The organism is Streptomyces sp. NPDC006207, from assembly GCF_040613835.1.
GTDB lineage: Bacteria > Actinomycetota > Actinomycetes > Streptomycetales > Streptomycetaceae > Actinacidiphila.
Genome location: NZ_JBEXSX010000057.1, coordinates 1 through 56,167, shown reverse-complemented (window position 1 = coordinate 56,167; position 56,167 = coordinate 1). Strand labels below are relative to the sequence as shown.

Genomic DNA, 56,167 nt, shown 5'->3' with positions numbered 1-56,167 from the left:
GGACGGCCAGGGGCGGCTGTGGGCCGCGGAGTTCGGGCAGGACACCTGGGACGAGCTGAATCTGATCGAGCCGGGGAGGAACTACGGCTGGCCGGTCGTGGAGGGCCTCGCCCATCGCGACGGCTACGCGGACCCGATCGCGCAGTGGCGCACCGACGACGCCTCGCCCAGCGGCATCGCCTACGCGGACGGCTCGATCTGGATGGCCTCGCTGCGCGGCGCCCGCCTGTGGCGGATCCCGCTGGCCGGTACGAAGGCCGCGGCCGACCCGCAGGCGTTCTTCGTCGGAGAGTACGGCCGGCTGCGCACCGTCGTCACCGATCCGGACGGCGGTCTGCTGCTGACCACCAGCAACACCGACGGCCGCGGCGAGCCCCGCAAGGGCGACGACCGGATCCTGCGGCTGCGGGTGAGCTGATCCACGACACCTTGGGGGTGCGATGTTCAACGCGCTGGACGAGCTGTTCGCGCCGGGCCGCAGGCACGCCGAGGACGAGCGCAACCGCCTGGAGCTGGTGCGCGACGAGGAGGGCGACGCGGATCCGGGCCGGGGCCCCGTCGACCTGGACTCGGGCACCGTGCTGATACGTCCGCCGCGGGCCGGCACCTAGCTGTATTGATCACGAGCGTTGTTGACACCGGTCCGGGCTTGATCAAGGCGAAGACCTCCGGTGTGGTGGAGCTGTCTGGGACTGCACCACACGGAGGTCTTCGTGTCCCACCGCGATACCCGGCTGACCGTTCACGGCAGGCGGCTGCTGGTCGAACGTGTCTGCGCGGGTCGCCCTGTCGCGCATGTGGCCGCCAAAATGGGCATCTCCCGCGCCACCGCCCACAAATGGGTCCGCCGCTGGCGAGCCGAGGGCGAGGCAGGCCTCGCCGACCGCTCCAGCCGGCCCCGCACCACACCGCATCGAACCCCGGCGGCCGGTTCAGCCCGGCTGCCCGGCGAACAGCCGCAGCCGGTGGGCGAGCGCGGCCGCCTCGCCGCGGCCCGAGACACCGAGCTTGGCGAGGATGTTGGAGACGTGCACGCTCGCGGTCTTCGGCGAGATGAACAGCTCCTCGGCGATTCGGCGGTTGGTGTAGCCGGCGGCGACCCGGCGCAGCACCTCCCGCTCGCGCGCGGTCAGGCCGAAGGGCTCCGGTTCCCCGGCGGCTTCGGGCGCGGCGGCCTCCGCCGGTTCCTCCAGCACCAGCCGGCCCCGCCGGGCGAGCAGCCGGACGGCGTCGCGCAGCGGGACGGCCCCCAGGGAGTCGGCGACCCCGCACGCCCCGCGCAGCAGGGCGGCCGCGCGGTCGCGGGCACCGGGATCGTGCCGGGCGAGCAGGGCCTCGGCCTGCCGGAGCCGTACCAGGGCGAGCGGGTACGGGCGGTCGAGGGCGGCGAAGGCCTCCCCGGCGGCGGCCCAGGGTCCGGGGTCGGTGCTCCCGTCGGCGCGCAGCAGTTCGGCCTCGACCAGCAGGGCGTGGGCGGCCCACACCGGTGACAGCCGGGGCAGCCGGCCGGCCGCCTTGCGGATGAGGGCGAGCATCTCGGGGCGGCCGGCCTCCGCGCCGGGCAGCCCCAGCGCGTCCGCCTCCACGGCGGCCGCGGTGTGCAGCATGGGCCAGACGTAGCGGTGGAACGCGGACGGGAACCCCGCCTCCAGCGCGGCGCGCACCGCGGCCCGCGCCTCCAGGAAGCGTCCGCGCCCGGCGGCGACGGCGATGGTCAGATGCCGCAGCGGCAGGGTGTTCTGCGGCTGGTGGTCCCGGGGGCCCAGATGGTCCCGGGCGGCGGCGACCTCGGCCTCGGCGCGGTCGTACTCCCCGCGCAGCACGGCGAGATGGGCCAGCAGCGTCGCGGCCCAGCCGAGGTACAGGGCGTGGTTGGTGTTCTCCCGGCCGCGGACGGCGACCTCGGCCGCCTCGTCCCAGCGGCCGAGGGCGAGCAGGGACTCGGCCTGGTTGGCGGAGGCGAAGGTGGCGCCGTCGCGCAGCCCGTGGCGGGTGGCGCCCTCCACTCCACGGCGGGCCACCGCGATCGCCTCCTCCGAGCGGCCCACGGCCTCCAGCAGGGCGGCGAGGTTGGCGTCGGCGTTCACCGTGAGGTTGCCGTACCGGGCGGCGGCGGCCCGTTCGCGGGCGGCCTCCAGCTCGGCGATGCCGGCGTCGGCGTCACCTGTGTCGGCGAGCAGGATGCCCAGGGTGACCCGGGCGTGGAGCTCCGTCTCCTCGGCACCGACGAGCCGGGCCAGCTCGATGGCGCGCTCCGCCGTGGTGATGCCGTCCGGCCCCGGGTCGTGCATCATCGCCCACCCGGCCACGCTCTCCAGCACCTCGGCGTGGACCGGGGACGGCGGCAGCCCGCGGACGAGTTCCTGGGCCTCGGCGATCTCCGCCCAGCCGTCGCCGCGGCCCATCGCGACCATCAGCCGGGAGCGCTGGATCCAGAACCAGGCGGCGCGCAGCGGGTCGCCGGAACGCTCCAGCAGGCGCAGCGCCCGCTTGGTGACCTCGTAGGCGCCCTCGCGGTCGGCGCTCAGGCGCGCGGCCACGGTCGTCTCGGCGAGCAGGTCCATGTACTGCAGGGGCTTGCTGCCCGGGTCGCAGCCGCATGGCGGGAACACCTCGACGTAGTCGACGGGCCGCAGTTCCTCGCGGACCTCTCCGGGGGTGTCGTCCCACAGCTCCAGGGCGCGTTCGAGCAGCCGGTGCTGTTCGGCGTAAGCGTGCCGGCGCCGCGCCTCGACGGAGGCCCGCAGCACGGCGGGCAGCGCCTTGGCGGGCTCGTGGGCGTGGTACCAGTAACTGGCCAGCCGGGCCGGGAGTTCGTCGGCGGGCACCAGAGTGGGGTCGGCCTCCAGGGCCTGCGCGTAGCGGCGGTTGATGCGGCTGCGCTCGCCGGGCAGCAGGTCGTCGCCGACGGCCTCACGGACCAGCGAGTGCCGGAAGCGGTAGCCGTCGCCGTCGTCGGTGGGGAGCAGGATCTTGGCGCCCACGGCGGAGCGCAGGGCTTCGATGAGTTCGTCCTCACCGAGCCCTGCGACGGCCTCCAGCAGCCGGTACTCGACGGCGGAGCCGCCCTCGGCGACGACGCGGGCGACGCGCTGCGCGGTCTCGGGCAGTGTCTCGACCCGGACGAGCAGCAGGTCGCGCAGGCTGTCGCTGAGGCCGGTGCGGCAGCCCTGGGTGATGCTGCAGGCGAGTTCCTCGACGAAGAAGGGGTTGCCGTCGGAACGGCCGAAGACCCGGTCGACCATGCTCGGCGAGGGCTCGGAGTCGAGGATGCCGGCCACCTGGGCGCGGACCTCGCCGCGGTTGAACCGGGACAGCTCCAGGCGCACCACGGAACGCATCCGGTCGAGCTCGGCGAGGAAGGGCCGCAGCGGGTGGCGGCGGTGGATGTCGTCGGAGCGGTAGGTGGCCAGGACGACGAGCCGGCCGCGGGAGAGCGAGCGCAGCAGGTAGCCGAGGAGTTCGCGGGTCGAGCGGTCGGCCCAGTGCAGGTCCTCGATGGCGACGACGAGCGTGCGCTCCTCCGACAACCGTTCCAGCAGCCGCGAGGTGAGCTCGAAGAGCCGGGCGCGGCCGTGCTCGTCGCGCTGGTCGGCGAGGGGGTCGGGGCCGTCCGTCCCGCCCAGGCCGGGCAGCAGGCGGGCGAGTTCGCCCTCGCTGCCGGCGGCCGCGGCGACCAGTTCGTCGCCGAACCTGCGGTGCAGGGCGCGCAGGATCGTCGCGACGGGGGCGAACGGCAGCCCGTCCGCGCCGATCTCCACGCAGGCGCCGACGGCGGTCACGGTCCCCGGTCCGTCCTGCGCCGCGGCGAGGAACTCCTCGACGAGCCGGGTCTTGCCGACGCCGGCCTCGCCGCCGATCACCAACGCCTGCGGCTCGCCCGCGTGAGCGCGGGCGAGCGCGGAGGTGAGGCGGGTCAGTTCGCGGGTGCGGCCGACGAACACCGGGCTGACCGACTGGTTCTGCACGGTCCCGAGCATCGCACGGGGCCCTGACGGCGCGGTACCGGTTTGCACCGGCACCACGGTGCTCATCCGGCGGCCCTCGGCCGCCGGGTGACCCGGCCGGCCCTCCTTCCGTGCCGCCTTCCCTCGTCCTGGTCGGCGGCGGCCACGCACCGGCCGCCTGCGGTGCGGGCGGCCTCGCGGGCGGCCTCGCGGGCCTGGTGCGCCAGGCGGTACTCGGCGGCCTCGCGCAGCAGTTGCTCCGTGCGTTCGCGGCCCAGCAGTTCGTGCGTGTACATCTCGTGCTCCTCGGGATCGGGAACGATGGTCCGGAGTCGTTCTCCGTGCCATCAGCCTCGTCCCCAGGGGGGGTGGGGCACATCGGGCAACCGCCCAGGCTTCGGGGGTGCGGATGCCTTAGGCCGCGCGGCGGACCGCTCAGGTCCTCAGGGCCGCGCGGCCTGCCTCCTCAGAGGTCTCAGCCGCCGGACGAGACGGGGGCCTCGGCCACGCTCGGCAGCCCGCCGAAGAGGTCGAACCACGTCCCGAGGGCGACGCACAGCCCGAGCGCGCCGAGGGCGAGACCGCCCCAGGCGACGGCGCGCACCCACGGTGCGGCGTTCCGTCCGGCGAGCAGCACCGCGCCGAGGACGACGAGGGCGATCAGCGCGCAGACGCCGTTGACGGCGGCCGTGGTGTGCCAGGGGCCGCCGTATATCTGCTCGATCTGCTGGGCGGCGCTGCCGGAGGAGGTGTTGATCTGGCCGACCAGCTGCCGCCGCTCGGCCAGGACGGTGCCCAGCCAGGTGCCGGTGAGGGACGCGAGGCCGAGGGCGGCGCCGACGACCGCCGCGGCGCCCGGCACGACCCCGGCGGGGCGGGGGACGTCCGGCGTGTCAAGGGTGTCCGGCTCGTCGAGGTCGTCGGCCTCGTCGAGGTCGTCGGGCGTGTCAAGGTCGGCGGGCGCGGGCGGTCCGGCGTCGGGCGCGGGCGCCGACGTCGCGCCGTCGTCCTCGGCCCGGTCGAGCTCGGCGTCCGCGGCGCGACCGTCGGCTGCCGCCCCGTGGGTCTTGGTGGTCTCCATGGTCGGCAACCGTACGGTCAGATTCTGAGAGCCGTCTGAGAACCGGGCTCGTCCACGGCCGTCGCCGCGGGCTCCGCCGGACCCTCGATGCAGATCCGCGGCAGCCGGCGCTCCAGCCACCGGGGCAGCCACCAGTTCCAGTCGCCCAGCATGTGCATCAGCGCCGGTACGAGCAGCGTCCGCAGGACGAAGGCGTCCAGCGCGACGGCGGCCGCCAGGCCGATGCCGAACATCGCGATCACACGGTCGCCACTGAGCACGAAGGCCAGGAAGACGGAGATCATGATGACCGCGGCAGAGTTGATCACACGGCTGGTCTCGGCGAGGCCGACCCGGACCGCCCGGCGGTTGTCACCGGTCTCGCGCCACTCCTCGTACATGCGGCTGACGAGGAAAACCTGGTAGTCCATGGAGAGCCCGAAGAGCACCGAGACCATGATCACCGGCAGGAAGGGCTCGATCGGGCCGGCCGCCCCGAGCCCCAGCAGCTCGCTCCCCCAGCCCCACTGGAAGATCGCGACCACGATGCCGAAGGACGAGGCGACGGCGACGACGTTCATGACCGCGGCCTTGAGCGGGATGCCGAAGCTGCGGAAGGCCAGCAGCAGGAGCAGGCAGCCCAGGCCGATGACGGAGCCCACGAAGAGCGGCAGCTTGCCGACGATCACCGAGGCGAAGTCCGCGTAGCCCGCGGTGACCCCGCCGACGTACACCTCCAGCGAGGTGCCGTCGGTGGCCTCGGGGATGACGTCCTCGCGCAGGTGGGTGACGAGCCGGTCGGTGGCCTGGTCCTGCGGGGAGGTGGTGGGGACGACGTCGATGACGTCCAGCCCGCTGCCGTGCTGCGCCTGCTCCATGTGCACCGCTGCGACGCCCTCGGTGCGCCCCAGGGCGACGGTGAGCTGCTCCAGGGCCGCGCGGTCGGCGGCGTCGCCCGACTTGGCGACCAGTTGCAGGGGGCCGTTGAAACCGGGCCCGAAGCCCTCGGAGAGCATGTCGTAGGCCTGGCGGGTGGTGGTGCCCGCGGCGCTGTTGCCCTGGTCGGAGGCGCCCAGGTGGAGGGAGGTCGTGGGCAGGGCCAGGACGAGCATGACGACGGCGGCGACCGCGCCGAGGACCTTGGGGTGCCGTTCGACGAAAGCGGACCAGCGGGCCGCGAACCCGGTCGGCAGCTCGGGCGACGGCCCGTGCTCGACGAGCCGGCGCCGCTCCCGGCGGCTGAGCGCCTTCATGCCGATCGTGCCCAGCAGCGCGGGCAGCAGCGTCACCGAGGCGGCGACGGTGAGGATCACGGTGAGGGAGGCGGCGATCGCGACGCCGTTGAGGAAGGACAGCCGCAGGATCAGCATGCCGAGCAGGGCCACGCAGACCGTGCCGCCGGCGAAGACCACCGCCCTGCCGGTCGTGGCGACCGCCTTCTCGGCGGCCTCCCGTACCGGCAGGCCCTGTTTCAGGCCCCTGCGGTGACGGGTGACGATGAACAGGGCGTAGTCGATACCGACGCCCAGGCCGATGAGCAGGCCGAGCATCGGCGCGAAGTCGGCCACCCTGATCAGGTGGCCGAGCAGTTCGATCGCCATGTACGCGGTGCCCACGCTGACCAGCGCGGTGATGATCGGCATGAACATCGCGAACAGCGAACCGAAGGCCACCAGCAGGACCACGGCGGCGACGGCGACGCCCACGACCTCGCTCATGTGCCCGCCGCCGCCCTCGGTGAGCGCGATGGCGCCACCGCCGAGGGCTACCTGGGTGTTGCCGTCGGCCGCCGCCCTGGCCGTGTCGACGACCTTCTGCACCTGGTCGGCGTGCAGGTCGTCCGAGGGCCTGTCGAACATCACGGTCGCGTAGGCGGTGTGCCCGTCCTCGCTGATCTGCGGGGCGCCCTCGGCGCCGTAGGGGCTGGTCACCGAGGCGACCCCGGGAAGTGCGGCCACCTCGTCCAGCGCGCCGGTCAGCCGCTCCCTGACGGACGCGACGCCCACGGTGCCCTTGTCGGTGTGCCAGACGATCGTGTCGCTGTCCCCGGCAGAGCCGGGGAAGGCCTCCTTCAGCAGGGCGGTGGCCTTGCTGGAGTCGGTGCCCTTGATGTCGTAGTCGTTGGAGTAGGCGGATCCGGCGAGCAGGGCGGCCGTGGACAGACCGAGGAGGGCGACGAGCCACAGCAGGACGACGGCGAGACGGCGGTTGAGGCACCAGCGGGCGAGTGCAGCCATTGCTCTCCCTGGGGTTGCGCGGATCTTTCAGGCCGGGGAAGAGCCCGCAAAGAAGACACCACGTACGTCACCGACTGAAGCAGGAAGAAGAGATCGTTGGCCGCTTTCGTGCGGTTAATCACATACCGCGCGGGGAATTTATGCCGCCCTTACAAGCGGCGGACCTGCGACGACGCGGAAGGGGCGGGCCCCCTGACCGGGAGCCCGCCCCTTGTGCGCCGTACGCCTGCCGGCCGCGCCGGATCAGCCCTGGACGCCCAGCTTCTCCAGCACGAGCTCGCGCACGCGCTTGGCGTCGGCCTGACCGCGGGTGATCTTCATGACGGCGCCGATGAGCGCGCCCGCGGCCGCCAGGTTGCCGCCTCGGATCTTGTCCGCGACGGCGGCGTTGGCCGCGATGGCCTCGTCGACGGCCGCGCCGAGCGCGCCCTCGTCCGAGACGACCTTCAGGCCGCGCTTCTCGACGACATCGTCCGGCTCGCCCTCGCCGTCCAGCACGCCCTCGATGACCTGGCGGGCCAGCTTGTCGTTGAGCGAGCCCTCGGCCACCAGCGCCGCCACCCGGGCCACCTGGGCCGGGGTGATGGGCAGGGCGGTCAGTTCCACGCCGTCCTCGTTGGAGCGGCGGGCGAGCTCGCCCATCCACCACTTGCGGGCGGAGGCCGAGTCGGCGCCCGCCTCGATGGTGGCGACGATCGGGTCGATCGCACCGGCGTTGAGCACCGACTGCATCTCGTGGTCGGAGATGCCCCACTCCTGCTGCAGACGCCCCCGGCGCACCCGCGGGAGCTCCGGCAGGCCCGCCCGCAGCTCCTCGACCCACTCACGGGCCGGGGCGACCGGGACGAGGTCGGGCTCCGGGAAGTACCGGTAGTCCTCCGCCTCCTCCTTGATGCGGCCGGAGGTGGTGGAGCCGGTGTCCTCGTGGAAGTGCCGGGTCTCCTGGACGATCGTGCCGCCGGAGCCGAGCACGGCCGCGTGCCGCTGGATCTCGAAGCGGACGGCCCGCTCGACGCTGCGCAGCGAGTTGACGTTCTTGGTCTCGCTGCGGGTGCCGAACTTCTCCCGGCCGATGGGGCGCAGCGACAGGTTGACGTCGCAGCGCATCTGGCCCATCTCCATGCGGGCCTCGGAGACGCCCAGCGCCTTGATCAGCTCGCGCAGTTCGGTCACGTACGCCTTGGCGACCTCGGGCGCGCGCTCGCCGGCGCCCTCGATCGGCTTGGTGACGATCTCGATCAGCGGGATGCCGGCCCGGTTGTAGTCCAGCAGCGAGTGCGAGGCGCCGTGGATGCGGCCGGTGGCGCCGCCCACGTGGGTCGACTTGCCGGTGTCCTCCTCCATGTGGGCGCGCTCGATCTCCACGCGGAAGACCTCGCCGTCCTCCAGCTGCACGTCGAGGTAGCCGTTGAAGGCGATCGGCTCGTCGTACTGGGAGGTCTGGAAGTTCTTCGGCATGTCCGGGTAGAAGTAGTTCTTCCGGGCGAAGCGGCACCACTGCGCGATCTCGCAGTTGAGCGCGAGGCCGATCTTGATGGCGGACTCGACGCCGGTCGCGTTGACGGCCGGCAGAGCGCCGGGCAGGCCCAGGCACACCGGGCACACCTGGCTGTTCGGTTCGGCGCCCAGGGTGGTCGAGCAGCCGCAGAACATCTTCGTCTTGGTGCCGAGCTCGACGTGGACCTCGAGGCCCATCACCGGGTCATAGGACGCGAGCGCGTCCTCGTACGACACCAGGTCCGTGACGGTCACAGTCTTGATACCTCTCAGTTCCCCGTCAGGATGACAACACGTCGTGGTCGCTGCCGTCGCCGAGCCGGCGCAGCTGGCGGAGCAGCAGGGCGACGCCCGTGGCGATCGCCGCGGCGCTGACCACCGCGTCGATCAGCAGCAGCGTGTCGCTGTCCGCGCGCCCCCGCTTCATCTGCCGTGCCACACCGACCGCGCCGAAGAGCGTCGTGCCGATCGACAGGTAGGTGCCGGACTTGCTCTTCTTGAAGCCCTTGGCCTTCTCGAGCTTGCTCACAGGATCGGTGCCTCCTCCAGCAGCGGGTGCCCCCAGCGTGCGGTGAACGCCGCTTCGACGGCCGCACCGACACGGTAGAGCCGGTCGTCGGCCATGGCCGGGGCGATGATCTGCAGACCGACCGGGAGCCCGTCCTCGGACGCGAGGCCGCAGGGCACGGACATGGCGGCGTTGCCGGCCAGGTTGGCCGGGATGGTGCACAGGTCGGCGAGGTACATCGCCATCGGGTCGTCCACGCGCTCGCCGATGGGGAACGCGGTGGTGGGGGTGGTCGGCGAGATCACCACGTCGACCTGCTGGAAGGAGCGCTCGAAGTCCCGCGAGATCAGGGTGCGGACCTTCTGGGCGCTGCCGTAGTACGCGTCGTAGTAACCGGAGCTGAGCGCGTACGTGCCGAGCATGATGCGGCGCTTGACCTCGGGGCCGAAGCCGGCCTCGCGGGTGAGGGCGGTGACGTCCTCGGCGCTGCGGGTGCCGTCGTCGCCGACCCGCAGGCCGTAGCGCAGGCCGTCGAACCGGGCCAGGTTGGACGAGCACTCGGACGGCGCGATCAGGTAGTACGCGGCGAGCGCGTACTCGAAGGACGGGCAGGACAGCTCGACGACCTCGGCGCCGAGCTCGCGCAGCAGCTCGACGGACTCGTTGAACCGCTCCATGACGCCGGGCTGGTAGCCCTCGCCCGCGAACTCCTTGATGACGCCGACCCGCAGGCCCTTGACGTCGCCGTTGCGCGCGGCCTCGACGACCGGGGGGACGGGGGCGTCGATGGAGGTGGAGTCCATCGGGTCGTAGCCCGCGATGACCTCGTGCAGCAGCGCCGCGTCCAGCACCGTGCGGGCGCAGGGCCCGCCCTGGTCCAGCGAGGAGCTGAAGGCGACCATGCCGTAGCGGGAGACCCCTCCGTAGGTCGGCTTGACGCCGACCGTGCCGGTGACGGCGGCCGGCTGGCGGATGGAGCCGCCGGTGTCCGTGCCGATGGCCAGCGGCGCCTGGAAGGAGGCCAGGGCCGCGGAGGAACCGCCGCCCGAGCCGCCGGGGATGCGGGTGAGGTCCCACGGGTTGCCGGTGGGGCCGTAGGCGCTGTTCTCGGTGGAGGACCCCATGGCGAACTCGTCCATGTTGGTCTTGCCGAGGATGACGATGCCGGCCTGCTTGAGGCGGGCGGTCAGCGTCGCGTCGTACGGCGGGATCCAGCCTTCGAGGATCTTGGAGCCGACGGTCGTCGGGATGCCCTTGGTGGTGAAGATGTCCTTCAGCGCCAGCGGGACGCCCGCGAGCGGGCCGAGCTTCTCGCCCGCGGCGCGCTTGTCGTCGACGGCCTTGGCGGCCTTCAGGGCGCCCTCGGTGTCGACGTGCAGGAAGGCGTGGACCTTCTCGTCGACGGCGCCGATGCGGTCCAGATGGGCCTGGGCGACCTCGACGGCGGACGTCTCGCCGGAAGCGACGGCGGCCGCGGTCTGCGCGGCGGTGAGCCTGGTCAGATCAGTCATCGTGATCAGTCCTCCCCCAGGATCTGCGGCACCTTGAAGCGCTGCTGCTCCTCGGCGGGGGCGCCGGACAGCGCCTCGGCCGGGGTCAGGCTGGGCCGGACCTCGTCGGGGCGCATGACATTGGTCAGCGGCAGCGGGTGGGAGGTCGGCGGTACGTCCTCGCCGGCCACCTCGGAGACGCGGGCGACCGCGCCGATGATGGCGTCGAGCTGTCCGGCGAAGTGGTCGAGCTCTTCGTCCTTCAGCTCCAGACGCGACAGCCGGCCGAGGTGGGCGACCTCCTCGCGCGTGATGCCTGGCATGCAGCGATCCTCTGGGGGTGAGTTTGGTCTTTTCCCGCCCAATCCTATGGGCGCGAGCGCCCCGGGGGCGAAACGGTTTGCGCTGCGCCCGGCCGGGGGCCGCCGGACGCGCCGCCCGCGGGCTGCGGTGCCCCTGGGGCGGGTGGGGCCGGCGGGGCGTCCGCGGCACGGCGCGGCGGGTGCGGGCCCGCTGGTCGAAGGCCCGCAAACGTTACTGCGCGTCGGGGACGGCGGCCCGCTCCTTGGCGGCCTCCAGCTCCGCCGGACGGCGCCATCCGGCACGCCCGCGCAGCCGCAGCCAGGCCGTGGTCTCCTCCGGGGGCATCGCTGCGGCGACCAGCCAGCCCTGGATCGCGTCGCAGCCGAGGTCCCGCAGGCGCTCCCACGTCTCGTCGTCCTCGACGCCCTCCGCCACGACGAGGAGGCCGAGGGAGTGGGCGAGGTCGACCGTGCAGCGCACGATCTCCGCGTCCTCGGCGTCGACGGACAGCCGCGCGACGAACGAGCGGTCGATCTTCAGCTCGCTCACCGGCAGCCGCCGCAGGTGGACCAGCGAGGAGTACCCGGTGCCGAAGTCGTCCAGCGACATCTTCACCCCGTGCCCGGTCAGCCCGGCCATGGTGTCGGCGGCGCGCTGCGGGTCCTCCAGCAGCACGTGCTCGGTGATCTCCAGCTGCAGCGCCCCCGGCGGGACCCCGTGGCGGGCCAGGCGCGCGGCGACGGCCCCGGCGAAACCGGGCGAGTGGACGTCGCGCGGCGAGACGTTGACCGCGACGGGGACGTCGAGGCCCATCGCCCGCCACCGGGCGACCTGCCCGAGGGCGGTCTCCAGGACGTACTCGGTGAGCTGCGGCATCAGCCCGGAGGTCTCGGCGATCGCGATGAACTCCTCGGGGCTCACCCGGCCGCGCTCGGGGTGCACCCAGCGGACCAGCGCCTCCAGGCCCGCGACCTGTCCGTCGAAGCGGACCTTCGGCTGGTAGTGCAGCTCGACCTCACCGCGGTCCAGTGCCCGGCGCAGGTCGCCGAGGAGGCCAAGCCGGTCGGGCGTGTTGCCGTCGCGGGAGGACTCGTAGACCTCGACCCCGCTGCGGTCACGTTTCGCCTGGTACATCGCGACGTCGGCGCGGCGCAGCAGGCCCTCGGCGTCATCGGCGTGATCGGGGTAGACGGCGACCCCGGCGCTGGCCTCGAGCACCAGGGTCAGGCCGTCGAGGCTTAACGGCGAGCTCAGCGCGGCGACCAGGGCCCTGGCGATGCGCTGGGCGCGGGTCGGCGCGTCGCAGGTGGGGAGCAGGACGGCGAACTCGTCGCCGCCGAGCCGGGCGACCTCGGCGCCGCGTGGCAGGGCCAGCCGCAGACGGTCCGCGATCTGCACCAGCAGCCGGTCGCCGGCCATGTGGCCCAGGGTGTCGTTGACGGAGCGGAACTTGTCCAGGTCGATCAGGACCAGGGCGGCGCGCTCGCCGCTGCGGGCGGCGTCGTCGAGCGCGGTCCAGGTGCGCTCCAGCAGCCACTGACGGTTGGGCAGTCCGGTGAGGGGGTCGCGCAGTTGTTCCTCGGCGCGGGCGTGGGCGATCCAGAGGGTGGAGTCGAGCGCGATCAGGGGCACGGCGAACAGCGGGAGCAGCAGGGGCAGATCGGCCGCGACGATGATGATCAGCGGGGAGATGCCGAGCAGTGCGACGCCGACGAAGCCCTGGCGTAGCAGGGCGGTGCGGGCCACGGTGGGCAGGGCTCCGGCGCGCGGCACGATCGCGTACCACAGGAGCGTGCGGGTCGCAGCCAGGTAGCCGAGTGCGGCGGCGAGCACCGAGGGGATGGCGGCCATCCCCCAAGTGGCGGGTTGCCAGGGCTGTTCGACGGACGGGTGGGTCCCGAAGGCGGACAGCGCGAGCGAGGCCGCGCCGATGCCGAGGATGTCCACGGCGCCGTGCAGCAGCGCCTCCCGCCAGCGGTGCCTGCGGGCCGCGCCGACCAGGACGACGACGGCCAGGCTGACCAGCACCGCGGGCACCCAGCCGTAGAGCAGCAGCATGGCGAGGGTCAGGGCGGCGCCGGAGCCGGTGCCGCCCCACCAGCGGTCCCGGCCCATGGCGACCAGGTGGCCGACGATGATGCCGGTGAGCACGGCGAACGCCCAGCCGACGTCCCCGCCGGGGAAGAAGGCGTTGCCGTCCACGAGTATCCGGACCACGCCCACGACCAGGGCCGCGGCGGCAGCGCCCACGACCGAGTACCTGAGTGCCGCCGCGGGCAGCACCGGCGCGGCCGGCCCGAGCAGCCGCTGCGCCGGTCCGGCGCTGTCCGTCGGTTCCATGCCCGTACCCTCTCGCAGCCGCGTGTGCCGTTCCACCACACGCCCGTGCCCGCGGGATTGACCACCGGGCTGCTGGAGGGCCCATGCCCGGAAGGCGCGCCTCTCAACAGTAGGCCGATAAAGGCTGTCACGGGCACCGATCGGCTGCTGTTGCCCGAATGGATCCCACCCTCCCGGATCGTTCCACTATGGGCCGAAAGGGTGATGATGGGCTGTCAGCCCTCCGGGTTCACGGTGGCCTCCCGGGCCGCGTCGGCGCCCTGTCCGAGCAGGACGGCGAAGCCGTCCTCGTCCAGGATCGGCACCTTCAGCTGCACCGCCTTGTCGTACTTGGAGCCCGGGCTGTCGCCGACGACCACGAAGTCGGTCTTCTTGGAGACCGATCCGGTGACCTTGGCCCCGCGACTCACGAGCGCCTCCTTCGCGCCGTCCCGGGTGTGGGTGGCGAGGGTGCCGGTGACGACGACGGTGAGGCCCTCCAACGGGCGCGGCCCCTCGTCGGAGCCCTCCTCGGTGAACCGGACGCCCGCGGCCTTCCACTTGCGCAGGATCTCGCGGTGCCACTCCTCCTCGTACCACTGCTTGAGGGAGGCCGCGATGATCCCGCCGACGCCGTCGACACCTGCCAGGCGCTCCTCGTCGGCGGCGAAGACGGCGTCCAGGTCGCGGAACTCGCGGGCGAGGGCCTCGGCGGCGACCGGGCCGACGTGACGGATCGACAGTCCCGTGATCACGCGGGCGAGCGGCTGCTCCTTGGCCTTCTGGATGTTCTCCAGCATGGCCACGGCGTTCTTCTTCAGCTCCCCCTGCTGGTTGGCGAAGACCGAGACGACCTTCTCCTCGCCGGTCGCGGGGTCGCGCTTGGGCAGGCCGCTGTTCTGGTCGAGGACGTGGGCGCGGATGGGCAACAGGTCCTCTGGGGTGAGGTCGAACAGGTCGCCCTCGTCACGCAGCGGCGGCTCGGCGGGCTCCAGCGGCCCGGTGAGCGCGGCGGCGGCGACGTAGCCGAAGTTCTCGATGTCCAGGCACTTGCGACCGGTCAGATAGAACACCCGTTCCCGGATCTGCGCCGGGCAGCCCCGCGCGTTGGGGCAGCGCAGGTCGATGTCGCCCTCCTTCATGGGGCGCAGCGCAGTGCCGCAGGAGGGGCACTGGGCGGGCATCACGAACTCGCGCTCGCTGCCGTCCCGCAGGTCGACGACGGGGCCGAGGATCTCGGGGATGACGTCACCGGCCTTGCGCAGCACGACGGTGTCGCCGATCAGCACGCCCTTGGCCTTGACCACGTCCTGGTTGTGCAGGGTGGCGAACTCGACCTCCGAGCCGGCGACCGTGACCGGCTCGACCACCGCGTACGGCGTCACCCGGCCCGTGCGGCCGACGCCGACCCGGATGTCGACCAGCTTGGTGTTGACCTCCTCGGGCGCGTACTTCCACGCGATGGCCCAGCGCGGCGCGCGGGCGGTGGAGCCGAGCCGGCCCTGCAGCGGGATCTCGTCGACCTTGACGACGATGCCGTCGATCTCGTGCTCGACGTCGTGGCGGTGCTCGCCGTAGTAGGCGATGGCCTCCTTGACCTCGGCGAGCGTGCCGACCACGCGGGCGTACCTGGTGGTGGGCAGGCCCCACTCGTGCAGCAGCTCGTAGGCGTGCGACTGGCAGTCGATGGTGAAGCCCTCACGGGCGCCGATGCCGTGCACCACCATGTGCAGCGGGCGGCTCGCGGTCACCCGGGGGTCCTTCTGCCGCAGGGAGCCGGCGGCGGCGTTGCGCGGGTTGGCGAAGGGCTTGTCGCCGGCCTCGACCAGACGGGCGTTGAGCTCCTCGAACTTCTCCATCGGGAAGAAGACCTCGCCGCGGATCTCGACGAGCGCGGGGACGCGCTCCCCCGCCAGCCGGTCCGGGATCTCGGCGATCGTGCGGACGTTGGGCGTGATGTCCTCGCCGGTGCGGCCGTCACCGCGCGTGGCGCCGCGCACCAGACGGCCGTTCTCGTACGTGAGGTTGACGGCGAGTCCGTCGACCTTCAGCTCGCACAGGAAGTGGTAGGTGCCGCCCTCGCCCGCCGGGGGGCCCAGCTCCGCGGCGAGGCGTTCGGCCCAGGCGTTCAGCTCCTCCTCGGTGAAGGCGTTGTCGAGGGAGAGCATGCGCTCGCGGTGCTCGACGGAGGTGAACTCCGTCGCGTACGCGCCGGCGACCTTCTGGGTCGGCGAGTCCGGCGTGCGCAGCGAGGGGTACTCGTCCTCCAGCGCCTCCAGCCGCCGCAGCAGCTTGTCGAAGTCGGCGTCGCTGACGACCGGCTGGTCCTTGACGTAGTAGCGGAAGCGGTGCTCCTCGACCTGCTCGGCCAGGGAGGCGTGCAGCTCGCGCGCCTGCGCCGGCACGTCCTCGTTCCTGGCGCCCTCGGGGATCACGGAGTCCTCCACGTCCACGTCCTTCCTCATCCCATCCTCACTCAGGGTTGTCGACGAGCGAGCGTGCCGCCTTCGCGCAGTGCACGAGCGCGGCACGGGCATAGGCCGGCGAGGCCCCGGCCAGACCGCAGGTCGGGGTCACCGCCACGGAGGTGCCCAGCTCCCCCGGGGACAGCCCCAGCCTGCGCCACAGCGCCCGAACACCACCGACGCTACCCGCAGGGTCCGACAATGGGGCGTCGGTACCCGGGACGACACCGGTGAAGAGCGCGGTTCCCGCCTCCGCCGCCTCACCGAAGGCGTCCCAGTCACTCTCCGTGAGCAGCGAGAAATCGAACGACACCCCCGCCACCCCGGCCCTGCGCAGCAGCGCGAAGGGCACCTCCGGCGCGCAGGAGTGCGCGATCACGGGCACGCCGTCCCCACCCCCGACGGCCGCCATGACGTCCCGCAGCGCGCCCTCGACGACGCCCCGGTCCACCGCGCGGTGCGTGCGGTAACCGCTGGCGGACCTGACCCGGCCCTGGAGCACGGCGGTGAGCGAGGGCTCGTCCAGCTGCAGCACGGGCCTCGCGCCGGGCACACGCCGGCGCACGTCCTCCAGGTGCAGCCGCAGTCCCTCGCCGAGCGAGGCGGCCAGGTCACGGCAGGCGCCCGGGTCGGAGAGCGCCGCCTCGCCGTTCTTCAGCTCGACGGAGGCCGCGAGCGTCCAGGGCCCGACCGCCTGGAGCTTCAGGGGGCCCTCGTAGCCCTGGGTGAACTCCTCCAGGGCGTCCAGGTCCTCCCCCAGCCACGCCCTGGCCCGGCGGGTGTCCCGGCCCGGGCGGTCGCCGAACCGCCATCCGCTGGGCTCCACGCGCCCGTACAGCTCGACGAGCATCCCGAGCGTACGGCCGATCATGTCCGCGCCCGGGCCGCGCGCGGGCAGCTCCGGCAGGAACGGCAGCGCCTCCAGCGCCCCGGTCGCCGTCCGCGCCGCCTCGCGCGCGTCACCTCCCGGCATCGAACCCACACCGGTGGCCGCCCCTTGGGGCAGCCGGAACTTCGCTTCGGTCGCTTCCGTGCTCACCGGTGCAGCCTACGTCGGCGCGCCGGTCAGGCTCCCGGCCGGATCGTCAGGTCGTTGACCTCGGCGTCCCGCGGCAGGTCGACCGCCGTCAGGATCGCCGTCGCCACCGACTCGGGGGCGATCCAGCGCGAGGGGTCGTACGTCTTGCCCTCCTGCTGGTGCACCTTGGCCTGCATCGGCGTGGCGGTGCGGCCCGGGTAGACGGAGGTGACCCGCACCCCGTTCGCGTGCTCCTCGTGGCGCAGGGAGTCGGCGAGCGCCTTGAGGCCGTGCTTGCTGGCCGCGTAGGCGCCCCACTCCGCGTGCGCGTTGAGCCCGGCGCCGGAGTTGACGAAGACCACGTGCCCGCGGGAGAGCCGCAGTTGGGGCAGGACGAGGCGGGTCAGCTCGGCGGGGCCCACGAGGTTGGCGGCGAGCGTCCGGTTCCAGGTCTTCGGGGTCAGCTCGCCGACCTGCCCCAGGTCCACGACGCCCGCGATGTGCAGCAGGGAGTCCAGCCGGTCCGGCGGCGACTGGTGGCCCAGCGCCCAGGACAGCCGCTCCGGCTCCGCGAGGTCACCCACGAGGGTGCGCGCGCCCGGGAAGCGGTCGGCCAGCTCCTTGGCGCGTCCGGCGTTGCGGGCCAGCAGCCACAGTTCGTCGCCGCGGTCGAGGAGGCGCTGCGCCACGACGGCGCCGATGCCGGAGCCGGCGCCGGTGATCAGGTGAATCGACATGGGATCCATGCTGTCATCCCCCGCGGCTCACACGATGCCGGCGTTCTCCTCCAGATAGGCGAGCGCCGAGACGCCGTCCTCGGCGAAGAACACCAGGTCGGTGAGGGGCAGCGGCAGGAAGCCCTCCTCGTCCATGCGCTGGAACTGCTCCTTGAGCCCGTCGTAGAAGCCCGCCGTGTTGAGCAGGACGACCGGCTTGGTGTGCAGCCCGTGCTTCTTCAGCTCCAGGATCTCGGTCGCCTCGTCCAGCGTGCCGGTGCCGCCCACCATGACCACCACGGCGTCCGCGCGGGCCAGCAGCTCCGCCTTGCGCTCGGCGAGGTCGGCCGCGATCACCATCTCGTCGGCGCCCTTGCGGGCCTTGGCCGCGAGGAACTCCACCGAGACCCCGACCAGGCGCCCGCCGTGCTCCTGCACCCCGTCCGCCATCACCTTCATCAGGCCCACGTCCGAGCCGCCCCACACCAGGGTGTGCCCGCCCTTGCCGATCAACTCGGCGAACTGGCGGGCGGGTTCGGTGTAGCGGGGCTCGAGGTCGGCGGCGGAGAGGAAGACGCAGATGTTCATGCGGGCCAGTCTCGCGCATGGCGCCGGGCGCCGGGCAGGGGGGCCGTTCGGCCCGTTCCGTACCCCGCGCCCGGTGCCGGGGCCGCTCAGGCGCTCGCGGTCGCCGGCCGGCTGCGCTCCGTCGTGGCGATCGTCGCCGAGCCGACGACGCGCGTGCCGTCGTAGAGCACGACCGCCTGGCCCGGCGCGACGCCGCGGACGGCCCCGCCGGTGAAGCGGACGCGCAGTTCGCCGCCGTCCAGCTCGGCGGTGACGGGCACGTCGTCGCCGTGGGCGCGCAGCTGCGCGGTGTACGCGCGCTGCCCGGCACCGTCGGGCGCGGTGCCGCACCAGCGCGGGCGGATGGCGGTCAGGGCCGTGACGTCCAGCGCCTCGGCCGGGCCGACGGTCACCGTGTTGTTCACCGGCGAGATGTCGAGCACGTAGCGCGGCTTGCCGTCGGCGGCGGGCACGCCCAGGCGCAGCCCCTTGCGCTGGCCCACGGTGTAGCCGTAGGCGCCGGAGTGGGTGCCCAGGCGGTTGCCGTCCTCGTCGAGGATGTCGCCGTCGGCGGTGCCCAGGCGCCGCGCGAGGAAGCCCTGGGTGTCGCCGTCGGCGATGAAGCAGATGTCGTGGCTGTCCGGCTTCTTCGCCACGGACAGGCCACGGCGGGCCGCCTCCGCCCGGATCTCGTCCTTGGTGGTGAGCGTGTCGCCGAGCGGGAACATGGCGTGCGCCAGCTGCCGCTCGTCGAGGACGCCGAGGACGTACGACTGGTCCTTGGCCGCGTCGGAGGCGCGGTGCAGCTCGCGGGAGCCGTCGGGGTTGGCCACGACGGTGGCGTAGTGGCCGGTGCACACGGCGTCGAAGCCGAGGGCGATCGCCTTGTCGAGCAGCGCGGCGAACTTGATCTTCTCGTTGCAGCGCAGGCAGGGGTTGGGCGTGCGGCCCGCGGCGTACTCGGCGACGAAGTCGTCGACGACGTCCGCGCGGAAGCGGTCGGCGAGGTCCCAGATGTAGAAGGGGATGCCGATGACGTCCGCGGCGCGGCGGGCGTCGTGGCTGTCCTCGATCGTGCAGCAGCCGCGGGCTCCGGTGCGGAACGACTGCGGGTTCGCGGACAGGGCGAGGTGCACGCCCGTGACGTCGTGCCCCGCTTCGGCGGCGCGGGCGGCCGCCACGGCCGAGTCGACGCCACCGCTCATCGCGGCGAGCACGCGGAGGCGACGGCCGTCGCCAGGGCCTGTGGGTGCACCGGGGAAGTCAGTCATAGCGCCTCCTAGAGTACGGCGCCCCCGGGGCGTCCTGCGGGGCCGGTCTTCGTGAACGCGGGGCGAGCGGCCCGGCCCTGTCCGCAAGCCGCCCGCAAAGAGGCGCCACCCACCGGGGCCACCCGCACCCGCACCCGCCCACGGCACCGCACGGGTGGGCGGGCGGGAGAAGCCCTCCGCGGGCGCAACGGCGCGCGGGCCGCCGACTGACCGCCACCGCCGGCACCGCGAACGCACGGGCACGCAGCCGCCGACGGACCGGCGCACCGCACCACGGATGGCCCGCCGCGGGCGCTACATCAGGCCCGCGCTGCGGGCGCGGGCCACGGCGGGGGCGATCGCCTCGCCGAGGACCGCGACGTCCTCCGCGGTCGAGGTGTGCCCGAGGGAGAAGCGCAGGGAGCCCCGCGCGAGGTCGGGGTCGGCGCCCATGGCGAGGAGGACGTGGCTGGGCTGGGGGACGCCGGCGGTGCACGCGGACCCGGTGGAGCACTCGATGCCCTGGGCGTCGAGCAGCATCAGCAGGGAGTCCCCCTCGCACCCGGGGAAGGAGAAGTGGGCGCTGGCGGGGAGGCGGCCGCCGGGGGCGGGGTCACCGTTGAGGATGGCCTCGGGGACGGCTTCGCGGACCCGGGCGACCAGGTCGTCGCGCAGGGCGCCGATCTCCCGGGCGAAGTCCTCGCGCCGCTGCGCGGCGAGCGTCCCGGCAACGGCGAACGCGGCGACCGCGGGGACGTCGAGCGTGCCGGAGCGTACGCCGCGCTCCTGGCCGCCGCCGTGGAGGAGGGGGACCGGGCCGATCTCGCGCCGGAGCACCAGTGCCCCGACGCCGTACGGCCCGCCGACCTTGTGCCCGGTGACGGTCATCGCGTCGAGCCCGGAAGCCGCGAAGTCGACCTCGACCTGCCCGAGGGCCTGGACGGCGTCGGAGTGCAGCGGCACCTCGAACTCCCGGGCCACCGCGCTGAGTTCCGCCACCGGGAAGATCGTGCCGACCTCGTTGTTGGCCCACATCACCGTGGCGAGGGCCACATCACCCGGGTCGCGGGCGATGGCCTCGCGCAGGGCCTCGGGGTGGACGCGGCCGTAGGCGTCGACCGGAAGCCACTCGACCCGGGCGCCCTCGTGCGTGGCGAGCCAGTCGACGGCGTCGAGAACGGCGTGGTGCTCGACGGGGCTGGCGAGGACCCGGGTGCGCCGGGGGTCGGCGTCGCGGCGGGCCCAGTACAGACCCTTGACCGCCAGGTTGTCGGCCTCGGTGCCGCCCGCGGTGAAGACGATCTCGCTGGGGCGGGCGCCGAGCGCGGCGGCCAGGGACTCCCGGGACTCCTCCACCGTGCGCCTGGCCCGGCGGCCGGCCGCGTGGAGGGAGGATGCGTTGCCCGTGACGGCGAGGTGCGCGGTCATCGCCTCGACGGCCTCGGGCAACATCGGGGTCGTGGCGGCGTGGTCGAGGTAGGCCATGATGAGCGTGATTCTACGGGCGCCGCGGCCCCCTCCCGGACCGAGGCCCGTCCCGGGGCCCACCGCGCCGGGTGGTGCCCCGCTACAGGTGGAGCTCCTCCGCCGCGGTGGTGCGCCGGTGCCAGGCACGGGGGGCGCGCCAGTGGAAGCGCATGGCCAGCAGCCTGAGGACGAAGGCGCTGATGACGGCGAGCACCCCGGTGCCGGGGGTCAGGGCCTCGAATTTGATGAGCACGACCACGACGGTGGCCCCCACGATGGCCGGCACCGCGTACAGGTCGCGGTCCCAGCGCAGCAGGGAGGGGACCTCGTTGCCGAGCAGGTCGCGCAGGACGCCGCCGCCGACGGCGGTGGCGAGCCCGAGGGTGGCGGAGGCGGTGAGGTTGAGGCCGTAGTCATAGGCCTTGGTGGTGCCGGCGACGCAGAAGAGGCCGAGGCCGGCGGCGTCGAAGATGTTGATGGTGGTGTTGATCCGCTCGACCTGGGGGTGCAGGAAGAACACCACCGTGGTGGCGATCAGCGGGGTCAGGAAGTAGCCGAGGTCGGTGAAGGCGGCCGGCGGGACCGCCCCGATGATCAGGTCCCTGATCAGCCCTCCGCCCAGCGCGGTGACCTCTGCGAGGACCGCCATGCCGAAGACGTCGTAGTTCTTGCGTACGGCGAGCAGCGCGCCGGAGATCGCGAAGACGAAGATTCCGACGAGATCGAGCACGTGCTGGACGGAGTGGCTGAACAGTTCGGTTTGCACCGGCCCCATTGTGCCGGGTGGGTGGCTAGGCCTTTTCGGCCGTCTTCCCGGCCGCGCCGCTGCCGGAGTCGCCGGTGTTCTCCGGGTGGTGGCAGGCCACCTGGTGCCCGGTGGCCAGGGTGGCCAGCGGGGGCTCCGTGGTCTTGCAGACCTCGGTCGCCTTCCAGCAGCGGGTGTGGAAGCGGCAGCCGGGCGGCGGGGCGATCGGCGACGGGACGTCGCCGGTCAGCAGGATCCGCTCGCGCTTGGCGCGCCGCTTCGGGTCCGGCACCGGCACCGCGGAGAGCAGCGCGTTGGTGTACGGGTGCATCGGCTTGGTGTACAGGTCCTCGCGGTCGGCGACCTCGACGATCTTGCCGAGGTACATGACCGCGATGCGGTCCGACACGTGCCGGATGACCGACAGGTCGTGCGCGATGATCACGTAGGTCAGGCCGAGCTCGCTCTGCAGGTCGTCCAGGAGGTTGACCACCTGGGCCTGGATGGAGACGTCGAGCGCCGACACCGGCTCGTCCGCGACCACGAGCTTGGGCTTGAGCGCCAGCGCGCGGGCGATGCCGATGCGCTGCCGCTGACCGCCGGAGAACTCGTGCGGGTAGCGGTTGTAGTGCTCGGGGTTGAGGCCGACCAGTTCCAGGAGGTTCTGCACCTCCTTCTTCACCCCGTTCTCCGTCTGCACCTTCTGCAGCCGGAACGGCGCGCCGACGATGGTGCCGACGGTGTGCCGCGGGTTGAGGGAGGAGTACGGGTCCTGGAAGATCATCTGCACGTCGCGGCGGAGCGGGCGCATGCCCGCGGTGCCCAGGTGCGTGATGTCCCGGCCCTCGAACTCGATCTTCCCACCGGTCGGTTCGAGCAGCCGGGTGATCAGCCGGCCCATGGTGGACTTGCCGCAGCCGGACTCGCCGACCACGCCGAGGGTCTCCCCGGGGTTGACGTGGAAGTCGATGCCGTCGACGGCCTTGACCGCGCCGACCTGGCGCCGCAGCAGACCCTTGGTGATCGGGAAGTGCTTGACCAGGCCGCTCACCTTGAGCAGCGCATCCGACCCGTCGGCGGTCGACTGCTGGGGGATCGTCATCTCCTGGCCTTTCACAGCTTCGGCGCAATCTCTTCGGTCCAGATGCGCTCCCGGTCCGCCGCGCCCAGGTGGCACGCGGCGTGGTGCCGGCTGCCGACCTCGCGCAGTTCCGGAACGACGGTGGTGCTGGCGCCGCCGGTGAGCTCCGCGTACGGGCAGCGCGGGTGGAAGGCGCAGCCGGACGGAATGTTGATGAGGCTCGGCGGCGAGCCCTTGACCGGGTTGAGCCGTTCGGTGCGCTCACGGTCCAGGCGGGGCATCGAGCCGAGCAGGCCCCAGGTGTAGGGGTGTTGCGGCTCGTAGAAGACCTTGTCGGCCGGTCCGCGCTCCACGCAGCGTCCGCCGTACATCACCAGGATGTCGTCCGCGAGCTCGGCGACGACGCCGAGGTCGTGGGTGATGATGATGACCGCGGAGCCGAACTCCTTCTGCAGGTCCCGGATGAGGTCCAGGATCTGCGCCTGCACGGTCACGTCGAGCGCGGTGGTCGGCTCGTCCGCGATGAGCAGGTCGGGGTTGTTGGACAGCGCCATGGCGATCATCGCGCGCTGCCGCATGCCCCCGGAGAACTGGTGCGGGTAGTCGTCGACGCGCTTGTCGGGCTGCGGGATGCCGACGCGGTCGAGCATCTCGATCGCGCGCTTGCGGGCCACGGCCTTGGACACGTCGTGGTGCACCCGGTACGCCTCGACGATCTGCGCGCCGACGGTGAAGTAGGGGTGCATCGCGGACAGCGGGTCCTGGAAGATCATCGCGGCGTCCTTGCCGCGCAACCGACGGACCTCGTCCGGGTCGGCCGAGAGCAGTTCCTTGCCGTCGAGCCAGATCTCGCCGGACATCCGGGCCCTGCTGCGGCCGTACTGGCCGGCCCGGTGCAGACCCATGATCGCCAGGGACGTCACCGACTTGCCGGAGCCGGACTCGCCGACGATGCCGAGGGTCTTGCCCTTCTCCAGCTGGAAGGAGAGGCCGTCGACGGACTTCACCAGACCGTCGTCGGTCGGGAAGTGCACCTTGAGGTCGCGGACCTCCAGGAACGCCGTGGGCTGCCCCGCCTTCCCGGCCACCGGCTCGTTCGGCGCGGCATCCGCCCCGGTGCCGGACTTCTGGATGGGGAGGTCGGTCATGACAGCCTCACGCGCGGGTCGACGACGGCGTACAGCAGGTCTACGAGGAGGTTGGCCACCACCACGGCGACGGCCGCGATCAGCGTGACGCCGAGGATCAGCGGGAAGTCCTTGTCCGAGATCGCCTTCACCGCCGCCTGGCCGATGCCGGGCAGGCTGAACGTCGTCTCGGTGAGGATCGCGCCGCCGACGAGGGCGCCGAGGTCCATGCCGAGGATGGTGAGCACCGGGGTCATCGTCGAGCGCATGGCGTGCTTGCCGATGACGACCGGCTCGCGCAGGCCCTTGGCACGCGCGGTGCGGATGTAGTCCTCGCCCATGATCTCGAGCATGGTGGCCCGGGTCATCCGGGCGTACATGGCGGCGTAGAGGAACGCGAGCGTGATCCAGGGCAGGAGCATGCCGCCGAACCAGCCGGATGGTGAATCACCGAACGGCACGTACTGGCCGTCGATCCATCCGAGCCCGTAGACGACCACCGCGAGGGCGATCATGCCGGTGAAGTAGATGGGGAGCGAGACGCCGGCCAGCGCCACCGTCATCAGGGAGCGGTCCAGTACGGAGCCGCGCTTGAGGGCGGAGACGACACCGGTGCCAACGCCGACGATCACCCAGATGACGCAGGCGCCGGCGGCCAGCTGCAGGGTCACCGGGAGACGGTCCGTCAGGACCGGCCAGATCGCCTGCTCGTTGCGGAAGGAGTAGCCGAAGCAAGGAGCGGGGCAGTGCGTGACGTCCGCGCCGTTGGCGTAGTCACGCCCGGCGAACAGCCCCCACAGGAACTTGCCGAACTGCACGAGGATGGGATCGTCGAGGCCCATCTTCTTCCGAATGCCCTCGAGGGAGGCCGGATCCGCCTGCTTCCCGATGAAGTAGGTGGCGGGGTCGACTCCGACCCATTTGGGGATCAGGAAGAAGATCCCGAAGGTCACCAACGTGATGACCAGCAACATGACGACGACAGCGAACAGTCGCCGGATGATGTATGCAAGCACTGTGCTCGGCCCGGCGGCGGCCCGGGGGTTCCCCGGGCCGCCGCACGCGGCCATCACCTGCCCTTCGTGCCTAGCGGGTGTGGCACTCGATCGATTCGAGGGTTGTTACTGCACGCCCAGCGACGCGTAGTCGTAGCGGCCGTTGTACGCGTCGGCCGTGTAGACGTTGGTCAGGCGGGAGCTGCGCCAGATGATGTTCTTCTCGAAGGTGAAGGGCAGGTAGTACGCGCCCTCGGAGACCTTCTGGTTGATCTGCTTGTACAGATCGGCCGCGGCGTTCGGGTCGGTCTGCTGCAGCGCCTGGTCGAACAGGCCGTCGATCGACTTGTCCTTGATCTCGGCGAAGTTGTTGTTGCCGCTCTCCAGGATGAACCGGCTGTCGACCAGCGGCTGGAGGAAGCCCTGGCCCGACGGGAAGTCGGCGCCCCAGCCCATGATGATGATGCCGTAGTTCTTCGACTTGACCGTCTTCGGGGCACCGATGATGCCGGAGGTCTGCGCACCGTCGAACTCGTCGAGCTCGGTGGTGATGCCGACCTTCTTCAGCGACTCCTGCAGCGACTCGGCCGTGGCGATCTCGATCGGCTTGTTGTTGCGGACCGCGATCGTGGTCTTGAAGCCGTTGGGCTGGCCGCAGGCCTTGAGCTCCTTCTTGGCCTCTTCGACGTTGCCCGAGGTGTCCTTCAGGACGTTGTACGGGTCGTAGTTGGCGTCGGCGCCCTTGATGCCCAGCGGGAGCATGTTGGGGGCGATGGCGCCACCGGCCTGCGGGCCGCCACGGGCGGTCTGCAGCGACTTGTGGTCGGCCGCGAGGATGACCGCCTTGCGGCAGTGGATGTTGTCCATCGGCTTGACCGTGGTCGGGAAGACCGCGTAACGGATGAAGCCGGTGTCCGGGTTGTCGGCGTTGCCCTTGTTCTTGCCGAGCACCTCGGCGCGCGCGGCCTGGCCGACGCCGGTGGCGTTGAGGTCCAGGTCGTAGTCGCCGTTGATCAGGCGCTTGTCCATGTCGTCGGCGTTGGTGGTCAGGGTGACCGTGATCTTGTCCGGCAGCGCCTTGCGGAGGTCGTCGGTGGACGCGCTCCAGTTGGTGTTGCGGACCAGGACCATCGACTTGTTCGGCGTGTACGACTCGAACTTGTACGGGCCGCTGGAGAACGGCTTGAGGCCGTACTTCGCGCCGGTGTCCTTGGCCGCGGGGACCGGGGAGCCGGACGGCATCGCGAGCATCTGCTCGAAGTCGCTGTTCGGCGTCGCCAGGTGGAAGGTGATGGTCTTGTCGTCCGGCGTCTCGATGGCCTTCAGACCGAGCTTGTCGGGCGAGGTGTCCTTGTACGGGCCCTTGTACTCACCCTTGGGGTCGAGCACCTGCTGCAGGTAGATCGGGCCGCCGGAGATGACGTCCTGCGCCCAGATGCGCTCGATGCCGTACTTGACGTCCTTGGAGGTCAGCGGGGAGCCGTCCTCCCACTTCAGGCCGTCCTTCAGGGTGTACGTGTAGGTCTTGCCGCCGTCGCTGACCTTCGCGAGGCCGGTCGCGAGGTCCGGCTTCAGCGTGGTGCTGCCCAGACCCGGCTCCGGGGTGAAGGAGACCAGCTGACGGGTGTAGTACCGGGCGAAGTCCCACATGAAGCCGTAGTAGCCACGCTGCGGGTCCCAGGAGTCGGCGTCCTGCGTGCCGATGAACTTGAGCGTGCCGCCCTTCTTGTCGGACGCGTTCGCCACCTTGTTGACAGCGGCGTTGAATCCGGGGGCCTTGGCGTTGCCGTCGGACTTGCCGCCACCGCCGCCTCCGCCGCCGCAAGCGGCGGTGGACAGCAGTGCGGCGACCACGACGGCCGTCCCTGCGGCCAGCCTGCGCCTCGATGAGCGTGGGGATGTCACTTTTTCGTAACCTCCGTGATTCGCGGTCCGCGACTTTCGGCGGACCTGCGGTCCTTCTCGGTGAGAAGCCACCTGACGGGAATGGCAGGGGCGGTGTGCGAGGGCTAGCGGGAGCCCTTCGGGTCCAGCGCATCCCGTACGCCGTCACCGAAGAGGTTGAAGGCGAGCACGGTGATGAAGATCGCCAGGCCCGGGATCAGCATGAAGATCGGGTCCGTCTCGTAGAAGGACAGCGCCTTGAACAGCATCTGTCCCCACGACGAGGTGGGCGGCTTCACGCCGACCCCGAGGAAGCTCAGGGCGGCCTCGGTGAGGATGTTCGTCGGGATCATCAGCGTCGCGTAGACGGTGATCGGGGCGACGAGGTTGGGCAGCAGTTCCCGGAAGAGGATGTAGCCGCGGCCGGCACCGAGGCTGCGGGCAGCGTCGACGTACTCGCGTTCCCTCAGGCTCAGGGTCTGGCCGCGGACGATGCGCCCGACGTACGGCCAGCCGAAGAACCCGATGACGACGACCAGGACGCCCATGCGCACGCCGGTGCCGCTGAAGCCCAGCAGCGAGTTCGGCATGACCGAGACCAGGGACATGATGAAGAGCAGCTGGGGGAAGGCCAGGAGGACGTCCATCACGCGGCCGATGGCGGCGTCGACCCAGCCGCCGAAGTAACCGGCCATGATGCCGAAGAAGGTGCCGAGGACCACCGCGACGACCGCCGACAGGAAGGCCACCAGCAGGGAGATCCGCGTCCCGTAGACGATGCGGCTGAAGACGTCGCGGCCGTTGACCGGCTCCACACCGAAGAGGTAATCCCCGCTGATGCCGCCCCACTTGCCGGTGGGGGTGCCGAAGAGCGGGTCGATCTTGTTCTCGTGGAAGTCGTTCGGCGGATGACCGAGGGCGCTGACGATGAGGGGGGCGAAGATCGCGACCAGGATGAGGAAGACGACGATCACGCCGCCTGCCAGCGCCACTTTGTCGCGCTTGAGGCGCATCCAGGCGATACGCCCGGGCGAACGCCCCTCGATGGCCTTCGCGGGTATGTCGGCGGCGACGTCGGCGACGGCCGTCTCGGCGGTGTCGTGCAGCGGTGCTGTCATGTCTCCTCGTGCATCCCCCTGCCGGCGGTGGCCGGCTTCGCCTGGCCGTCCGCCCGGGTCGACGGAGCGGACCGACCATGTCGGGCGCAGCTCTTGATGGTGGTGCGGTGGCGCTGGGCTGTGTGTTTGGCTTGTGATGAATCGTTAAGGCGACGTGTGAGCGGCCTTGGTGCGCGAGTCTTCATGGGGCGTGGATCACGCGCCAGACCCCACAGGGAAGCGATGCGCAACCGTGATGTGGTGAGCCTTCGTCCGTTATTACCGCAGTGTTACGCGCGTTGACAGATCGCCGCGATGCAAGAGGAGTCGCTACCTTCGATGCCATGAATGATCGGCTTCGCTCGGTGTGCGACCTGATGGTCCCCGTGGTCAGGGAGATGGCGGGACTCCACGAGTACGACGGCCAGGTGCAGGACCTGTCACCCGACGGCGTCCGCCGCGGACTGTCCTCGCTCGCCCACGCCCGGCTGCGCGAACCGGCCCTTCCCGACCCCCACGACGAGCGGCACCTGTCGGTCTTCGAGGACACCCTCAAGGTCCAGTACGGCGAGCTGGAACTGCACCGGCGTGACCCATATCCGCATTTGTCCAACCTCGAACTCACCGCGTACGACCGCGAGTACGCGCCCCGCGAGGAGCTGGCCCAGGCCCGCAGCCGCCACCTCCAGCAGTGGCCGGACGCCGTCGACGCCGCCATCGCATCGCTCGACCGGGTGAGCGCGCCGGTCGCCGGGGCACTCCTCGGGGCGGTCCGCGGCCTGGCCGCCGACCTCGATCCGGACCGGGAGCCGGAGGCCGGTCCCGCGCTCGCCGCGCACGCCCGGCTGGTCGACCACATCGCCCGCGCCGCGGAGACCGGCGACCCCGACCCACGGCTCGGCGGGGAGGCGCTGACGCTCCTGATGGGCAGTCAGGAGGGCCTGCGGGTCGACCTGTCGGCACTCGCCGACGAGGCCGAGCGCGAGCGGGACCGGCTCACCGGGCTCCTCACGGAGTCCTGCGGACGACTGGACCCCAAGGCCACCGTGGACGAGCTCATCCCCCGGCTGCTCGCCGACCATCCGGACGCGGACGGGGTCATCCCCGAGGCCGCCCGGCTCACGGACGAGGTCATCGAGTTCACCCGGCAGCGGGGGCTTGTGCCCTGGCTCGACGGCGACTGCCTCGTCGGGCCTGCGCCGCCGTCGCGCCGCTGGTCCATGGCGATGATGACCTGGGCCGCCCCGGAGGAGCCCGATTCCGCCTCCTGGTACCACGTCACCCCGCCGGAGCCGGACTGGCCGGAGGAGGAACGCGAGGAGTGGCTCTCGGTCTTCAGCCGTACGAGCCTGCCGGCGATCACCGTCCACGAGGTGGCGCCCGGCCATTTCGCCCACGGCAGGGCATTGCGGCACGCACCCACGCAGGTACGGCGGGTCCTGCACTCGCTGTCCTTCTGCGAGGGCTGGGCGCACTACGTCGAGGAGGTCTGCCTCGAGGAGGGTTTCCGGGCCCGCGACCCCCGCTTCGCGATCGGCGTCGCCCTGGAGGCGCTCGTACGCGTCACCCGGCTCGCGTGCGCGATCGGGCTGCACACGGGGGCGATGACGCTGGAGGACGCCACGCAGCGCTTCATGCGGGACGCCCACCTCGCCCGGGCCGGCGCGGCCTCCGAGGCACGGCGCGGCACCTTCGACGCGGCGTACGGCCGTTACACCTGGGGCAAGTTGGAGATCATGCGGCTGCGCGAGCGGGCCAGGCGCGCCTGGGGGCCCGAGTTCTCGCTGCAGCGGTTCCACGGGGCGCTGCTGGAGCTGGGGAGCCCGCCGCTGGGGCTCATCGACGCGGTCCTGTGAGGGGTGGCCTGCGGCGCGCCGTGCGGGGCGGGTCGTGGTGGGCTGTCTCCCGCCCGCCCGTTGCCGCCGACGGCGCCGCACGGGTGGGCGGGCGGGAAAAGTCCGCCGCAGGCGCGACGGCGCGCAAGCCGCCGGCGGACCGACGCACCGGACGGCGGAAACCGCCGGAGGCGTCAGTAGGGCTGGGGGGCCCAGCCGTACGTCGTACCGGGGACACCGGGCGCACCCGGTGCGCCGTGGGCGTCGCGGGAGTAGAAGGGCTGCGCGGAGGCCCGCATCCACATGCCCACCGGGTCGTACTCGTCCGTGAGCGCGACCGTGGCGACCGGCAGCCCCTGCGGCACCGCCCCGAGGGCGGACTGCATCATCAGGCGCACCGTTTCCGCGGCCTGGGGCCCGGCGTCGTAGAGGTCGACGCCGATCGCGAGGTACGGCTCGCCCAGCGCGGGCTGGACCCATGCGCGCCGCAGCGAGCGGACGGCCGGGGTGCGATGGGCCTGCTGGGACAACAGGGCGTAGTACTGGGGGATCTGGAGCGCCGGTTCGCCGATCCGCAGCGGTCCGGCCGGGGAGCGGTCGAGCCCGAGGCAGACGCGCCGCAGGTCGAGCCAGGGGATGCCGACGCCGCCGCCGGGGGTGTGCGGGTTGAGCCACAGGCCCCACCGGTCGGGGAAGAGCGAGGCCGCGATCTCCCGACCGGAGACCACCTCGTGGGCCCGGTTCCAGCCGCAGGCGGAGAACTCCTGCGGTGAGGTCACGCAGGGCGCGTAGCCGTGGCCGGCGACCTCCATGTTGCCGTACTGCGCGTCCGCCCCGCCGGGGGTGCCCTGCCAGAGCAGCATCCACACCTGGCTGTCGGCGAGGGTCCGCAGCACTTCCTCGTAGGCGTCGTACCTACCGGGCGTCACCTGCCGGAGCGCATGCTCCAGGCCCCCGCCCCCTCCCACGCCGGCGCTCACGTGTCCCGCCCTTCCGCGTCTGCCTCGTCCGCGTCGTCTGCTTCGCCGAATGCCTCGGGTGTCGTGTCGGACCCAGGTTATGCGCCCGTGCCGACATAGAAGGGTCGCACGCGCTCCAGCATCCAGTCGCCGATGGGGTCCTGTGCGACGTCCAGCAGCACGAGGTTGACCTGCCAGGGCAGCGGTACGGCGCCGAGCGCGCGTCCGAGGGCGGCCATGGCGGCGGCCCGGTCCTCCTCCTGCCAGCGGTCGAGCTCGACGCCGACGAAGAGCGTGGCGGGATCGCCCTCGACGCTGGCCAGCGCGCGGCGGGCGGAGAGCACGACGGGGAGCACGGCGAACTCGCCCGCGGCGGCGGCCAGGAAGTCGACCGGCTCCTCGTCCGGCGAGGGTTCCCACAGCCGGACCCGGGCCCCGGTCGGGGTGCCGGGCTCGCGGTCGGTGCGGCACAGCTCCATCACGGCGGCGGGCGGCAGCGGGATGCCCACCGCGCCACCGGGGTTCACGGCGATCCCAAGCTGCGGGGGCAGCCCGCGGGCGAACTCGCGGGCGGGGGCGACGGCGAAGCTCATGCCGGAACCGGCGGCGAGGAACTGCTGTTCGGAGCTGAAGACCGGGACGTAGACGCCGCCTTCGAGTTCGAGGGTCGGCAGGTCGAGGTCGGTGCTGTCGGGGCCGCCGCCGTTCGGCAGCGGGATCCACAACTGCGAGCGCCCGAGTACCTCCAGGACGCGGGCCGTGGCACCCGGGTCGCCGAGTGCCGCGGAGAGCACTTCCTCGAGTTCGTTGGCGGGCCAGCCGCCCCCACCGTGGCCCGCCGGGGCGAAGCCGTCCGGTATCCGCTGCCCCGGGATGTTCACTGCGTCTCGCCTCGCAATTTCCTGTGGTGGTGCGCTCCGTGGAAACCCTATCCGGCGACGGGCGCGCGCGACCCCCGCATCCCGCGGTCGTCACACGATGCGATCGTCCGGTTGCGAAGCGTCACTACGGCTCCGAAGGTAGGACGAGCAAGGAGAAAACCCTCAACCGGGAGATATCTCGACATGCGCATCACCAGGATCAACTCCACCCTCATAGCGGCGGCTGTCTGCGCCTCGCTGACGATGGGCCTCACCGGCGGTGTCGCGAGTGCCCACGCCCCCACCCGGAGCACGGCCGTCGAGGTCGAGCACCTCGCCGCCCGCGCGGCGCAGACGGGCAACGCCGAACTCATCGCCAAGCTGGGTGACACGCTGTCCATCGGTGCCAAGCTCACCCAGGAAGCCCAGGTCGAAGCCCCTGACTCGGCGAAACTGGAGGAACTCCGCAGGGGTCTGGAAGAGGCGAGCCAGCAGCTGGCCTCGGTTCTCGACCAGGCTGGTGCGGTATCTCCCGGTGTCACCGACCCGTCGGCCTACGATCCGGGCGCGCCACAACCGGGCCCGGAGCCGGCCGATCCCGGCCAGCCGGGTGACCTGAGCGCCGTCGACCAGATCGGCGGGCCGGGCGACCAGGGCGCCGCGGACGCCGTCACCGACGTCAAGAACGCGCTCACCAAGCTGGTCCAGGACGTCACGGACCTGCTGGCCAAGGTGCTGGCCAAGGACCTCGCGGGTGTGACGGCCGGTGTCGCCACCGTCGTCGCCGACCTGCAGGCCCTGCTGCTGGCGGTGCCGAAGCTGCTCACCGGCGCACTGCCGCTGCCGATCCCGCTGCCGCTCCCCCTGAACGACCAGGGGCAGCAGCTCTCGCCCGACGGGCAGCTCTCGCCCGACGGGCAGCTCTCGCCCGACGGGCAGCTCTCGCCCGACGGGCAGCTCTCGCCCGACGGGCAGCTCTCGCCGGAGGGCGCGGCGGAACCGCAGGTTCCGTAGCGGTACCGTCCCTCACGCGTCGCGGCCCGGCCGCTCAGCCGTCGAAGTCGATGGCCTCGAGCTCCCGGGCCGCTTCGCGGTCCAGCAGGACCACCGAGGCGCACGCCGCGGGCAGCCGGCCGGCCTCCGCCTCCGCCAGCAGGCGGCGGGAGGCGTTGCGGTGCCGGACCATGGCGTACGTCGACACCCCCCGGCCGCGTTCGCGCTGGCCGTCCAGCGCGGTCCGCAAGGGGACGTCCAGCAGCACCAGGTGCATGCCCCGCCCGCGGCGCCGGGCCTGACGGGCGACCCAGGCGCGCACCCAGCGCAGGGTGCCGCAGTCGTGCAGGACGACGCTGTCGCCGGAGCGCAGCGCCCGCCACAACCCCGCGTAGTGCGCGATCCGCACCAGGGGGCGGTAGAGGGCGTACGGCAGCTGCCGCGGCAGCCGGGCCTGCCAGCGTTCCCGTACGTCCTGAGAGTCGATCAGGCGGGCACCGCCCGTCGCGCGCCGCATGAGGGTGCTCTTCCCGCCGCCCGGGAGGCCGGAGACGACCAGCACGTCGCCCGCCGGGTAGCGCAGGGTGCGCACGGGCCGGCGCCCCCGCCGCAGGTCGAGGAGCCGGCGCGGCCGCACGGCCCGGCCCCCGCGGCGCGCTCCCCCGGCCCGCGCCGGTACCGGCCGGGACACGGCCGGGCCTCCGGCCGTCGCATACGCACTCTGCCACCGCACAGCTCGCCTCCGGGTCCGACGTTCAAGAAATGGTAAATCCTGTGTCTTTGCCTACCCAGAGGAACGGCGGGGTTACTACCGGATCGGAACCGGACCGGGACATCCGGGACGCGATCGCGACAACGGCGGGAGCCCGTGCAATGATGGCGGCCTCAATCTCATACCGGCCGTTCGAGGCCGCGCGGGAGAGTTTCCGCACCGCTACGGCGGGGTGGGGCGCCGAAGGAGCAAGTCCTCCCTTGAATCTCTCAGGCACAGATACCGCGCGTCCGAGGCACATCTGAAAAGCGGACGAGTCCGCCCCGGCCGACGGGGCGCCGTCCCACCCAAGGTGCAAACCGGGACTCCTCCGCTCGGAGGGTCCAGGTGAACCTCTCAGGTTCCGATGACAGATGGGGAGGGCCTGCCCGTCATGGCCCTATCCGTCGTTTCCTTGCCTTGGGAGCCCGCCCGATGAGTGAACCCCGCCGTACCGCACTGGACGCGCTGCACCGCGCCCTCGGCGCCACCATGACCGACTTCGCGGGCTGGGACATGCCGCTGCGGTACGCCAGCGAGCGCGACGAGCACACCGCCGTGCGGACCCGGGCCGGTCTCTTCGACCTGTCCCACATGGGCGAGATCACGGTCACCGGTCCGGCCGCGGGCGAAGCCCTGGACCACGCGCTGGTCGGCCACATCTCGGCGCTGGCCGTGGGCCGTGCGCGCTACACGATGATCTGTGCGCCGGACGGCGGCATCCTCGACGACCTGATCGTCTACCGCCTCGGCGACCAGGAGTACATGGTCGTCGCCAACGCCTCCAACGCCCAGGTCGTCCTGGACGCGGTGACCGAGCGCGCGGCGGGCTTCGACGCCGCCGTCCGCGACGACCGGGACGCGTACGCGCTGATCGCCGTCCAGGGCCCGGAGTCCCCCGGGATCCTCAAGTCGGTCACCGACGCCGACCTGGACGGGCTGAAGTACTACGCGGGCCTGCCCGGCACCGTCGCCGGCGTCCCCGCGCTGATCGCCCGCACGGGCTACACCGGCGAGGACGGTTTCGAGCTGTTCGTCGCCCCGGCCGACGCGGAGAAGCTCTGGCAGGCGCTGACCGAGGCGGGCGCGGACGCCGGCCTGGTGCCGTGCGGCCTGTCCTGCCGCGACACGCTGCGCCTGGAGGCGGGCATGCCGCTGTACGGGCACGAGCTGACCACCGCGCTCACCCCCTTCGACGCCGGGCTCGGCCGGGTCGTGAAGTTCGACAAGCCGGGTGACTTCGTGGGCCGGCAGGCCCTGACCGCCGCCGCCGCGAAGGCCGAGGCCGCGCCGCCGCGCAAGCTGGTCGGCCTGGTCGCGCAGGGCCGCCGGGTCCCCCGCGCGGGCTACCCGGTGGTGGCGGGCGGCGAGGTGGTCGGCGAGGTCACCTCCGGCGCCCCGTCCCCGACCCTGGGCAAGCCGATCGCCATGGCCTACGTGGACGCCGCGCACGCCACCCCGGGCGCCTCCGGCGTGGGCGTGGACATCCGCGGTACGCATGAGCCGTTCGAGGTGGTCGCCCTGCCGTTCTACAAGCGGCAGCGCTGAGGCACCGGTCACATCCGGCACAGCCGTCCCACCTGTCAAGACAGCCGTTCACCAGCACATACCGTCATCCAGGAGAATTCACGCCATGAGCAACCCTCAGCAGCTGCGGTACAGCAAGGAGCACGAGTGGGTCTCGGCCGCCGACGCGGACGGTGTGTCCTCGGTGGGCATCACCGAGCACGCGGCGAACGCCCTCGGCGATGTCGTCTACGTCCAGCTCCCGGCGGTCGGCGACACGGTCGCCGCGGGCGAGACCTGCGGTGAGCTGGAGTCCACCAAGTCGGTCAGCGACCTGTACGCCCCGGTCTCCGGCGAGGTCACCGAGGTCAACGAGGACGTCGTCAACGACCCCTCGCTGGTGAACTCGGCGGCCTTCGAGGGCGGCTGGCTGTTCAAGGTGAAGATCTCCGAGGAGCCGGCCGACCTGCTCTCCGCGGACGAGTACACCGCCTTCACCGGCAACTGACCGCTCGGGACCTCCCGACCGCTGCGCCCTGTCCACTCCGACCTCCGGACGGATGACCCCCCTGATGTCGCTTCTCAACAGCTCACTGCACGAGCTCGACCCCGACGTCGCCGCCGCCGTCGACGCCGAACTGCACCGCCAGCAGTCCACCCTAGAGATGATCGCCTCGGAGAACTTCGCTCCGGTCGCGGTGCTCCAGGCCCAGGGCTCGGTGCTGACCAACAAGTACGCCGAGGGGTACCCCGGCCGTCGCTACTACGGCGGCTGCGAGCACGTCGACGTCGTCGAGCAGCTCGCGATCGACCGGATCAAGGCGCTGTTCGGCGCCGAGCACGCCAACGTCCAGCCGCACTCGGGCGCGCAGGCCAACGCGGCCGCGATGTTCGCGCTGCTGAACCCCGGCGACACGATCCTGGGTCTGAACCTCGCCCACGGCGGGCACCTGACCCACGGCATGAAGATCAACTTCTCCGGCAAGCTGTACGACGTGGTCGCCTACCACGTGGACGCCGAGACCGGTCAGGTCGACATGGCCGAGGTCGAGCGCCTCGCCAAGGAGTCCCGGCCGAAGCTGATCATCGCCGGCTGGTCGGCGTACCCGCGGCAGCTGGACTTCGCGGCCTTCCGGCGGATCGCCGACGAGGTCGGCGCGTACCTGATGGTCGACATGGCGCACTTCGCCGGCCTGGTGGCGGCGGGGCTGCACCCCTCCCCCGTGCCGTACGCGGACGTCGTCACCACGACCACGCACAAGACGCTGGGCGGCCCGCGCGGCGGCGTCATCCTGTCCAAGGCCGAGCTCGCCAAGAAGATCAACTCCGCGGTCTTCCCCGGCCAGCAGGGCGGCCCGCTGGAGCACGTCATCGCGGCGAAGGCGGTCGCCTTCAAGGTCGCGGCGACCGAGGAGTTCAAGGACCGCCAGGTCCGCACCCTGGAGGGCGCGAAGATCCTCGCCGAGCGGCTGACGCAGCCCGACGTCACCGGGACGGGCGTCTCGGTGCTGTCCGGCGGCACCGACGTGCACCTGGTCCTGGTCGACCTGCGCCACAGCGAGCTCGACGGACAGCAGGCCGAGGACCGGCTGCACGAGATCGGCATCACGGTCAACCGCAACGCCGTCCCGGACGACCCGCGTCCGCCGATGGTCACTTCGGGTCTGCGCATCGGCACCCCGGCGCTGGCCACCCGCGGCTTCGACGCGGAGGACTTCCGCGAGGTCGCCGACGTCATCGCCGAGGCCCTCAAGCCGGGCTTCGACGCGGGGACCGCCGAGGCGCTCGGCGCCCGGGTCACCGCCCTGGCCGAGAAGCACCCGCTGTACCCCGGCCTGAAGTAGCGAGCGTCACCCGGTGTGCGGGGCCGGCCACGAGGGCGGTCCCGCACACTGGAACAGGTGCGGCGCACCCACGCCGCAACACGTACCACCCCGGCGGTGATCCCGCCGGCCGCCCGCGGACAACGGGGTCCGCGAACCCGAGGAGTCATCGCACCGTGGCCATCTCCGTCTTCGACCTCTTCTCGATCGGCATAGGCCCGTCCAGCTCCCACACCGTGGGCCCGATGCGCGCCGCGCGGATGTTCGCCCAGCGGCTGAAGAACGACGACCTGCTGGCGGGCGTGGCCTCCGTGCGCGCCGAACTGTTCGGCTCGCTCGGCGCGACCGGCCACGGCCACGGCACCCCCAAGGCGGTGCTGCTGGGCCTGGAGGGCCACTCCCCCCGCACCGTCGACGTCGAGACCGCCGACGAGCGGGTCGAGCACATCCGCGGCAGCGGCCGCATCAGCCTGCTCGGCGTCCACGAGATCCCGTTCTCCGTCTCGGACGACCTGATCCTGCACCGACGCCGCTCGCTGCCCTACCACGCCAACGGCATGACGCTCTTCGCGTACGACGAGGGCGGTGCGCCCGTGCTGGAGAAGACCTACTACTCGGTGGGCGGCGGCTTCGTCGTCGACGAGGACGCGGTCGGCGAGGACCGGATCAAGCTCGACGACACCGTGCTGAAGTACCCGTTCCGCACGGGGGACGAACTGCTCCGGCTCACCCGGGAGACCGGTCTTTCCATCTCCGGCCTGATGCTGGAGAACGAGAAGGCCTGGCGCACCGAGGCCGAGATCCGCGCGGGCCTGCTGGAGATCTGGCAGGTCATGCAGGACTGCGTGAAGGCCGGCATGACCCGCGAGGGCATCCTCCCCGGTGGCCTCAAGGTCCGCCGCCGCGCCTCCGCGACCGCCCGCCAGCTGCGCGCCGAGGGCAGCACGGTGGCGCACGCCATGGAGTGGGTCACCCTCTACGCCATGGCCGTCAACGAGGAGAACGCCGCGGGCGGCCGCGTCGTCACCGCCCCCACCAACGGCGCCGCCGGCATCATCCCGGCCGTGCTCCACTACTACGTGAACTTCGTGGCCGGGCAGTCGACGGAGGCGGAGAAGGAGGACGGCGTCGTCCGCTTCCTGCTCGCTGCGGGCGCGATCGGCATGCTCTTCAAGGAGAACGCCTCCATCTCCGGCGCCGAGGTCGGCTGCCAGGGCGAGGTCGGCTCCGCCTGCTCCATGGCCGCGGGCGGCCTCGCCGAGGTCCTCGGCGGCGGCCCGGAGAAGGTCGAGAACGCCGCCGAGATCGGCATGGAGCACAACCTCGGGCTCACCTGCGACCCCGTCGGCGGGCTCGTCCAGATCCCCTGCATCGAGCGCAACGGCATGGCCGCGGTCAAGGCCGTCACCGCCGCGCGCATGGCGATGCGCGGGGACGGGCGGCACCACGTCTCCCTCGACAAGGTCATCAAGACCATGAAGGAGACCGGGGCCGACATGAAGGTCAAGTACAAGGAGACCGCCCGCGGCGGCCTCGCGGTCAACGTCATCGAGTGCTGACGCCGCCCCGGAACCCGGCCCGCCCGGACCGCGGGAGCGTCGTCCCCGTGGGCGACGTCAGCGGTACGTGAGCACCGCCCACACGCCGGTCGCGGCGACCGCGAGGACGTAGAGGGCGACGGCGGCGCGGAGGATGCGCGTCTTCGCCGGGGCGGCCAGCCGGGTGCGGGACAGCAGCCGGGCGAGGGCGGGGAGGACGAGGACGGCGTGGAGGCTGACGCCGTGGAGGGGCTTGAGGGGGGCCGTGGAGGCGTAGGCGGCGCTCTGGTGGCCGGTGCGGGTGAGGTGGACGCCGCGGGCGATCATGGCGGCGCCGGAGAGCAGGGCGACGAGCAGGATCGCGAATCCGGAGCGCAGGGCGAGGGGCATGCCGTCGGGGCCGGTGGGGCGGCGCCGGAAGGACGCGACGGCGAAGGCCGACAGGACGGCGACGAGCACGGCGCCGCCGGCCGCGAGCGTCATGGAGACGGCGGTGTCGAAGCCGGTCTCCATGTCGAGGTGCGAGGGTACGTGCCGCCACGCCTGCAAGGTGATGCCGCCGACCTCGAGCACGCAGTCGGCGGCGAACACGGCGAGCAGGACGGTGCGCAGGCGCGCTCCGACGTCCAGGTACGAGGTGACCCAGGCGACCGCGACGAGGGTCAGGCCGAAGGAGAGCCCGAAGGTCACGGGCTTGCGCCAGGACACCGGCCCGTCCCACGGGCCGCCGTCCACCGCGAGGACGCCGAGGTGGAACAGGCCCGACAGGATCAGCAGCGCTCCGGTCGCGTGGCACAGGCGGTCGGCCGCGCCGGGGCCGTCCTGCGTCCGTCCCGGCGCGGCGGGGGTGGTGGTCGTCGCCATGGGCCCAGCCTGCCGGGGCCGGCGCGGCCGGTCGTCCTCCCGGGGAAGGCGGGCGGGGTACGACCCGGGGAGCAGCCGTCCGCGCTCAGCGGGTGGCCGCGTGCACGATCCCCGAGGTGGACGCGATGCGGTCGAGCAGGAACATGGTGCCCACGCTCGCCGCGATCCAGCAGCAGAGGATGACGATCCCGCGGGTCAGGCCGTCGTGGTGGAAGTAGGCGAGTCCGTCCATGGCACGGACGCCCACACCGGCCGGCATGACGGAGGCCAGTGGCTCCAGCCAGCGCGGCAGGAAGGACGGCGGGAGGACGCCGCCGCTGGTGGCGTTCCCGATGATGAGCATGAAGATGGAGCCCAGGAGCACCCCGGCCGGGCCGAAGACGCGGATGAGCGCGACGGTGGCGGCGGCGACCGCACCGGCCATGAGCGTGACGACGCCGAAGATCCCGAGGAAGGAACCGGGGATCGCGCCGAAGGCCGTACACGCGATCAGGGTGGTGGCCAGGCCGCCCAGGACGGCGAAGAGACCGATGCTCAGGACGCGCTGGTTGAAGGAGAGCCGTGGCGCGACCTGGTAGGTCAGCTGGCCGAACAGGAACCCTGCCAGGATCAGCCCGAAGGAGGCGTAGAAGACCGACAGCCCTCTGCTGTCACCGGACGACAGCGGCAGGATGTCGACCACGGGGATCTTGTGGCCCTCGCCGTGCGGAACGGATGCCAGGGGGGTGAGCAGGCCGGACACCGCGGGGCCGTTCGCGCCGGCGTAGACGACCTCTTGCTCGCCGTCCTCGGACAGGTAGGCCGCGTAGGCCTGCCGGTGCTCCACGGCGTGCCGGGCCGACGCCGCGTCGGGGTACCGGTCGACCTGGAAGGCCTCGGGCGCGATGCGCTGGAGGCGGACGTCGAACAGGGCCGCCGAGTGGTCCGAGGCGACGACGGCCACCGGCAGCCGGTGCGCCGTGGGCGTGTGGAAGGCGGCGAGGAAGACGCTCACGAAGGAGAGCCCGACGACGAGCACCGTGATCACCGGGGTGATCACGGCCTTCGGACCGGTCAGTCCCGCCCGGGCGGGCGGTGCGTCGGTCTGCGGTCCCGGGACGTGCCGGTGCCGGTGGCGTGATGGAGGCTGCTCCGCCGGCGGTTGAGCGTCGGTGATGAGCACGCTGTCGGCCACGGAGAAGCTCCTCCCGAACACATGTAAGCTGACTTATATAAGTTAACAGACAAAAGGAAGGCGCCCGGCATGCCCTTGCGCGACCCCGGCGAGCACATCGGCTATCTGATCTGGCAGCTCTCGCAGGCGTACGCGATCCGCATCGAGCAGGCACTGCGTCCGCTGCGACTGACCCAGGCGCAGTTCAGCGCCCTCATGCGCCTGAGCGTGAACGGGGCCATGTCGAGCGCCGAACTGGCGCGCCGGTGCGGGGTCACACCGCAGTCCATGGGCACCGCCGTACAAGGGCTGGCCGAGCGCGGACTGGTGATGCGGCGGGCACACCCGACGCACGGCCGGATCATCGAGATCAGCGTCACCCCCGAGGGCGAGGAGCTCACGCTCCACGCCGAGCGGGCCATCGCCCCCGCGGAGGAGGAGGCCCTCTCCCCCTTCGCCCCGCACGAGCGCGAGCGGGTCCGGGCCGACCTGCAGCGGATGCTGGGGACCCTCAACCCGCACGCGCTGTCCGAGGGTGATTGAACGCTCACGTCGACTCCGGCGCCCGCATCGCAGGCCGCCTGACCCCCGGCTCCCGGGATGGTCAGGGCTTCGCCGACACGTAGGCCGTGCCGTCGGCGGTCTCCACGAGCACGGCGGCGACGTCGTCCGGGGCCACCGCCGCCGAGCCGTCCAGGCTGACGCCGTGGCCCTCCCCGGTCGGCGACACCACCCAGCTTCCGGCGATCTGCCGGGAGCCGTCCCGCGCCACCACGACCAGCAGGCAGTGCTCCCCCGCCGGGATGCCGCCGACGCGGGCGTGGAGCCGCACCCAGGCGGCGGCCGGGGTGAGCCGCACGGTCAACCGGGCGCCGGTGGACGGATCGGTGGCCGAGGCGGTGCGGGCGGCCCCCGGCGGCGTGGCCGCGGCCGGCGGCCGGACCGCCTGCCCGGCCCGGTGCTCCCCGATGAGCACACCGCCCTGGAGGAGACCGGCCGCCACCACCGCCGCCGCGACCCCGGCGGCCGCCCACCGGCGGCGCCGCGCGCCCGCGCGTTCGGCGCGCACCTGACGCAACGTCCGCTGCAGCAACAACTCCCCGTCCTCGGGCGGGCCGTCCAGGAAGGCCTCCGGCGGTACGCCGCCCAAGGCCTGTGCCAGGGAGCGCAGTTCCCCGAGTTCGGCGGCGCAGGGCCGGCAGGACACGACGTGCTCGTCCACGGCGCGGGCCTCCTCCTCGTTCAGCGCACCCAGGACACGGGCGGTGAGCGCCTCCCCGTCGTGCCGCTCCCCCGTGCTCATGCCGCGACCTCCCCCATATCGACGGGCCCCTGCCGGCAGAAGTCGCGCAGCGCCTTGAGGGCGTAGTGCGACCGGGACTTCACCGTGCCCGGCGGGATGCCCAGGGACCTGGCCGCCTCGGCGACGCTCTGCCCACGGAAGTAGAGCGCGTACAGCACGTCGCGGTGGTCCGCGGAGAGCCGTTCCAGCGCCTCCATGACGACCACGGCGTCCACCACCGCCTCCGCGTGGTCGCGCTCCACCGGCCCGGTGGCCGTCGACTCGGCCACCTCGGTGGGGCGGGCGGCCCTGGCCCGGTGCCGGTCGGTGATGATGTTGCGCGCCACGGTGAGCAGCCATCCCCGCACCGAGCCCTTGCCGTTGAGCAGCGCGTCGGGATGGCGCCAGGCGCGGATCAGGGTCTCCTGGACGACGTCCTCGGCCGCGGCGCGGTCGCCGGTGAGGCGGGTCGCGTACGCGAGCAGGGCCCTGCCGTGTTCCTCGTAGAGCGCCCTGACGAGCGCCTCGTCGCTCGTGCTCCGGCTCTGCCGGGTACGGGGCCGCATTGCCGCCATCCGCTCACTCCGTCCGCCCACCGACCGTGCCGCGGTGCCTCGAGGCAGACACGGCCCCCGCCCGGGGCGGGTTCAGGTGAGCCGCCTCACACCGCGCGGCCCGGCATTGAACCGCCGTCCGGCGCGGGCCGTGTCTGGTCACACGCCCCCGCGTGCCCGGCCGGTCCACAGGAGGAGAGGAACGATGCGGTACAGCCCCGCGATGAGGACGGTCCGCCTGCTGGCGGCGGCCGCCCTGCTGTTCGCCGTCGCCCCGTACCCCGGCACCGCCGCGGGCCGCTCCCCCGCCGCCCCCGTACGGCTGGTGCCACAAGGACCGGCGACCGCCGCCGGTGCGCCCCGTCCGTCCCGTGGTGACGCCGGCCTGCCGCCGTACGGGGCGGCGGCGGGGGTCGGCGTGGTGGTGCTGCTGGCCGGCCTCGCCGTGGGCCGCCGTCCGTTGCTGCGGGCGCTGCGACGGCGCCGGCGGGCGGCGCTCGGCCGCCGGCTCGCGGCGGACACCCGTACCCCGCTGGTGGTGCGGCACGCACTGCGTGAACTGGCCCTGGCGGGACGGCCCGGCAGCCCGGTCCGGGTGCGGGGCGTGCTCGCCGAGCCCGGCCGGGTGCTGGCCACGGTCTCGGCGTGCGGGCCCGCCCCGGCGCCGTGGACGGCGCTGACCCCGACCCGCTGGGAGCGCACGGGTCTCGTACCGGCCGAGACGGCCGCCACCGGCCCGGGGCCGCTCCCCCAACTGACCAGGCTGGGCGCGGTCGGCCGGGGGCAGCTGCTGGTGAACCTCGCGCGGATCGGCGGCGTCCTCAGCGTGCTCGGGGATCCCGCGGTCGCGCGGGACGCGGTGCTCGCCCTGGTGGACGGGGTGTTGGAGGCGGCGCCCGCGGGCCGCACCGTGGTGGTCGCCGTCGGTCCCGGTGCCCGTGACCTGCCCGGGCCGCCCGCCGTGGTCCGGGTCCGGAGCGTCCGTCAGATCGCCGCGCTGCGCGGCGCGGGGGCGCCGCAGGTCCCGGCGGGGCTGGTCGTGCTGCTGCACCGGCCGGACGCCGAGGAGGCCCGCGTGCTGGCGACGCTGGCGGGCCCGAAGGGCGGCGGCTGGACGGTCCTGACGGTCGGCCATGTCCCGGGCGCCCATTGGCGCTGGTACGCGGCGGCCGACGGAACAGTGGACGCGGGCGTGCTCGGTCACCGGGTGGTGGTGCCCGTGCGGCCCTCCGTCCGCTGCCGCCTCTGATGCCCCGGCAGAGTGGCGATACGGCAGAACCACTCATAGCGTCAGATTTCAGGTGACTCGGGACGTCACCCGGAAAGCAGGTACGGCAGTCATGACACTTCGTCGGCCCCAGGCGGCCGCCGTGGTCGCGGTCGTCAGCGCGCTGGGGCTGTGCGCCGTCCCCCGGGCCGAGGCCGCGCCGGGCGCGCTCGTCGTCCGGCCCGGGGAGTCCGTCCAGGCTGCGGTGGACCGGGCCCGGCCGGGCGACGTCATCGAGATCCTCCCCGGGACCTACCCGGGCAGCGTCAACGTGACCAAGCCCCGGCTGACGCTGATCGGCCACGGCACCGACACCGTCCTCACCCCGGCCGGCCGGAGCGACCAGAACGCCTGCGCCCTGGCGGGCCACGGGCTGTGCGTCACCGGAACGGAGCAGAGCGGGCTGGACGGTGTGCGGCTGATGTCGCTCTCGGTCTCCGGCTTCCGCAAGAACGGCGTCGACGCCTCGTGGACCGACGGTCTCGAGGTCAGTGACGTGACCGCCGAGGACAACGGGCACCAGGGCATCGGCGTCCAGCACTCGGTGCGGACGCTGCTGCGGGACAACGTCTCCCGGCAGAACGGCGAGTCGGGGATCTTCCTGGCCAACACCGCGGACGCGGAGGGCGGCGCGCTGGACACCGAGCGCGCCCGCATCAGCGGCAACGAGCTGACGGGCAACCGGATCGGGGTCGTGCTGCGCCGGGTGCGCAACCTGGGGGTCGTCGACAACCACATCACCGCCAACTGCGGCGGCGTCTTCGTCGTCGGGGACGAGGGCGTCCCCCGTGCCGGGGGCCTGACCGTCTCCGACAACCTCGTGGCGGCGAACAACAAGTACTGCCCGCCCAACGCCCGGCTCCCCTTCATCCAGGGTGCCGGGATCGTGCTGACAGGGGCAGAGCGGACCCTGGTGGTCCGCAACCGGGTCGTGGACAACCACGGCACCTCACCGATGTCCGGCGGGATCGTGCTCTTCCGCAGCGTGGTGGGCGCCCCCGACACCGGCAACACCGTCCGGGGCAACACGACCCTGGGCAACCGCCCGGCCGATCTGGCCGACCGTGACCAGGGCACCGCGAATGTCCTCCGTGACAACAAGTGCCGCGTCTCCGAACCGAAGGGGTTGTGCGAGGAATGACCTTGACAGAAGCCACCAACGCGGACGGCACCGCGACCGCGGCGCCCGCCGAGTCCGCCACGCCGCCGGCGATGCGCCTGCGCGAGCTCGTCTTCGGCGCCGCCTGCGCCGCCGCCGTACGGGCCGCGGCCAGGCTCGGCGTGCCGGACGCGCTCGGCAAGGAGCCCTCGACCGTCGACGAGCTCGCGGCCATGGTCGGCACGGCGCCGCGCCAGCTGCGCCGGCTGCTGCTCGCCCTGGCCGCGTACGGGGTCTTCGAGCAGCAGGCGGACGGCCGCTTCGCCCACACCGAGATGTCCCGGATGCTCCGCAAGGACAGCCCGAACACCCTGCACTACATCGCGCTGTGGTGCACCGAGCCGTGGACGTGGGAGGTCTGGCCGCGGCTGGACGAGGCGGTGCGCGGCGGCCGCAACATCTTCCCGGAGGTCTTCGGCAAGGAGTTCTTCGAGTACCTCCACGACGACGCCCGCGACAGCGCCCGGGTCTTCGACCGCGCCATGACCGCCTCCAGCCGGCAGTCCGCCGAGGACATCGCGGCGCTGCTCGACCTGTCCGGCGTCCGCTCGGTCGCCGACATCGGCGGCGGCCAGGGGCACGTGCTGGCCGCCCTGCTGGAGAAGCACCCCGACCTGCAGGGCACGCTGCTGGACCTGCCGAAGGTCGTGGCTGGCGCCGACCCGCGGCTGCGCGAGGGCGGTCCGCTCGCCGCGCGGGCCCGGCTGGTGCCCGGGGACTGCCGGGTGGACATCCCGGTGGCCGCCGACATGTACATCATCAAGAACATCCTGGAGTGGGACGACGACAGCACGCGCCGCACGCTGCGCAACGTCGTCGCGGCGGGCGGCGCCGGCGCGAAGGTGATCGTCATCGAGAACCTCGTCGACGACACGCCCTCCATGCGCTTCACCACCGCCATGGACCTGCTCCTGCTGCTGAACGTCGGCGGCCAGAAGCACACGCGGGACAGCATGGTGAAGCTGATGACGGAGGCCGGGCTGCAGGTGGGCGAGGTGGCCCCGGTCAACGCCTACCTGCACGCCCTGCACAGCACGGTCGGCGGGGCGCGGTGACCCGCTAGCCGGTCATCTCCCCCACCAGAGAGGTGGTGTGCCGGCCCGCCCGGAACTCCGGGCGGGCCAGCACCTTGCGCAGGAAGCCCGCCGTGGTGCGCACACCCTCGCCGCGCACCCGCAGTTCCTCCAGGACGCGGTCCATCCGGGCCAGCGCCCGCTCCCGGTCCGGGGCCCAGACGACGGCCTTGGCGAGCAGGGAGTCGTAGTCGGGGCCGATCCGCCAGCCGGGGAAGGCATGGGTGTCCACCCGTACGAAGGGCCCGCCGGGCACCTCGAACTCCGTGAGCAGACCCGGGGTCGGCGCGAAGTCCCGGGCGGGATCCTCGGCGTTGACCCGGCACTCGACGGCGACCCCGCGGTGCACGACGTCCTCCTGGCGCAGGGTCAGCGGATGGCCCGCGGCGACCAGGATCTGCTCACGGACCAGGTCGATCCCGGTGACCATCTCGGTGACCGGGTGCTCCACCTGGAGCCGGCAGTTGACCTCCATCAGATGGAAGTCGCGCTCCGGGGTGAGCACGAACTCGAAGGTGCCCACGCCGGTGTAGCCGACCGCCCGGGCGCCGCGCACGGCCGCGTCGCACATCTGCGACCGCAACCGCGCCGGCAGGTCGGGGGCGGGGGTCTCCTCGACCAGCTTCTGGTGGTGCCGCTGCACCGAGCAGTCGCGCTCGCCGAGGTGGACGACCGCGCCGTGCCGGTCGCAGAGCACCTGCACCTCCACGTGGCGGGCCCGCTCGACGTACCGCTCCAGATAGAGCCGGTCGTCGCCGAAGACGGCGCGGGCGTGCGCCGCGGTGCGCTTGTAGGTGTCCAGCAGCCGGTCCGGGTCGGTGACCACGGCCATGCCGCGTCCGCCGCCGCCCGCGACGGCCTTGAGGATCACCGGGTAACCGGTCTGCTGCGCCGCCTCCTTCGCGTCGGCGGCGCCGGCCAGCGGGCCCGTGCTGCCGGGCAGCACGGGCAGTCCGGCCTCGGCCATCAGCGCGCGGCAGGCGGCCTTGTCGCCGAGCCGGGACAGCACCTCGGGGGAGGGCCCGATGAAGGTGAGGCCGTTGGCCTCGCAGACCTCGGCGAAGTCGGGGTCCTCGGACAGGAAGCCGTAACCGGGGTGGACGGCCTGCGCGCCGGTGCGGCGGGCGGCCTCGACGACGGCGGGGATGTTGAGGTAGCTCGCCCTCGCCGGGGGCGGTCCGATGTGCACGGCCTCGTCGGCGAAGCGCACGACGGCCGAGTCGCGGTCGGCGGTGGAGTACACCGCGACGGTCCGGATGCCGAGTTCACGGCAGGCGCGCGCGACCCGCAGCGCGATCTCGCCACGGTTGGCGACCAGGACGGTGGAGAACACCGGCCCTCACTCCCCCACCGGTATCGGCTCCAGTGCGATCAGCGCCTGCTGGAACTCGACGGGCTGCCCGTCCGGGACGACGACCTCCACGACCCGGCCGGCCACGTCCGCCTCGACGACGCTCATCATCTTCATGACCTCCAGGACGCCCACGGGCTGGCCGGGGCGTACGAGGTCGCCGAGGCTCACGCACGGGCGCTCGCCGGGTTCCGGGGCGTGGTAGAAGGTGCCCACAGTGGGGGCGCAGACGTAGTGAAGCGACGTGGAGTCGTGCGCTCCGTGCGCCTGTTGCGCCTCCGGTGCGCCCTGGGCCCGGCCTGCGGAGGACGCCGGTGCGGGGGCGGCCGCGGGAGGGGTCGCCGGTGCCGCGGCCGCCTCCGCCGCCGGAGCGGGTGCGGCAATGTGCGCGGCAGTGGACGCGGGCGGCTCCGCCTGCGGTTGCGGCCACTCGATCTCGACCGCCGTCTGCCCGTGCCGCAGCCTGATCCGCTGCGGCGGGGTGGGCATGGAGCGGGCCAGTTCGGTGGCGCTGCGGCAGACCGCATCCAGCACCGGGAGCGCGGCCGGCGCACTGCCGGGGGACGTTCCGTTGAGGGCCTTGCCCGCGCCCGGGGGGCGGGCCGTCCTGTCGTCGCCGTGGAGTGTCACGGTGCTGCCTCCTCCTCCAGTCGGCCGAAACGGTGGAACCGGTCGCGGCGCTCGGCCAGCAGCCGGTCGGGGGCCCAGGGACGCAGTTCGTCCAGGGCGGCCGAGAGCGCGCCGCCGACGAGGGCGGCCGCGTGGGCGTGGTCCCCGTGGGCGCCGTCGGGCGGCTCGGGGACCACACCGTCGACGATGCCCAGCCGGAGCAGATCGCGTGCGTGCAGCCGCAGGGCGGCCGCCGCCGCGGGGGCGGCGCCGGGGTCCTTCCACAGGATCGCGGCGCAGCCCTCGGGGCTGATCACGGAGTAGATGCCGTTGGCGCTGACCAGGACCCGGTCGGCGACGGCGAACGCCAGTGCGCCGCCGCTGCCGCCCTCGCCGGTGATCACGGCGACGACCGGCACGGGCAGCCGGGCCATCAGCCGCAGGTTCTCGGCGATGGCCAGGGCCTGGCCGCCGCTCTCCGCCTCCGGCCCCGGGTTGGCGCCCGGGGTGTCGATGAGGGTCACCACCGGCATGCCCAGCTTGGCGGCGGTGCGCATCAGGCGGGCCGCCTTCCGGTAGCCGGCCGGGGTGGCCATGCCGAAGTGCCGCCGCCTGCGCTCCTCCAGCCCGGGGCCGCCCTTGTGGTGGCCGATCAGCATGACCGGGCTGCCGCGGAGCAGGCCAGGACCGCCGATGACGGCCGGGCAGTCGGCGGCCAGCCGGTCGCCGTGCAGTTCGTGGAAGTCCTGGAGCAGATGGGCCGCGTAGTCGGCCGCCGTGGGCCGCAGCGGGTGCCGGGCCAGCCGTACCGCCTCCCAGGCGTCCCGCTCCGGCAGTTCGTCCGCCGTGCGGACGACGCGGACCGCGGGCCCGCGCTCCCGGTCCGCCGCGGCGCCGCCGGAGCGCAGCCGCAGCAGCCGGGCCAGCGTCGGGCGGAGCGCGGCGCGGGGGACGACGTCGTCGATGAGGCCGCGCGCGAGGAGGAACTCCGCGGTCTGGAAGCCCTCGGGGAGCCGCTGGCCGGTGGTCTGCTGGATGACGCGCGGCCCGGCGAAGCCCATCCGGGCGCCGGGCTCGGCGATGATGACGTCGGCGAGGGTCGCGTAGGAGGCGGCGACGCCTCCGTAGGTGGGGTCGGTGACCAGGGACACCACCAGGACGCCCGCCTCGTCGAGTTCGGTGAGCACCTGGGCGGTCCTGGCCATCTGCATCAGCGACAGGGCGCCCTCCTGCATACGGGCGCCGCCGGAGGCGGTCACGAGCAGCAGGGGGACGCGCCGTCGCAGACTGGTCCGGGCGGCCCGGGTGATGTGCGAGCCGACGCCCAGGCCGAGACTGCCGCCGAGGAAGTGGAAGTCCATCGCGGCGACCACGACCGGCTGTCCCTCGACGGTGCCGTGCACGCAGACGACGGCCTCGTCCAGGCCGGTCGCCGTGCGGGCCTCGCGCAGCCGCTCGGCGTACGGGCGGGTGTCCGTGAAGCCCAGCGGGTCGTGCTCCGCCGGCCGCTCGCCGCGCTCCGCGGCGAGCGGCCGGCAGGAGCCGGGGTCCAGCAGCTGGTCGAGCCGCTGCCGGGCGGTGAGCCGGCCGTGCGCGCCGCACTCGGGACAGACGCGCAGCGTACGGGTGTAGCGCTTGCCGTAGACGAGCGCGGCACAGCGCTCGCAGCGCACCCAGTCCGGCTCGGCGGTGGCCGTGTCAGCCACTGCGCTCCCAGCGGTAGAACTCCCGGGCCATGGCGTCCTTGGGCTCGCGCCAGGTCTCGGGGTCGTACGCGGAGATGAAGGACGACAGCTGGTCGCTGATGTCCCGGAACGCCGGGTGGTCCTTGTACCTGCCGACCTCCGGGCCGGGCGGCCGCTCGGCCTCGACCAGGTGCAGGTAGACGTCGCCGAACTGGAACAGGCTGCGTCCGGTGACCCCGATCAGACCCGGCAGTTCGCCCTTGTCGGACTCGGCGAAGACCTGCGCCACCTGCTCCTCGACGCCGGGCTTCATCCTGGCCACGATCAGGCTGCGGTAGGTCTTCATGCCGCGCCGCCCCCGTGGCGCTGCACGATGCGCTCGCGGATCAGCTCCAGCTGGATCTTGGAGTTGTCGTTGATCCGGGCGGTCATCGCCTCGTCGTCGAGGGGGGCGCCGGGCTTCATGGCGAAGTCCTGGGTCCAGCGCATCCGGGTGCCGCCGGGGACCTCCTCGTACTGCCAGTGGATGTCCATGTACTGGAACGGGCCGGTCTCGACCCGGTGCGCGCGCACCGTGCGGGTGGCGCGGTCGGCGATCCGCTCGGAGACCCAGCTCCACACCTGGCCGTGCTCGTCGGGGTGCATGGTGAGCCGGAAGACGACCCGGTCGCCCTCGCGCTCCACGATCTCCACGGAGGCGTACTCGCTGAACAGGTCCGGCCAGCCCTCCACGTCGTTGGTGACGTCCCAGACGACGTCCATCGGGGCGGGGATGGTGATCTCGTTCTCGGTGTGGCCGGGCATGGTCAGACTCCTGCCTTGAGTGAGGTGTTGACAACGTCCATGAAGGCGCCGGGGGTCTTGCACGAGTCGGCGTCGCCGGCGATCGGGATGCCCCGGTCGTTCTCCAGGGCGCCGACGATGCCGAGCAGGCCGAGCGAGTCCAGGCCGTACTCGGCGAAGGGTGTCTCCGGGTGGCCGCTCAGCAGGGCCACGTCGACGGTGATGCCGGCATTGGACTTCATCAGGGTGGCGAGTTCGCCGTAGGTCAGTTCCTTGCTCATGGAAGAGCTCTCCTTCACTGCGCCTGCGCTACGCCCGGACAACCAGGGCCGAGTTGGAACCCATGAGGCCGCGGCTGAGCACCAGCGCGGTCCGCAGTTCCGCCGGCCGGGGCCGGCCGATGACCAGGTCGAGGTCGTGGCAGGTGTCGGTGATGTTGGGGGTGGGGGGCACGACTGCGTGCCGCAGGGCGAACACGGCTGCGGCCACGTCGAGCACCGGGGCGCCGCAGTAGGCGCGGCCGGTGCCGGTCTTGGGGGCGGTCACGGGAATCTTCCGGGCGCGCTTGCCGAACACGTCGGCCAGGGCCAGCGCCTCGGCGCGGTCGGCCTCCGGGGTGCCGAGTGCGTCGGCGAAGACCACATCGATGTCCCCGGGTGCGCACCCGGCTTCCGCGAGGGCGTCGCGGATGGCGCGGGCCAGTCCCTCACGGGACTCCGCCCAGCGCGAGGCCCCGGTGAAGGTGGCACCGTGCCCCGCGATGACGGCCTGCACCTCGGCCCCGCGGCCGGCGGCGTGCTCGGGGTCCTCGACCACGAGCATCGCGCCGCCCTCGGCGGGGGCGAAACCGCGGGCGTGCCGGGTGAAGGGCAGATAGGCCCGTTCGGGATCCTCCTCCAGGCTGAGTTCTTCGTATCCGAGCTGGCAGACACCCGAGTACGGCGCCAGCGGCGCCTCGGCGGCGCCGACGACGACGGCCCGGGTGCCGTTGCCACGGGTGATGTTGCGGCAGGCGTGGGAGATGGCGTCGAGACCACCGGCCTCGTCGCTGGCCACCACGCCGCAGGGGCCCTTGAAGCCGCCGCGGATCGAGATCTGACCGGTGCTCGCCGCGTAGAACCACGCGATGGACTGGTACGGGCCGACGAAGTTCGGCCCCTTGCCCCACAGGTGCTGCAGTTCGCGCTGGCCGAACTCGCCACCGCCGGAACAGGCCGCCGTCACCACTCCGATGTCGAAGGGTGACTCCTCGTCGAAGCGCAGGCCCGAGTCGGCGATGGCCTGGTCGGCGGCCGCCATCGCGAAGTGGGTGAACCGGTCGGTCTGCACGGTGTAGCGGTCCTCGACGACCGCCGACACCTCGAAGCCGCGGACCTCCCCCGCGACCCGAAGCGGCAGGTCCCGGCATCCCTCGCGGGTGACCGCGTCGAGGACGGCGACACCTTCCCTGGTCGCCTTCCAGAAGGCGTCGGCTCCGATGCCGTTCGGCGCGACGACGCCGATGCCGGTGACCACCGCTTGCGTGTTCATCGCTGGCTCCCCTCCGGTCGGTTGAGGACGACCGCGGACTGGAACCCGCCGAATCCGCTGCCGACCGACAGCACGGTGCGCAGCTTCAGCTCACGGGCGGTGCGCGGGACGTAGTCCAGGTCGCACTCCGGGTCCGGGGTCTCGTAGTTGGCGGTCGGTGGCACCACGCCGTGGGCGAGGGCCAGGGTGCAGGCGGCCAGTTCGATCGCGCCGATCGCACCCAGGGAGTGGCCGACCATGGACTTGATGGAGCTCATGGGCGTGGAGTAGGCATGCGCGCCCAGCGAGCGCTTCACCGCCGCGGTCTCGTGGCGGTCGTTCTGCTTGGTGCCCGAGCCGTGCGCGTTGACGTAGTCGACGCCCGACGGGTCGATCCTGGCGTGGTCCAGTGCCTGGTCGATGGCCTCGGACATCTCCAGGCCGTCGGTGGTGAGCCCGGTCATGTGGTAGGCGTTGCCGTACGTGGCGTAGCCACCGATCTCGCAGTAGATCCGGGCACCGCGGGCCTTGGCGTGCTCCAGTTCCTCCAGGATCAGCACGGCGCCGCCCTCGCCCATGACGAAGCCGTCGCGGCGGGCGTCGAAGGGACGGGAGGCGTGGGCCGGGTCGTCGTTGTTGGGGGAGGTGGCCTTGATGGCGTCGAAGCAGGCCACCGTGATGGGTGAGATCGGGGAGTCCGACGCACCGGCGATGATGATGTCGGCGCGTCCCTCCTCGATGGTCTGGAACGCGTAGCCCACGGCGTCCAGGCCGGAGGTGCAGCCCGTGGAGACGGTCTGCACGGGACCGCGGGCGCCGTGCCGTTCGGCTATCTCCGAGGCGAGCGCGCTGGGCGCGAACGCCCGGTGCAGGTGCGCACCCGCCTGCCGGTGGTCGACGTCCCAGCGGGTGCCACGTTCACTGACGCGTATGTAGTCGTGTTCCAGCCGGGTGGTGCCTCCGACGGCGGTGCCGAGGGAGACCCCGACCCGCCAGGGGTCCTCCTCGTCCAGTTCCAGCCCGGCGTCGCGGACCGCCTCGGCGGCCGCGACGAGCGCGAACTGGACGTACCGGTCGGCGCGTTCCAGGTCCCGCGGGCTCAGCCCGCAGGCCGCCGCGTCGAAGTCGACCTCAGCGGCGATGCGGGACCGGAAGCCCGTCGGGTCGAAGAGCGTGATCCCGCGGGTCGCCGTCCGGCCGGCGGTGAGCAGTTCCCAGAAAGCGGGGACCCCGACACCGCCGGGGGCGACGACACCGGCCCCGGTGACCGCCACCCGGCGGGTCATGACGCCGCGTCCTCGGTCTGCTCGGTGGGCTCGGTGTCGACATGGCCCAGCTCCGGGCGCGGAGCGAGCGGACCGAGGTGGAAGACGAGCCGGGCCTCGGTGTCGCCGACGTTGCGGAAACGGTGGCGGACGTACGGCGGGATCATCAGGCCCTGCTCCGGGCGGAGCACGTACGGCTCCCCGTCGAGGTCCACCTCAAGCGCACCGCACACCACGTACACGAACTCCTCCGAGTACGGGTGGTAGTGCTCGCCGATCCGGTCACCGGGCTCCACGAGCGCGACGCCCATGAAGCCGCTGGTGGCGCCGCACGCGGTCGGGGTGAGCATCGCCCGCAGGTCGCCGCCGCGACGGCGGTTGTGCGGGGTGTCCCCCAGGTTCACGATGGTCGGCGTGAACGGGACGTTCCGTTCGTTGGTCAGAAGATCATCCATGCTTGCCTCCTCCGGCGGGGCCGGCCCGGGGCGCACCCCGGGCCGGCCGGTACCTGCCGGCTGCCGATGGCTCGTACGGGTCAGGACGTGGCCGCGCTGCGGTCGGTGACCATGCGCATGTCGTATTCGACGAGGAACCGCTTCAGGCCCTGCTCGTCCGCGAGGTCCCAGTCGGGACCGAGGTCGAGCAGCCTGGCGAGGACGCCGGCCTTGTGCTTGCCGGCGGCGCCCACGGCGATGAGCGAGGCCTCCTCGACCGGGACCCGCAGGTCGACCAGGCGCACCACGATGTCCTCGCTCTCGCGCAGGAAGACGGTGCTGCGCGCGAGCGGCCCCTTGCGGACGTCCACGGCCTCCTCGTCCTGCTGGGCGAGCATCTTGGCGACGGCCTGGCCGGAGCCCGCCTTGGCCGGGTAGATCAGGGCGTGACGGCTCAGGTCCTCCGGCCGGTCGGTGCCCTTGGCGACGTGGTGCACGGCCGGGAGCGCGGCGCGGGCGAAGAACTCCCGTGCCGAGCCCGGGTCGTTGAGATCCCGGTCCACCTCCAGGTAGGGGTTGATGGCTTCCTCGACCGCCCGCACCTCGGGCTGGCGGGCGACATGGCGCAGTGCCCTGGCCAGGTCGCCCTCCACCTCCACGGCGCGCACGACACGGTTGCCGTGCATGAACAGCGAGGTGCGGCGCAGCCGCGTGTTCTCGTCGACCACGGCCTGCGGCGAGGTGTAACCGGACAGGATGTCCGCCACCTGCTGTTCGCTGCCGGGCTTCACGGTGAAGGTGATGGCGTGGCGGATGATCCCGTCCCCGACCCTCGGCACGGTCTGCATGCGACCGGACTCGTAGGAGGTACGGGTCTCCCGCAGCACCCCGAAGCGGAGCGAGCGGGTGTCCTTCACGCAGCCGTGCATCGGCTGCACCATCTCCAGGTGGGTCGGGCTGTCCACCCAGGCGAGGAAGTGCAGCGCACTCTCCCACTCACTGGTGATCAGCCATTGCGAGGGATTTTCGATCGACTGGCAAAGCTGGTCGCTGACGTGTCCGGGCACGGCAGCGACGTGGCGGCACATCTGGTCATACGCGTCAAGAAACCGCTGCTCGGCGTCGTCTTCAACATCAAGCATGAGGACGACGCGCAGGCGATTGCCATCGAGCGCGGACTGCGAGACCTTTTCGGCCTGGGCCGGCATATTCCACCTCTTCCGAGAGCGAGCAACCCCCGAGGTCCGTCGTCCAACGATCGTGCTGTGGTGGCCCAACCGGTGCGAGATATGTGATCCAATTGGGTGACGGGCGAAAATACCCCCGGTAATCGGGCATCAAGGGAGCTATGACTCCACAGGCCGAAGACCGGGTTCCGGTCCTCATCGTGGGGGGCTCCCTCGTCGGGCTCTCCAGCTCAGTCTTCCTGGGCCGGCTCGGCGTCCGGCACGTCCTCGTCGAGAAGCACCCGGGTACCTCCATCCACCCCCGTGGCCGCGGCAACAACCTGCGGACCATGGAGCTGTTCCGTACGGCCGGGGCCGAGCCGCTGATCCGGCAGGCCGCCTCCGTACTCGCCGACAACCACGGCATCCTGCAGGCCGACTCGCTGACCTCCGACAACGCCGAATGGCTGTTCCGGGAGATCGACCCGGGCGGCCGGCTGTCCGGCATCAGCCCCAGCGGCTGGTGCCTGTGCAGCCAGAACGACCTGGAGCCGGTGCTCCTGGACTACGCCCGCACGCTCGGCGGCGACCTGCGCTTCAGCACCGAGCTGGTGTCGTTCACCCAGGACGAGGACGGCGTCACCTGCGAGCTGATGGACCGGGAGACCGGCGACCGCAGCACCGTCAGGACCGACTACCTCGTCGCGGCCGACGGTCCGCGCAGCCCGGTGCGCAGCGCCCTGGGCATCGGTCACACCGGACGCGGCGACCTCTTCGCCAACATCAGCGCGACCTTCCGCGCCAAGCGGCTGGCCGACGCGGTGGGCGACCGCTACTTCATCGCGTGCTACCTGACCAATCCGGACGCCGACGGCGTGCTGCTGCCGGTCGACAACCAGGAGAACTGGGTCTTCCACGCGCCCTGGCACCCCGAGCGGGGCGAGTCGCCGGAGGACTTCACCGACCAGCGGCTGGCCGCGCACATCCGCACCGCGGTGGGCGTGCCGGACCTGGAGATCGAGATCACCGGCCGGGCCCCCTGGCGGGCCGCGGAGCGGGTCGCGGACTCCTACGGGCGCGGGCGGGTGCTGCTCGCCGGCGACTCGTGCCACGAGATGTCCCCCACCGGCGCCTTCGGCTCCAACACCGGCATCCAGGACGCCCACAACCTGGCGTGGAAGCTCGCCGCGGTGACCGGGGGCTGGGCCGGGCCGGAGCTGCTGGAGACGTACGAGGCCGAGCGCCGCCCGGTCGCCGTGGCCACCAGCGAGCGGGCCTCCGCCCGTTCCGCCGAGCACGCCCACCCGGGCTACGCGCCGCCGGCCGGCGGCGGGCCCCAGAAGGGGGTCCTGGTGGTCGCGCTGGGCTACCGCTACCCCGAGGGCGCGTTCCTGGGCGCGGACCCGGGGCGGCCGGTCGTCCCCGAGGACTTCCGGCCGGTCGCCGAACCCGGTGGCCGTTCCCCGCACGTGTGGGTGACCACCCGGGACGGCGAGCGCCGCTCCACGCTGGACCTGTACGAGCGCTCCATGGTGCTGCTCACCGGCGACGGGCCGAAGGGCACGGCCTGGCACGACGCGGCCCGCACGGTCGCGGAGCGCCTCGGGGTGCCGCTGCAGGCGTACCGGCTCGGCGAGTCCACGCAGGCCGACCTGGTGCCCGAGGCGGGCACGGACTGGACCGCGGTGCACGGCATGACGCCGAGCGGCGCGATCCTGGTCCGCCCGGACGGCTTCGTCGCCTGGCGGAGCCGCGAGGCCGTGGAGGACCCCGCGGCGACCCTGGACAAGGTCCTGACCTCGGTGCTGCGGCTCGGCTGACCGTCGCGCCGCAGGCTGCCGAGGAGACGGCACGGGGGGACGGTTGACCGTACGAACGGCGGGATCGGCCATGCCGAGAAGGCCCTGGAGCAGGTCGTCAACGTGGCGACGCTGCCGGGCATCGTCGGCGCCTCCTACGCCATGCCCGACGTCCA

52 protein-coding genes, 1 pseudogene and 2 riboswitches (1 of these 55 cut by a window edge) are annotated in these 56,167 nt (G+C 72.6%); of the genes and pseudogenes, 15 read left to right on the top strand and 38 right to left on the bottom strand.

All coding sequences use genetic code 11. The features are described from left to right. The 3 genes and pseudogenes from ABZ312_RS34115 to ABZ312_RS34105 all read left to right on the top strand — a co-directional run. Positions 1–418, top strand: the 3' end of a protein-coding gene (locus tag ABZ312_RS34115; protein ID WP_500439415.1) for a PQQ-dependent sugar dehydrogenase. The gene continues 782 nt to the left of window position 1, outside the view; the window shows 418 of its 1,200 coding nt (coding positions 783–1,200); its start codon lies beyond the left edge, outside the window; it ends in the stop codon at positions 416–418. Between the two features lie 22 nt (positions 419–440). Further along, positions 441–611, top strand: coding sequence for a DUF6191 domain-containing protein (locus ABZ312_RS34110; RefSeq protein WP_500330461.1), 171 nt, complete (start codon positions 441–443; stop codon positions 609–611). A 102-nt stretch (positions 612–713) separates the two neighbouring features. Further along, positions 714–926, top strand: a pseudogene (locus ABZ312_RS34105) (helix-turn-helix domain-containing protein); the annotation flags it as partial. A gap of 6 nt (positions 927–932) precedes the next feature. On the opposite strand, the gene ABZ312_RS34100 reads toward ABZ312_RS34105, so the two are convergent. From ABZ312_RS34100 to ABZ312_RS34000, 21 genes are all read right to left on the bottom strand, one after another. Next, on the bottom strand, positions 933–3,980 hold the full coding sequence (locus tag ABZ312_RS34100) for a helix-turn-helix transcriptional regulator (RefSeq protein WP_500439414.1): 3,048 nt from the start codon (positions 3,978–3,980) through the stop codon (positions 933–935). 50 nt (positions 3,981–4,030) lie between these two features. Beyond that, a complete protein-coding gene (locus tag ABZ312_RS34095; RefSeq protein ID WP_500358996.1) occupies positions 4,031–4,243 on the bottom strand; it encodes a hypothetical protein in 213 nt (70 codons plus the stop codon). A 179-nt stretch (positions 4,244–4,422) separates the two neighbouring features. Further along, positions 4,423–5,028, bottom strand: a complete 606-nt coding sequence (locus tag ABZ312_RS34090; protein ID WP_500439413.1) for a hypothetical protein — start codon at positions 5,026–5,028, stop codon at positions 4,423–4,425. Positions 5,029–5,045: 17 nt separating this feature from the next. Further along, complete coding sequence (locus tag ABZ312_RS34085; protein ID WP_500439412.1) at positions 5,046–7,244, bottom strand: MMPL family transporter; 2,199 nt, start codon at positions 7,242–7,244, stop codon at positions 5,046–5,048. 243 nt (positions 7,245–7,487) lie between these two features. Further along, a complete protein-coding gene (gene gatB / locus ABZ312_RS34080; RefSeq protein WP_500330453.1) occupies positions 7,488–8,996 on the bottom strand; it encodes an Asp-tRNA(Asn)/Glu-tRNA(Gln) amidotransferase subunit GatB in 1,509 nt (502 codons plus the stop codon). A gap of 25 nt (positions 8,997–9,021) precedes the next feature. Continuing rightward, entirely contained in the window at positions 9,022–9,270 is a 249-nt protein-coding gene (locus tag ABZ312_RS34075; protein WP_499514146.1) for a hypothetical protein, read from the bottom strand. Next, complete coding sequence (gene gatA, locus ABZ312_RS34070) at positions 9,267–10,760, bottom strand: Asp-tRNA(Asn)/Glu-tRNA(Gln) amidotransferase subunit GatA (protein WP_392608837.1); 1,494 nt, start codon at positions 10,758–10,760, stop codon at positions 9,267–9,269. The genes ABZ312_RS34075 and gatA overlap by 4 nt, the downstream gene beginning before the upstream one ends. A 5-nt stretch (positions 10,761–10,765) precedes the next feature. Then, positions 10,766–11,062 (bottom strand): Asp-tRNA(Asn)/Glu-tRNA(Gln) amidotransferase subunit GatC, encoded by a 297-nt coding sequence (gatC, locus tag ABZ312_RS34065; RefSeq protein ID WP_500358990.1) that lies wholly within the window; start codon positions 11,060–11,062, stop codon positions 10,766–10,768. A gap of 211 nt (positions 11,063–11,273) precedes the next feature. Continuing rightward, positions 11,274–13,382 carry a putative bifunctional diguanylate cyclase/phosphodiesterase gene (locus ABZ312_RS34060; protein ID WP_500330449.1) on the bottom strand — a complete coding sequence of 703 codons (2,109 nt, stop codon included), beginning with the start codon at positions 13,380–13,382 and terminating at the stop codon, positions 11,274–11,276. 215 nt (positions 13,383–13,597) lie between these two features. Further along, positions 13,598–15,826, bottom strand: a complete 2,229-nt coding sequence (ligA, locus tag ABZ312_RS34055; RefSeq protein ID WP_500439411.1) for an NAD-dependent DNA ligase LigA — start codon at positions 15,824–15,826, stop codon at positions 13,598–13,600. Positions 15,827–15,833: 7 nt separating this feature from the next. Continuing rightward, on the bottom strand, positions 15,834–16,799 hold the full coding sequence (locus tag ABZ312_RS34050) for a methionine synthase (protein WP_500330479.1): 966 nt from the start codon (positions 16,797–16,799) through the stop codon (positions 15,834–15,836). 92 nt (positions 16,800–16,891) lie between these two features. Beyond that, positions 16,892–17,581 carry an SDR family oxidoreductase gene (locus tag ABZ312_RS34045; protein WP_500330446.1) on the bottom strand — a complete coding sequence of 230 codons (690 nt, stop codon included), beginning with the start codon at positions 17,579–17,581 and terminating at the stop codon, positions 16,892–16,894. 27 nt (positions 17,582–17,608) lie between these two features. Continuing rightward, positions 17,609–18,148: an LOG family protein gene (locus tag ABZ312_RS34040; RefSeq protein WP_500330444.1), complete on the bottom strand. Its 540-nt coding sequence runs from the start codon at positions 18,146–18,148 to the stop codon at positions 17,609–17,611. An 86-nt stretch (positions 18,149–18,234) separates the two neighbouring features. Further along, complete coding sequence (mnmA, locus tag ABZ312_RS34035; protein WP_500439410.1) at positions 18,235–19,398, bottom strand: tRNA 2-thiouridine(34) synthase MnmA; 1,164 nt, start codon at positions 19,396–19,398, stop codon at positions 18,235–18,237. A 294-nt stretch (positions 19,399–19,692) separates the two neighbouring features. After that, positions 19,693–20,862 (bottom strand): cysteine desulfurase family protein, encoded by a 1,170-nt coding sequence (locus tag ABZ312_RS34030; RefSeq protein ID WP_500330441.1) that lies wholly within the window; start codon positions 20,860–20,862, stop codon positions 19,693–19,695. An 82-nt stretch (positions 20,863–20,944) separates the two neighbouring features. Beyond that, a complete protein-coding gene (locus ABZ312_RS34025; RefSeq protein WP_500330440.1) occupies positions 20,945–21,610 on the bottom strand; it encodes a trimeric intracellular cation channel family protein in 666 nt (221 codons plus the stop codon). Positions 21,611–21,635: 25 nt separating this feature from the next. Next, positions 21,636–22,691 carry an ABC transporter ATP-binding protein gene (locus ABZ312_RS34020; RefSeq protein WP_500330439.1) on the bottom strand — a complete coding sequence of 352 codons (1,056 nt, stop codon included), beginning with the start codon at positions 22,689–22,691 and terminating at the stop codon, positions 21,636–21,638. Between the two features lie 11 nt (positions 22,692–22,702). Then, complete coding sequence (locus ABZ312_RS34015) at positions 22,703–23,818, bottom strand: ABC transporter ATP-binding protein (protein ID WP_500359400.1); 1,116 nt, start codon at positions 23,816–23,818, stop codon at positions 22,703–22,705. Beyond that, a complete protein-coding gene (locus ABZ312_RS34010; protein ID WP_500330435.1) occupies positions 23,815–24,813 on the bottom strand; it encodes an ABC transporter permease in 999 nt (332 codons plus the stop codon). The genes ABZ312_RS34015 and ABZ312_RS34010 overlap by 4 nt, the downstream gene beginning before the upstream one ends. Positions 24,814–24,918: 105 nt before the next feature. Then, positions 24,919–26,697: an ABC transporter substrate-binding protein gene (locus tag ABZ312_RS34005; RefSeq protein ID WP_500330433.1), complete on the bottom strand. Its 1,779-nt coding sequence runs from the start codon at positions 26,695–26,697 to the stop codon at positions 24,919–24,921. A 104-nt stretch (positions 26,698–26,801) separates the two neighbouring features. Further along, on the bottom strand, positions 26,802–27,794 hold the full coding sequence (locus ABZ312_RS34000) for an ABC transporter permease (RefSeq protein ID WP_499514131.1): 993 nt from the start codon (positions 27,792–27,794) through the stop codon (positions 26,802–26,804). A gap of 323 nt (positions 27,795–28,117) precedes the next feature. Here ABZ312_RS34000 and ABZ312_RS33995 point away from each other — a divergent pair, with 323 nt between their 5' ends. Continuing rightward, positions 28,118–29,629, top strand: coding sequence for a DUF885 family protein (locus ABZ312_RS33995; protein WP_500330431.1), 1,512 nt, complete (start codon positions 28,118–28,120; stop codon positions 29,627–29,629). A gap of 173 nt (positions 29,630–29,802) precedes the next feature. Here ABZ312_RS33995 and ABZ312_RS33990 read toward each other — a convergent pair whose 3' ends face one another. Continuing rightward, positions 29,803–30,588 carry an enhanced serine sensitivity protein SseB C-terminal domain-containing protein gene (locus ABZ312_RS33990; RefSeq protein ID WP_500330429.1) on the bottom strand — a complete coding sequence of 262 codons (786 nt, stop codon included), beginning with the start codon at positions 30,586–30,588 and terminating at the stop codon, positions 29,803–29,805. Positions 30,589–30,665: 77 nt separating this feature from the next. After that, positions 30,666–31,448 carry an enhanced serine sensitivity protein SseB gene (locus ABZ312_RS33985; protein ID WP_500330428.1) on the bottom strand — a complete coding sequence of 261 codons (783 nt, stop codon included), beginning with the start codon at positions 31,446–31,448 and terminating at the stop codon, positions 30,666–30,668. A 183-nt stretch (positions 31,449–31,631) separates the two neighbouring features. Here ABZ312_RS33985 and ABZ312_RS33980 point away from each other — a divergent pair, with 183 nt between their 5' ends. Next, positions 31,632–32,441: a hypothetical protein gene (locus tag ABZ312_RS33980; protein WP_500359399.1), complete on the top strand. Its 810-nt coding sequence runs from the start codon at positions 31,632–31,634 to the stop codon at positions 32,439–32,441. A 34-nt stretch (positions 32,442–32,475) separates the two neighbouring features. Here ABZ312_RS33980 and ABZ312_RS33975 read toward each other — a convergent pair whose 3' ends face one another. Then, on the bottom strand, positions 32,476–33,153 hold the full coding sequence (locus ABZ312_RS33975) for an AAA family ATPase (protein WP_500330424.1): 678 nt from the start codon (positions 33,151–33,153) through the stop codon (positions 32,476–32,478). Positions 33,154–33,325: 172 nt separating this feature from the next. Then, positions 33,326–33,427, top strand: a riboswitch (glycine riboswitch). 1 nt (position 33,428) lies between these two features. Then, positions 33,429–33,555: riboswitch (glycine riboswitch) on the top strand. Positions 33,556–33,606: 51 nt separating this feature from the next. On the opposite strand from ABZ312_RS33975, the gene gcvT reads away from it, so the two are divergent. From gcvT to ABZ312_RS33955, 4 genes are all read left to right on the top strand, one after another. Continuing rightward, positions 33,607–34,719: a glycine cleavage system aminomethyltransferase GcvT gene (gcvT, locus tag ABZ312_RS33970; protein WP_500330422.1), complete on the top strand. Its 1,113-nt coding sequence runs from the start codon at positions 33,607–33,609 to the stop codon at positions 34,717–34,719. Positions 34,720–34,804: 85 nt separating this feature from the next. Further along, entirely contained in the window at positions 34,805–35,185 is a 381-nt protein-coding gene (gene gcvH / locus ABZ312_RS33965; RefSeq protein WP_499514124.1) for a glycine cleavage system protein GcvH, read from the top strand. 64 nt (positions 35,186–35,249) lie between these two features. Then, on the top strand, positions 35,250–36,521 hold the full coding sequence (gene glyA / locus ABZ312_RS33960; protein WP_500439408.1) for a serine hydroxymethyltransferase: 1,272 nt from the start codon (positions 35,250–35,252) through the stop codon (positions 36,519–36,521). Between the two features lie 155 nt (positions 36,522–36,676). Further along, positions 36,677–38,059 (top strand): L-serine ammonia-lyase, encoded by a 1,383-nt coding sequence (locus ABZ312_RS33955; RefSeq protein ID WP_500330419.1) that lies wholly within the window; start codon positions 36,677–36,679, stop codon positions 38,057–38,059. A gap of 57 nt (positions 38,060–38,116) precedes the next feature. On the opposite strand, the gene ABZ312_RS33950 is transcribed toward ABZ312_RS33955, so the two are convergent. Further along, positions 38,117–38,902, bottom strand: coding sequence for a hypothetical protein (locus ABZ312_RS33950; RefSeq protein WP_500439407.1), 786 nt, complete (start codon positions 38,900–38,902; stop codon positions 38,117–38,119). Between the two features lie 85 nt (positions 38,903–38,987). Continuing rightward, a complete protein-coding gene (locus ABZ312_RS33945) occupies positions 38,988–40,076 on the bottom strand; it encodes a YhgE/Pip domain-containing protein (RefSeq protein ID WP_500330415.1) in 1,089 nt (362 codons plus the stop codon). 69 nt (positions 40,077–40,145) lie between these two features. On the opposite strand from ABZ312_RS33945, the gene ABZ312_RS33940 reads away from it, so the two are divergent. Continuing rightward, a complete protein-coding gene (locus ABZ312_RS33940; protein ID WP_500439406.1) occupies positions 40,146–40,598 on the top strand; it encodes a MarR family winged helix-turn-helix transcriptional regulator in 453 nt (150 codons plus the stop codon). 61 nt (positions 40,599–40,659) lie between these two features. Here ABZ312_RS33940 and ABZ312_RS33935 read toward each other — a convergent pair whose 3' ends face one another. Then, entirely contained in the window at positions 40,660–41,358 is a 699-nt protein-coding gene (locus tag ABZ312_RS33935) for an anti-sigma factor family protein (protein WP_500330411.1), read from the bottom strand. Beyond that, on the bottom strand, positions 41,355–41,912 hold the full coding sequence (locus tag ABZ312_RS33930) for a sigma-70 family RNA polymerase sigma factor (RefSeq protein ID WP_500439405.1): 558 nt from the start codon (positions 41,910–41,912) through the stop codon (positions 41,355–41,357). Before ABZ312_RS33930 ends, ABZ312_RS33935 begins: the two co-directional genes overlap by 4 nt. A 184-nt stretch (positions 41,913–42,096) precedes the next feature. Between ABZ312_RS33930 and ABZ312_RS33925 the strand changes: the two genes are divergently transcribed. From ABZ312_RS33925 to ABZ312_RS33915, 3 genes are all read left to right on the top strand, one after another. After that, positions 42,097–43,140 carry a hypothetical protein gene (locus tag ABZ312_RS33925; RefSeq protein ID WP_500439404.1) on the top strand — a complete coding sequence of 348 codons (1,044 nt, stop codon included), beginning with the start codon at positions 42,097–42,099 and terminating at the stop codon, positions 43,138–43,140. A gap of 91 nt (positions 43,141–43,231) precedes the next feature. Next, a complete protein-coding gene (locus tag ABZ312_RS33920; protein WP_500439403.1) occupies positions 43,232–44,299 on the top strand; it encodes a right-handed parallel beta-helix repeat-containing protein in 1,068 nt (355 codons plus the stop codon). After that, positions 44,296–45,372 (top strand): methyltransferase, encoded by a 1,077-nt coding sequence (locus tag ABZ312_RS33915; protein WP_500358361.1) that lies wholly within the window; start codon positions 44,296–44,298, stop codon positions 45,370–45,372. Before ABZ312_RS33920 ends, ABZ312_RS33915 begins: the two co-directional genes overlap by 4 nt. 4 nt (positions 45,373–45,376) lie before the next feature. Here ABZ312_RS33915 and ABZ312_RS33910 read toward each other — a convergent pair whose 3' ends face one another. From ABZ312_RS33910 to ABZ312_RS33865, 10 genes are all read right to left on the bottom strand, one after another. After that, positions 45,377–46,723 carry an acetyl-CoA carboxylase biotin carboxylase subunit gene (locus tag ABZ312_RS33910; RefSeq protein WP_500330404.1) on the bottom strand — a complete coding sequence of 449 codons (1,347 nt, stop codon included), beginning with the start codon at positions 46,721–46,723 and terminating at the stop codon, positions 45,377–45,379. Positions 46,724–46,729: 6 nt separating this feature from the next. Further along, positions 46,730–47,371, bottom strand: coding sequence for an acetyl-CoA carboxylase biotin carboxyl carrier protein (locus ABZ312_RS33905; protein WP_500330402.1), 642 nt, complete (start codon positions 47,369–47,371; stop codon positions 46,730–46,732). After that, positions 47,368–49,056 (bottom strand): carboxyltransferase subunit alpha, encoded by a 1,689-nt coding sequence (gene accA / locus ABZ312_RS33900; RefSeq protein WP_500439402.1) that lies wholly within the window; start codon positions 49,054–49,056, stop codon positions 47,368–47,370. The genes ABZ312_RS33905 and accA overlap by 4 nt, the downstream gene beginning before the upstream one ends. Further along, positions 49,049–49,381, bottom strand: a complete 333-nt coding sequence (locus tag ABZ312_RS33895; protein WP_499514109.1) for a TcmI family type II polyketide cyclase — start codon at positions 49,379–49,381, stop codon at positions 49,049–49,051. Before ABZ312_RS33895 ends, accA begins: the two co-directional genes overlap by 8 nt. Further along, the gene (locus tag ABZ312_RS33890; RefSeq protein WP_500330399.1) at positions 49,378–49,839 is read right to left on the bottom strand and encodes an SRPBCC family protein; all 462 of its coding nucleotides are present in this window, start codon (positions 49,837–49,839) and stop codon (positions 49,378–49,380) included. The genes ABZ312_RS33895 and ABZ312_RS33890 overlap by 4 nt, the downstream gene beginning before the upstream one ends. 2 nt (positions 49,840–49,841) lie before the next feature. Next, positions 49,842–50,099: an acyl carrier protein gene (locus ABZ312_RS33885; RefSeq protein ID WP_500330397.1), complete on the bottom strand. Its 258-nt coding sequence runs from the start codon at positions 50,097–50,099 to the stop codon at positions 49,842–49,844. A 28-nt stretch (positions 50,100–50,127) separates the two neighbouring features. Then, positions 50,128–51,348 carry a ketosynthase chain-length factor gene (locus tag ABZ312_RS33880; protein ID WP_499514106.1) on the bottom strand — a complete coding sequence of 407 codons (1,221 nt, stop codon included), beginning with the start codon at positions 51,346–51,348 and terminating at the stop codon, positions 50,128–50,130. Next, positions 51,345–52,613 (bottom strand): beta-ketoacyl-[acyl-carrier-protein] synthase family protein, encoded by a 1,269-nt coding sequence (locus ABZ312_RS33875; protein WP_500330395.1) that lies wholly within the window; start codon positions 52,611–52,613, stop codon positions 51,345–51,347. The genes ABZ312_RS33880 and ABZ312_RS33875 overlap by 4 nt, the downstream gene beginning before the upstream one ends. Then, positions 52,610–53,047, bottom strand: coding sequence for a cupin domain-containing protein (locus ABZ312_RS33870; protein WP_499514104.1), 438 nt, complete (start codon positions 53,045–53,047; stop codon positions 52,610–52,612). Before ABZ312_RS33870 ends, ABZ312_RS33875 begins: the two co-directional genes overlap by 4 nt. 80 nt (positions 53,048–53,127) lie before the next feature. Beyond that, the gene (locus tag ABZ312_RS33865) at positions 53,128–54,183 is read right to left on the bottom strand and encodes a SchA/CurD-like domain-containing protein (protein WP_500330477.1); all 1,056 of its coding nucleotides are present in this window, start codon (positions 54,181–54,183) and stop codon (positions 53,128–53,130) included. On the opposite strand from ABZ312_RS33865, the gene ABZ312_RS33860 reads away from it, so the two are divergent. Further along, the gene (locus ABZ312_RS33860) at positions 54,103–54,321 is read left to right on the top strand and encodes a hypothetical protein (protein ID WP_500330483.1); all 219 of its coding nucleotides are present in this window, start codon (positions 54,103–54,105) and stop codon (positions 54,319–54,321) included. The genes ABZ312_RS33865 and ABZ312_RS33860 overlap by 81 nt on opposite strands. 53 nt (positions 54,322–54,374) lie before the next feature. Beyond that, a complete protein-coding gene (locus ABZ312_RS33855; protein WP_500330393.1) occupies positions 54,375–56,012 on the top strand; it encodes an FAD-dependent oxidoreductase in 1,638 nt (545 codons plus the stop codon). Positions 56,013–56,167 lie beyond the last annotated feature (155 nt).

Excerpts from the sequence above, each read along its gene's own strand:
- ABZ312_RS34110 (WP_500330461.1), top strand. The coding sequence starts at position 441 with ATGTTCAACGCGCTGGACGAGCTGTTCGCGCCGGGCCGCAGGCACGCC.
- ABZ312_RS34100 (WP_500439414.1), bottom strand. The coding sequence starts at position 3,980 with ATGCTCGGGACCGTGCAGAACCAGTCGGTCAGCCCGGTGTTCGTCGGC.
- ABZ312_RS34095 (WP_500358996.1), bottom strand. The coding sequence starts at position 4,243 with ATGTACACGCACGAACTGCTGGGCCGCGAACGCACGGAGCAACTGCTG.
- ABZ312_RS34090 (WP_500439413.1), bottom strand. The coding sequence starts at position 5,028 with ATGGAGACCACCAAGACCCACGGGGCGGCAGCCGACGGTCGCGCCGCG.
- ABZ312_RS34085 (WP_500439412.1), bottom strand. The coding sequence starts at position 7,244 with ATGGCTGCACTCGCCCGCTGGTGCCTCAACCGCCGTCTCGCCGTCGTC.
- gatA (WP_392608837.1), bottom strand. The coding sequence starts at position 10,760 with ATGACTGATCTGACCAGGCTCACCGCCGCGCAGACCGCGGCCGCCGTC.
- gatC (WP_500358990.1), bottom strand. The coding sequence starts at position 11,062 with ATGCCAGGCATCACGCGCGAGGAGGTCGCCCACCTCGGCCGGCTGTCG.
- ABZ312_RS34060 (WP_500330449.1), bottom strand. The coding sequence starts at position 13,382 with ATGGAACCGACGGACAGCGCCGGACCGGCGCAGCGGCTGCTCGGGCCG.
- ligA (WP_500439411.1), bottom strand. The coding sequence starts at position 15,826 with ATGAGGAAGGACGTGGACGTGGAGGACTCCGTGATCCCCGAGGGCGCC.
- ABZ312_RS34050 (WP_500330479.1), bottom strand. The coding sequence starts at position 16,799 with ATGCCGGGAGGTGACGCGCGCGAGGCGGCGCGGACGGCGACCGGGGCG.
- ABZ312_RS34045 (WP_500330446.1), bottom strand. The coding sequence starts at position 17,581 with ATGTCGATTCACCTGATCACCGGCGCCGGCTCCGGCATCGGCGCCGTC.
- ABZ312_RS34040 (WP_500330444.1), bottom strand. The coding sequence starts at position 18,148 with ATGAACATCTGCGTCTTCCTCTCCGCCGCCGACCTCGAGCCCCGCTAC.
- mnmA (WP_500439410.1), bottom strand. The coding sequence starts at position 19,398 with ATGACTGACTTCCCCGGTGCACCCACAGGCCCTGGCGACGGCCGTCGC.
- ABZ312_RS34030 (WP_500330441.1), bottom strand. The coding sequence starts at position 20,862 with ATGGCCTACCTCGACCACGCCGCCACGACCCCGATGTTGCCCGAGGCC.
- ABZ312_RS34020 (WP_500330439.1), bottom strand. The coding sequence starts at position 22,691 with ATGACGATCCCCCAGCAGTCGACCGCCGACGGGTCGGATGCGCTGCTC.
- ABZ312_RS34015 (WP_500359400.1), bottom strand. The coding sequence starts at position 23,818 with ATGACCGACCTCCCCATCCAGAAGTCCGGCACCGGGGCGGATGCCGCG.
- ABZ312_RS34000 (WP_499514131.1), bottom strand. The coding sequence starts at position 27,794 with ATGACAGCACCGCTGCACGACACCGCCGAGACGGCCGTCGCCGACGTC.
- ABZ312_RS33995 (WP_500330431.1), top strand. The coding sequence starts at position 28,118 with ATGAATGATCGGCTTCGCTCGGTGTGCGACCTGATGGTCCCCGTGGTC.
- ABZ312_RS33980 (WP_500359399.1), top strand. The coding sequence starts at position 31,632 with ATGCGCATCACCAGGATCAACTCCACCCTCATAGCGGCGGCTGTCTGC.
- gcvT (WP_500330422.1), top strand. The coding sequence starts at position 33,607 with ATGAGTGAACCCCGCCGTACCGCACTGGACGCGCTGCACCGCGCCCTC.
- gcvH (WP_499514124.1), top strand. The coding sequence starts at position 34,805 with ATGAGCAACCCTCAGCAGCTGCGGTACAGCAAGGAGCACGAGTGGGTC.
- glyA (WP_500439408.1), top strand. The coding sequence starts at position 35,250 with ATGTCGCTTCTCAACAGCTCACTGCACGAGCTCGACCCCGACGTCGCC.
- ABZ312_RS33950 (WP_500439407.1), bottom strand. The coding sequence starts at position 38,902 with ATGGCGACGACCACCACCCCCGCCGCGCCGGGACGGACGCAGGACGGC.
- ABZ312_RS33940 (WP_500439406.1), top strand. The coding sequence starts at position 40,146 with ATGCCCTTGCGCGACCCCGGCGAGCACATCGGCTATCTGATCTGGCAG.
- ABZ312_RS33935 (WP_500330411.1), bottom strand. The coding sequence starts at position 41,358 with ATGAGCACGGGGGAGCGGCACGACGGGGAGGCGCTCACCGCCCGTGTC.
- ABZ312_RS33930 (WP_500439405.1), bottom strand. The coding sequence starts at position 41,912 with ATGGCGGCAATGCGGCCCCGTACCCGGCAGAGCCGGAGCACGAGCGAC.
- ABZ312_RS33925 (WP_500439404.1), top strand. The coding sequence starts at position 42,097 with ATGCGGTACAGCCCCGCGATGAGGACGGTCCGCCTGCTGGCGGCGGCC.
- ABZ312_RS33920 (WP_500439403.1), top strand. The coding sequence starts at position 43,232 with ATGACACTTCGTCGGCCCCAGGCGGCCGCCGTGGTCGCGGTCGTCAGC.
- ABZ312_RS33915 (WP_500358361.1), top strand. The coding sequence starts at position 44,296 with ATGACCTTGACAGAAGCCACCAACGCGGACGGCACCGCGACCGCGGCG.
- ABZ312_RS33895 (WP_499514109.1), bottom strand. The coding sequence starts at position 49,381 with ATGAAGACCTACCGCAGCCTGATCGTGGCCAGGATGAAGCCCGGCGTC.
- ABZ312_RS33890 (WP_500330399.1), bottom strand. The coding sequence starts at position 49,839 with ATGCCCGGCCACACCGAGAACGAGATCACCATCCCCGCCCCGATGGAC.
- ABZ312_RS33885 (WP_500330397.1), bottom strand. The coding sequence starts at position 50,099 with ATGAGCAAGGAACTGACCTACGGCGAACTCGCCACCCTGATGAAGTCC.
- ABZ312_RS33880 (WP_499514106.1), bottom strand. The coding sequence starts at position 51,348 with ATGAACACGCAAGCGGTGGTCACCGGCATCGGCGTCGTCGCGCCGAAC.
- ABZ312_RS33875 (WP_500330395.1), bottom strand. The coding sequence starts at position 52,613 with ATGACCCGCCGGGTGGCGGTCACCGGGGCCGGTGTCGTCGCCCCCGGC.
- ABZ312_RS33870 (WP_499514104.1), bottom strand. The coding sequence starts at position 53,047 with ATGGATGATCTTCTGACCAACGAACGGAACGTCCCGTTCACGCCGACC.
- ABZ312_RS33855 (WP_500330393.1), top strand. The coding sequence starts at position 54,375 with ATGACTCCACAGGCCGAAGACCGGGTTCCGGTCCTCATCGTGGGGGGC.